General features: G+C 71.2%; 52 protein-coding genes and 1 pseudogene (2 of these 53 running past the window's edge). 11 read left to right on the forward strand and 42 right to left on the reverse strand.

The genetic code is table 11. The features are described 5' to 3' along the window. The 11 genes from ACIREO_RS18380 to ACIREO_RS18430 all read right to left on the reverse strand — a co-directional run. Positions 1 to 12, reverse strand: partial view of a hypothetical protein gene (locus ACIREO_RS18380; RefSeq protein ID WP_404110899.1) — the 5' end (the start) only. 468 nt of this gene lie to the left of the window's left edge; the window shows 12 of its 480 coding nt (coding positions 1–12); its start codon is at positions 10 to 12; its stop codon lies off the left edge, out of view. 184 nt (positions 13 to 196) lie between these two features. Continuing rightward, positions 197 to 1,099 carry a S1 family peptidase gene (locus ACIREO_RS18385; RefSeq protein ID WP_404110902.1) on the reverse strand — a complete coding sequence of 301 codons (903 nt, stop codon included), beginning with the start codon at positions 1,097 to 1,099 and terminating at the stop codon, positions 197 to 199. Between the two features lie 234 nt (positions 1,100 to 1,333). Then, entirely contained in the window at positions 1,334 to 2,140 is an 807-nt protein-coding gene (locus ACIREO_RS18390; protein ID WP_404110905.1) for a DUF1684 domain-containing protein, read from the reverse strand. Positions 2,141 to 2,144: 4 nt separating this feature from the next. Then, on the reverse strand, positions 2,145 to 3,434 hold the full coding sequence (locus ACIREO_RS18395) for an NtaA/DmoA family FMN-dependent monooxygenase (protein WP_404110907.1): 1,290 nt from the start codon (positions 3,432 to 3,434) through the stop codon (positions 2,145 to 2,147). Then, positions 3,431 to 4,507, reverse strand: a complete 1,077-nt coding sequence (locus tag ACIREO_RS18400; RefSeq protein WP_404110910.1) for an LLM class flavin-dependent oxidoreductase — start codon at positions 4,505 to 4,507, stop codon at positions 3,431 to 3,433. The genes ACIREO_RS18395 and ACIREO_RS18400 overlap by 4 nt, the downstream gene beginning before the upstream one ends. 15 nt (positions 4,508 to 4,522) lie before the next feature. Next, positions 4,523 to 5,497, reverse strand: a complete 975-nt coding sequence (locus ACIREO_RS18405; RefSeq protein ID WP_404110913.1) for an ABC transporter substrate-binding protein — start codon at positions 5,495 to 5,497, stop codon at positions 4,523 to 4,525. 41 nt (positions 5,498 to 5,538) lie between these two features. Then, on the reverse strand, positions 5,539 to 6,291 hold the full coding sequence (locus tag ACIREO_RS18410) for an amino acid ABC transporter ATP-binding protein (RefSeq protein WP_404111089.1): 753 nt from the start codon (positions 6,289 to 6,291) through the stop codon (positions 5,539 to 5,541). Between the two features lie 35 nt (positions 6,292 to 6,326). Further along, complete coding sequence (locus tag ACIREO_RS18415) at positions 6,327 to 7,229, reverse strand: amino acid ABC transporter permease (RefSeq protein WP_404110916.1); 903 nt, start codon at positions 7,227 to 7,229, stop codon at positions 6,327 to 6,329. Positions 7,230 to 7,275: 46 nt separating this feature from the next. Then, complete coding sequence (locus ACIREO_RS18420) at positions 7,276 to 9,117, reverse strand: FAD/NAD(P)-binding protein (RefSeq protein WP_404110919.1); 1,842 nt, start codon at positions 9,115 to 9,117, stop codon at positions 7,276 to 7,278. Next, a complete protein-coding gene (locus tag ACIREO_RS18425) occupies positions 9,114 to 9,278 on the reverse strand; it encodes a hypothetical protein (RefSeq protein ID WP_404110922.1) in 165 nt (54 codons plus the stop codon). Before ACIREO_RS18425 ends, ACIREO_RS18420 begins: the two co-directional genes overlap by 4 nt. Before the next feature lie 528 nt (positions 9,279 to 9,806). Beyond that, on the reverse strand, positions 9,807 to 11,021 hold the full coding sequence (locus tag ACIREO_RS18430; protein WP_404110925.1) for a DUF5685 family protein: 1,215 nt from the start codon (positions 11,019 to 11,021) through the stop codon (positions 9,807 to 9,809). A 306-nt stretch (positions 11,022 to 11,327) separates the two neighbouring features. Here ACIREO_RS18430 and ACIREO_RS18435 point away from each other — a divergent pair, with 306 nt between their 5' ends. After that, complete coding sequence (locus ACIREO_RS18435) at positions 11,328 to 11,768, forward strand: cell division protein SepF (protein ID WP_362931899.1); 441 nt, start codon at positions 11,328 to 11,330, stop codon at positions 11,766 to 11,768. A 22-nt stretch (positions 11,769 to 11,790) separates the two neighbouring features. On the opposite strand, the gene ACIREO_RS18440 is transcribed toward ACIREO_RS18435, so the two are convergent. After that, positions 11,791 to 13,020, reverse strand: coding sequence for an acyl-CoA dehydrogenase family protein (locus ACIREO_RS18440; RefSeq protein ID WP_404110929.1), 1,230 nt, complete (start codon positions 13,018 to 13,020; stop codon positions 11,791 to 11,793). 89 nt (positions 13,021 to 13,109) lie between these two features. Then, a complete protein-coding gene (locus ACIREO_RS18445) occupies positions 13,110 to 14,828 on the reverse strand; it encodes an MFS transporter (protein ID WP_404110932.1) in 1,719 nt (572 codons plus the stop codon). 460 nt (positions 14,829 to 15,288) lie between these two features. On the opposite strand from ACIREO_RS18445, the gene ACIREO_RS18450 reads away from it, so the two are divergent. Further along, positions 15,289 to 16,341 (forward strand): phosphatase PAP2 family protein, encoded by a 1,053-nt coding sequence (locus ACIREO_RS18450; protein WP_404110935.1) that lies wholly within the window; start codon positions 15,289 to 15,291, stop codon positions 16,339 to 16,341. An 82-nt stretch (positions 16,342 to 16,423) separates the two neighbouring features. On the opposite strand, the gene ACIREO_RS18455 is transcribed toward ACIREO_RS18450, so the two are convergent. Next, positions 16,424 to 16,639 (reverse strand): I78 family peptidase inhibitor, encoded by a 216-nt coding sequence (locus tag ACIREO_RS18455; protein WP_404110938.1) that lies wholly within the window; start codon positions 16,637 to 16,639, stop codon positions 16,424 to 16,426. A gap of 415 nt (positions 16,640 to 17,054) precedes the next feature. Beyond that, positions 17,055 to 18,332 carry a glycosyltransferase gene (locus tag ACIREO_RS18460; protein WP_404110940.1) on the reverse strand — a complete coding sequence of 426 codons (1,278 nt, stop codon included), beginning with the start codon at positions 18,330 to 18,332 and terminating at the stop codon, positions 17,055 to 17,057. Positions 18,333 to 18,632: 300 nt separating this feature from the next. Here ACIREO_RS18460 and ACIREO_RS18465 point away from each other — a divergent pair, with 300 nt between their 5' ends. Continuing rightward, positions 18,633 to 19,418 (forward strand): hypothetical protein, encoded by a 786-nt coding sequence (locus tag ACIREO_RS18465; protein WP_404110943.1) that lies wholly within the window; start codon positions 18,633 to 18,635, stop codon positions 19,416 to 19,418. Between the two features lie 137 nt (positions 19,419 to 19,555). After that, a complete protein-coding gene (locus tag ACIREO_RS18470; RefSeq protein WP_404110946.1) occupies positions 19,556 to 19,861 on the forward strand; it encodes a hypothetical protein in 306 nt (101 codons plus the stop codon). A gap of 69 nt (positions 19,862 to 19,930) precedes the next feature. On the opposite strand, the gene der is transcribed toward ACIREO_RS18470, so the two are convergent. From der to aroH, 5 genes are all read right to left on the reverse strand, one after another. Continuing rightward, complete coding sequence (gene der / locus ACIREO_RS18475; protein ID WP_404110948.1) at positions 19,931 to 21,400, reverse strand: ribosome biogenesis GTPase Der; 1,470 nt, start codon at positions 21,398 to 21,400, stop codon at positions 19,931 to 19,933. A gap of 56 nt (positions 21,401 to 21,456) precedes the next feature. Then, positions 21,457 to 22,125: a lysophospholipid acyltransferase family protein gene (locus ACIREO_RS18480; protein WP_404110950.1), complete on the reverse strand. Its 669-nt coding sequence runs from the start codon at positions 22,123 to 22,125 to the stop codon at positions 21,457 to 21,459. Next, a complete protein-coding gene (gene cmk / locus ACIREO_RS18485) occupies positions 22,122 to 22,838 on the reverse strand; it encodes a (d)CMP kinase (protein ID WP_404110953.1) in 717 nt (238 codons plus the stop codon). The genes ACIREO_RS18480 and cmk overlap by 4 nt, the downstream gene beginning before the upstream one ends. Positions 22,839 to 22,963: 125 nt before the next feature. Then, positions 22,964 to 24,049 (reverse strand): prephenate dehydrogenase, encoded by a 1,086-nt coding sequence (locus ACIREO_RS18490; protein WP_404110956.1) that lies wholly within the window; start codon positions 24,047 to 24,049, stop codon positions 22,964 to 22,966. Next, a complete protein-coding gene (aroH, locus tag ACIREO_RS18495; protein WP_404110959.1) occupies positions 24,046 to 24,408 on the reverse strand; it encodes a chorismate mutase in 363 nt (120 codons plus the stop codon). The genes ACIREO_RS18490 and aroH overlap by 4 nt, the downstream gene beginning before the upstream one ends. A gap of 160 nt (positions 24,409 to 24,568) precedes the next feature. Between aroH and ACIREO_RS18500 the strand changes: the two genes are divergently transcribed. Next, positions 24,569 to 25,261: a DNA polymerase beta superfamily protein gene (locus tag ACIREO_RS18500; protein WP_404110962.1), complete on the forward strand. Its 693-nt coding sequence runs from the start codon at positions 24,569 to 24,571 to the stop codon at positions 25,259 to 25,261. Between the two features lies 1 nt (position 25,262). Here the strand turns inward: ACIREO_RS18500 and ACIREO_RS18505 are convergent, their stop codons facing one another. After that, the gene (locus tag ACIREO_RS18505; protein WP_404110965.1) at positions 25,263 to 26,159 is read right to left on the reverse strand and encodes a class I SAM-dependent methyltransferase; all 897 of its coding nucleotides are present in this window, start codon (positions 26,157 to 26,159) and stop codon (positions 25,263 to 25,265) included. A 47-nt stretch (positions 26,160 to 26,206) separates the two neighbouring features. On the opposite strand from ACIREO_RS18505, the gene ACIREO_RS18510 reads away from it, so the two are divergent. Beyond that, positions 26,207 to 26,773 carry a helix-turn-helix domain-containing protein gene (locus ACIREO_RS18510; RefSeq protein WP_404110968.1) on the forward strand — a complete coding sequence of 189 codons (567 nt, stop codon included), beginning with the start codon at positions 26,207 to 26,209 and terminating at the stop codon, positions 26,771 to 26,773. 31 nt (positions 26,774 to 26,804) lie between these two features. Here ACIREO_RS18510 and ACIREO_RS18515 read toward each other — a convergent pair. The 14 genes and pseudogenes from ACIREO_RS18515 to ACIREO_RS18580 all read right to left on the reverse strand — a co-directional run. Next, positions 26,805 to 27,065, reverse strand: a pseudogene (locus tag ACIREO_RS18515) (DNA polymerase beta superfamily protein); the annotation flags it as partial. A gap of 3 nt (positions 27,066 to 27,068) precedes the next feature. Next, positions 27,069 to 28,091, reverse strand: a complete 1,023-nt coding sequence (locus ACIREO_RS18520; RefSeq protein ID WP_404110970.1) for an ADP-ribosylglycohydrolase family protein — start codon at positions 28,089 to 28,091, stop codon at positions 27,069 to 27,071. Then, positions 28,088 to 28,831 carry an NUDIX hydrolase gene (locus tag ACIREO_RS18525; RefSeq protein ID WP_404110973.1) on the reverse strand — a complete coding sequence of 248 codons (744 nt, stop codon included), beginning with the start codon at positions 28,829 to 28,831 and terminating at the stop codon, positions 28,088 to 28,090. The genes ACIREO_RS18520 and ACIREO_RS18525 overlap by 4 nt, the downstream gene beginning before the upstream one ends. After that, the gene (locus ACIREO_RS18530) at positions 28,828 to 29,907 is read right to left on the reverse strand and encodes an AAA family ATPase (RefSeq protein WP_404110976.1); all 1,080 of its coding nucleotides are present in this window, start codon (positions 29,905 to 29,907) and stop codon (positions 28,828 to 28,830) included. Before ACIREO_RS18530 ends, ACIREO_RS18525 begins: the two co-directional genes overlap by 4 nt. Continuing rightward, positions 29,904 to 30,566: a nicotinamide riboside transporter PnuC gene (gene pnuC / locus ACIREO_RS18535; RefSeq protein WP_404110979.1), complete on the reverse strand. Its 663-nt coding sequence runs from the start codon at positions 30,564 to 30,566 to the stop codon at positions 29,904 to 29,906. Before pnuC ends, ACIREO_RS18530 begins: the two co-directional genes overlap by 4 nt. A 127-nt stretch (positions 30,567 to 30,693) precedes the next feature. Continuing rightward, the gene (locus ACIREO_RS18540) at positions 30,694 to 31,854 is read right to left on the reverse strand and encodes a pseudouridine synthase (protein WP_404110982.1); all 1,161 of its coding nucleotides are present in this window, start codon (positions 31,852 to 31,854) and stop codon (positions 30,694 to 30,696) included. Then, positions 31,854 to 32,504, reverse strand: coding sequence for an SMC-Scp complex subunit ScpB (gene scpB, locus ACIREO_RS18545; RefSeq protein ID WP_404110985.1), 651 nt, complete (start codon positions 32,502 to 32,504; stop codon positions 31,854 to 31,856). The genes ACIREO_RS18540 and scpB overlap by 1 nt, the downstream gene beginning before the upstream one ends. Continuing rightward, positions 32,501 to 33,559, reverse strand: a complete 1,059-nt coding sequence (locus ACIREO_RS18550) for a segregation/condensation protein A (RefSeq protein WP_404110988.1) — start codon at positions 33,557 to 33,559, stop codon at positions 32,501 to 32,503. The genes scpB and ACIREO_RS18550 overlap by 4 nt, the downstream gene beginning before the upstream one ends. Before the next feature lie 101 nt (positions 33,560 to 33,660). Beyond that, positions 33,661 to 34,254, reverse strand: coding sequence for a hypothetical protein (locus ACIREO_RS18555; RefSeq protein ID WP_404111092.1), 594 nt, complete (start codon positions 34,252 to 34,254; stop codon positions 33,661 to 33,663). Further along, positions 34,251 to 35,369, reverse strand: a complete 1,119-nt coding sequence (locus ACIREO_RS18560; protein ID WP_404110991.1) for a ParA family protein — start codon at positions 35,367 to 35,369, stop codon at positions 34,251 to 34,253. Before ACIREO_RS18560 ends, ACIREO_RS18555 begins: the two co-directional genes overlap by 4 nt. 358 nt (positions 35,370 to 35,727) lie before the next feature. Beyond that, positions 35,728 to 36,843 carry an alanine dehydrogenase gene (gene ald, locus ACIREO_RS18565; protein WP_404111095.1) on the reverse strand — a complete coding sequence of 372 codons (1,116 nt, stop codon included), beginning with the start codon at positions 36,841 to 36,843 and terminating at the stop codon, positions 35,728 to 35,730. Between the two features lie 144 nt (positions 36,844 to 36,987). Beyond that, positions 36,988 to 39,060, reverse strand: coding sequence for a tetratricopeptide repeat protein (locus tag ACIREO_RS18570; protein ID WP_404110994.1), 2,073 nt, complete (start codon positions 39,058 to 39,060; stop codon positions 36,988 to 36,990). 251 nt (positions 39,061 to 39,311) lie between these two features. Continuing rightward, complete coding sequence (locus tag ACIREO_RS18575) at positions 39,312 to 39,938, reverse strand: NUDIX domain-containing protein (protein WP_404110997.1); 627 nt, start codon at positions 39,936 to 39,938, stop codon at positions 39,312 to 39,314. A gap of 77 nt (positions 39,939 to 40,015) precedes the next feature. After that, positions 40,016 to 41,686 carry a CTP synthase gene (locus ACIREO_RS18580; RefSeq protein WP_404111000.1) on the reverse strand — a complete coding sequence of 557 codons (1,671 nt, stop codon included), beginning with the start codon at positions 41,684 to 41,686 and terminating at the stop codon, positions 40,016 to 40,018. Between the two features lie 437 nt (positions 41,687 to 42,123). Between ACIREO_RS18580 and ACIREO_RS18585 the strand changes: the two genes are divergently transcribed. Then, a complete protein-coding gene (locus ACIREO_RS18585) occupies positions 42,124 to 43,926 on the forward strand; it encodes a glycoside hydrolase family 15 protein (protein WP_404111098.1) in 1,803 nt (600 codons plus the stop codon). Between the two features lie 327 nt (positions 43,927 to 44,253). Here the strand turns inward: ACIREO_RS18585 and ACIREO_RS18590 are convergent, their stop codons facing one another. Further along, positions 44,254 to 44,583, reverse strand: a complete 330-nt coding sequence (locus ACIREO_RS18590; protein ID WP_404111003.1) for a hypothetical protein — start codon at positions 44,581 to 44,583, stop codon at positions 44,254 to 44,256. Between the two features lie 21 nt (positions 44,584 to 44,604). Between ACIREO_RS18590 and ACIREO_RS18595 the strand changes: the two genes are divergently transcribed. Continuing rightward, positions 44,605 to 44,907: a hypothetical protein gene (locus tag ACIREO_RS18595; protein WP_363073374.1), complete on the forward strand. Its 303-nt coding sequence runs from the start codon at positions 44,605 to 44,607 to the stop codon at positions 44,905 to 44,907. 42 nt (positions 44,908 to 44,949) lie between these two features. After that, a complete protein-coding gene (locus ACIREO_RS18600) occupies positions 44,950 to 45,366 on the forward strand; it encodes a LysR family transcriptional regulator (protein ID WP_363073354.1) in 417 nt (138 codons plus the stop codon). Here ACIREO_RS18600 and ACIREO_RS18605 read toward each other — a convergent pair. Genes ACIREO_RS18605 through ACIREO_RS18615 form a run of 3 tightly spaced genes read right to left on the reverse strand, consistent with a single transcriptional unit; the run spans position 45,363 to position 47,703 of the window. Continuing rightward, positions 45,363 to 46,277: an NADP-dependent oxidoreductase gene (locus ACIREO_RS18605; RefSeq protein ID WP_404111006.1), complete on the reverse strand. Its 915-nt coding sequence runs from the start codon at positions 46,275 to 46,277 to the stop codon at positions 45,363 to 45,365. The two genes, ACIREO_RS18600 and ACIREO_RS18605, sit on opposite strands and share 4 nt — an antisense overlap. Further along, positions 46,274 to 46,735 (reverse strand): cupin domain-containing protein, encoded by a 462-nt coding sequence (locus tag ACIREO_RS18610; protein WP_024494953.1) that lies wholly within the window; start codon positions 46,733 to 46,735, stop codon positions 46,274 to 46,276. The genes ACIREO_RS18605 and ACIREO_RS18610 overlap by 4 nt, the downstream gene beginning before the upstream one ends. 14 nt (positions 46,736 to 46,749) lie before the next feature. After that, on the reverse strand, positions 46,750 to 47,703 hold the full coding sequence (locus tag ACIREO_RS18615) for a helix-turn-helix domain-containing protein (protein WP_404111009.1): 954 nt from the start codon (positions 47,701 to 47,703) through the stop codon (positions 46,750 to 46,752). A gap of 1,248 nt (positions 47,704 to 48,951) precedes the next feature. Between ACIREO_RS18615 and ACIREO_RS18620 the strand changes: the two genes are divergently transcribed. Then, entirely contained in the window at positions 48,952 to 50,355 is a 1,404-nt protein-coding gene (locus ACIREO_RS18620) for an FAD-binding oxidoreductase (RefSeq protein WP_404111012.1), read from the forward strand. Between the two features lie 105 nt (positions 50,356 to 50,460). Further along, on the forward strand, positions 50,461 to 52,092 hold the full coding sequence (locus ACIREO_RS18625; RefSeq protein WP_404111015.1) for a PucR family transcriptional regulator: 1,632 nt from the start codon (positions 50,461 to 50,463) through the stop codon (positions 52,090 to 52,092). Positions 52,093 to 52,096: 4 nt separating this feature from the next. On the opposite strand, the gene ACIREO_RS18630 is transcribed toward ACIREO_RS18625, so the two are convergent. The 3 genes from ACIREO_RS18630 to ACIREO_RS18640 all read right to left on the reverse strand — a co-directional run. Next, on the reverse strand, positions 52,097 to 53,176 hold the full coding sequence (locus ACIREO_RS18630; RefSeq protein ID WP_404111018.1) for a glycosyltransferase family 4 protein: 1,080 nt from the start codon (positions 53,174 to 53,176) through the stop codon (positions 52,097 to 52,099). Between the two features lie 175 nt (positions 53,177 to 53,351). Then, positions 53,352 to 55,097: a DNA repair protein RecN gene (gene recN, locus ACIREO_RS18635; RefSeq protein ID WP_404111021.1), complete on the reverse strand. Its 1,746-nt coding sequence runs from the start codon at positions 55,095 to 55,097 to the stop codon at positions 53,352 to 53,354. A gap of 83 nt (positions 55,098 to 55,180) precedes the next feature. Beyond that, positions 55,181 to 56,028: the 3' portion of an NAD kinase gene (locus ACIREO_RS18640; RefSeq protein ID WP_404111024.1), read on the reverse strand. The gene runs 76 nt beyond the window's last position; only the last 848 of its 924 coding nucleotides appear in the window; its start codon lies beyond the right edge, outside the window; it ends in the stop codon at positions 55,181 to 55,183.

A 56,028-nucleotide genomic window follows, 5' to 3' on the forward strand; every position in this document is an offset into this window, starting at 1 on the left:
GATGCGTTTCACGGACCTGGAACCCCCTGGTGTCTGCGGGGGCTCCCGGAAGGCATCCCTCCGGACCGCACAGCGTCCGCCCCCGTGGTGCCCCTGCGACCGACCGTCCTGACATCCTCTCAAATGCCGTGGGCGGAACGGGAGCCCCCGCCGGGATCGGCGGGGGCTCACGGGAGTGCGGCGGTGCCCGGCCGGGTCAGAACACGCTGACGCCGTACGCGCTGAGTGCTTCGGTGACCGGCTGGAAGAAGGTCGTCCCGCCGGAGGTGCAGTCGCCGCTGCCGCCGGAGGTGAGACCGATCGCCCGGGTGCCCGAGTAGAGGGGGCCGCCGGAGTCGCCGGGTTCGGCGCACACGTTGGTGCGGATCATGCCGGAGACGATGTCACCGCTGCCGTAGTTGACCGTGGCGTTGAGGCCGGTGACGGAGCCGCTGTGGATGCCGGTGGTGGAGCCCCGACGGGTGACGGACATGCCGACGGTGGCGTTGGCCGCGCTGGTGATGTCCTGGCTGCCGACCGTGCCGGACTTGGTCACCGAGGAGTTGGTGTAGCGCACGATGCCGTAGTCGTTGGTCGGGAAGCTGGATCCCGAGGTGGTGCCGAGGACCGTGGTGTGGGCGGAGTCGGACCACCAGGTGCCGGCGCCGTCGGTGCAGTGTCCGGCCGTCAGGAAGTAGTAGGTGCTGCCGCTGCGGACGTTGAAGCCGAGGGAGCAGCGCCAACTGGAGGCGTAGACGGCGTCACCTCCCGAGATCAGCTTGCTGAACTTTCCGGGGGTGTGCTCGATGCGCAGGGCGCCCGCGTTGGCGCCGGCGGACTCCTTGATGCTGTCGATCTCCGCCTGCGAGACGGTGCTGTCCACGGTGACGACGAGCCGTCCGGTCGCCGGGTCGACGTTCCAGGCGGTGCCGGGGACGTCGGCGTCGAGCACGGCTTCTCCCGCCGCGCTGAGCTGGTCGGCGCCGTAGGTCCCGGCCTGGTCGGCGTTGGCGGCCGGGACGGCCAGGGCTGCGACGGCGACAAGGCCCGCGGAGACGGCCGTGATCCGGCTGCGTCTCGCCCTGTTGCCGCTGCGGGGGTTGGTGCGCTTGATCCTCACTTGTCATTCCTCCCGAGGGGAATCGGGGGCCCGCCTGTGGGGTGGCCGGACCCGTGAGGCGCGGTCATGGAGCACGACAGTGTCCGAAATACGTTCGAATTCCGGATGTGTCGTACTCCTGACGGGCGCTGCTCGGGAGTATCGAGGCGTGTCAACCTGCCGCGCAAGGGCGCCTTTTCGGACGTGCGGGCCGCGCGGCACGGGCCCGTGCCGCGCGTCCGGGGTGGGACGGGGTCAGCCGTCGATACGGTTCCGCTCCCCCGCCGGGACCGCCACCGTGAGGGTGTTGCCCGGTGGCGGGAAGGGGCAGATGAAGTGGTCGGCGAAGGCGCACGGCGGCAGCAGGGCGCGGTTGAGGTCGACCCGCACCCCGCCGTCCTCGTCGGGGGCCGGAGGCCTCAGGAAGCGGAAGCGGTAGCTGCCGTTCCCGCTGGTGGCGTCGGCGAAGACGGCCCAGAGCGAGCCGTCGGGCTCGACCGCCACCTGGAGGGTGTGTTCGGCCCCGTCCACGGTGAAGGCGATCTCGCCGGCGAGTCCCAGGCCCCGCTCGCGCCCGTCGGCGTTCTCGACGCGGACGGTCCGGTCGGATCCGTACGGCCGGAAGGTGCCGTCCAGCGACCACTTCGGGTCGTACGGGGTGGCGTCGATGGTCCGGAAGGCGTGCCTGGCCGGGGACTGCGGGTCGAAGTCCCGTACGGCCCACAGTCCTTCACGGCTCAGCACGGCCAGTCGGCGCTCGCCCTGTGCCACCCGGGAGGTGTCGATGGGCCCCCGGTCGGGGCCGAGGCGGATCTCGCCGGACAGCGGCTCCGTGTCGACGGTCAGCCCGTCCTCGGGGGTGGCGGCGAGCACCACCTCGTCGCCGTCCGCGCGCCACAGACCGGGCACGGCCGGAATTCGACCCTCCGGGTGGTCGGCGAGCCAGTGGGTTCCGGTGAGGGAGAGCGGGCCGTGCGGCGCGGCCACGGCGACGATGCGCCGCTCGTGCCAGCGCTGCCAGGCGTGGAACTCCTCGCTGTCCTGCTGTGCGTCCGTGCTCATGCGGTCAACTTTTCCATACGGGCGTGGCCAGGCCGAGGTGCGACCTCAGCGTGGAGCCGGTGTATTCGGTGCGGAAGGCTCCGCGTGCCTGGAGGAGCGGGACCACCCGGCCGACGAAGTCGTCGAGGCCGCCAGGGGTGAGATGCGGTACGAGGATGAAGCCGTCGGCCGCGTCTGCGGCGACGAACTTCTCCAGTTCGGCGGCGACCGTCTCCGGGGAACCGATGAAGGACTGCCGGGCCGTGGCCTCGATGGCCGTCTGCCGGATGGACAGCCCCTCGGCCTCGGACAGCGCCCGCCATCGCGCGGCCGCCGCCAGCGGGTCCGCGACCCTGACCCTGCCCTGGACCAGGTCCGACCCGGGGTCCGGGTCGATGTCGGGGAGAGGTCCGTCGGGGTCGTACGAGGAGAGGTCGCGGCCCCAGATCTGTTCGAGGGCGAGAATCGCGTTCTGCGGGGACACCTGCTGCCGGCGGATCTCGGCGGCGTTCTGCCGGGCCTCGGCGTCGGTGTCGCCCAGGACGACGGAGACCCCGGGCATGATCTTCAGGTCCCCGGGCTCCCTGCCGTGTCTCGCCAGCCGCGCCTTGACGTCGGCGTAGAACTGCCGGCCGGCCTCCAGGGTGCCGTGCCGGGTGAAGATGACATCGGCGGCGGAGGCGGCGAACTCCCGCCCTTCGTCGGAGTCTCCGGCCTGGATCACGACGGGGTGGCCCTGCGGGGAGCGGGGGACGGTGAACTCCCCGGAGATGTCGAAGTGCTGCCCCGAGTGCGCGAACCGCCGCGAGGCGCCTTCCGGTGTCCAGGAGTCCCACAGCTCCCGTGCGGTGGCCACGAATTCGGCCGCGCGGGTGTACCGGTCGGCCCGGTCGAGGTAGCCGCCGCGGCGGAAGTTCTCGCCGGTGAAGGCGTCGGACGAGGTCACCACGTTCCACGCGGCGCGCCCGTCACTGAGGTGGTCGAGCGTGGCGAGGCGCCGGGCGAGTTCGTACGGCTCGTTGAAGGTGGCGTTGACCGTGGCTGCGAGCCCGAGCCGTTCGGTGACGGCGGCCAGGGCGTTGAGGACGGTGAGGGATTCGGGGCGGCCGACGACGTCCAGGTCGTGGATGCGGCCGTTGTGCTCGCGCAGCCGCAGCCCTTCCGCGAGGAAGAAGAAGTCGAACTTCCCGCGCTCCGCGGTCCTCGCCAGGTGCTCGAAGGAGGCGAAGTCGATCTGGCTCCGGGAGCGGGGATCGGTCCACACGGTGGTGCTGTTGACGCCCGGGAAGTGGGCGGCGAGATGCATCTGCTTCATGAACGACCCCCTGAGGTCCTCGCGAGGGTGTGACGGTTGGCGGGCCGGCCGAGGCCGAGGTGCTCGCGGAGTGTGCCGCCCGGGTAGAAGGTGCGGAACAGGCTGCGGTGCTGGAGCAGGGCCACTGTTCCGTTGACGATCCTCTCCAGGTCGCGTTCCGGTGTGATGGGGGTGAGGTGGAAGCCGTCGGCGGCCCCGCCCCGGTGCCACCGGATGATGAGTTCGGCGAGGTCGACCGGGCCGCCCCGGAAGTAGGTCCCCCGCCCGGCGAGCTGCGGGCCGCTCTCAAGACCGGGTTCGGGTGTCTTCTCGGCGTCCCCGAGGTCGACGGTGAGGGCGACCAGGATCCGCAGGCCGTCGGGGTCCCGGCCGTGGGCCGCGGCACTTCGGCGCAGTTCGTCGCGGAGCGCGGCCGCCTGTTCGGGCGAGGTGGCCCGTACGTGGACGACGTCGGCGTGGAGCGCGGCGGCCTCCCGGGCGGGGCCGCTCGTGCCGTCGACGACGGTGACGGGCCGGCCCTGCGGTGGCCGGGGCACGATGGCGGGGCCACGGACGGAGAAGGTGCTGCCCTCGAAGTCGACGTAGTGCAGCTTGTCGCGGTCGATGAAGCGGCCGGTGGCGACGGACCGGATCTCCGCGTCGTCCTCCCAGCTGTCCCACAGCCGGGCCGCGACGTCGGCGGTCTCCCCCGCCTCCTGCCACAGGGCCCCGGCGGGTGCGGCCGGGCGCCGGCCGAACAGCCGGGCCTCGGCCTCGGTGGTCGACACGTCGGCCTGCCAGCCGGCCCGGCCCTTGCTGACCCAGTCGAGGGTGGCGACGGCGGACGAGACGTGGAAGGGCTCGGTGTGGGTGGTGGTGACGGTCGGCACGAGGCCGATCCGTGTGGTGGCCGGGGCGACGCGGGCCAGTACGGCGAGCGCGTCGGGGCCGGGGCGGCCGAAGGAGTCGCTCAGGGTGACGTAGTCGAGCGCTCCCCCTTCGGCGAGGCGCGCGAGTGTGACGTAGGAACCGGCGGCGTAGCGCGGGGGGCCTCCGATCTCGGCGGCGAGGTGGAGTGGCCTGGTGGCGGGCATGCGGGACCTCTCGGGTCAGTTCTCGGTCTTGGGGAGGCCGGGCGGGTTGATCTCCGACTTCTCGACGGCCTCGTCGGACAGGCCCCAGCGCTTCAGCACCTTGGCGTACGAGCCGTCCTGGATGATGTGGTCGATCGCGGCGCCGTACGCCTCGACCAGGCCGCTGTCCTTCTTCGTGGTGGCGGCGATCTTCCCCTGGATGCCGTCACCGCCGCCGGAGAGCGTGCCGATGATCTCGGACTGTCCGGCCGACGCGACGTGGTAGTTGGCCGAGGGGCTCGGGCCGAGATAGGCGTCGATGCGGCCCGACCGGAGGGCCAGGTAGTAGTCGGTGTCCTTCTGGAAGTACTTGATCTCCACGGGCTTCCGCCCGGCCTTGACGTTCTCCTCGCTCCAGTCGACGAGGATCTTCTCCTGGTTGGTGCCGGAGGCGACGGAGATCGTCTTCCCCGCCACGTCGGCGGGGCCCTTCACCTTCCAGCCGGAGCCCTTCCTGGCCTCGAAGGCGATGTTGTCGAGCCGGTACGTCGCGAAGTCGTACTTCTCCTTGCGCTCCTCGGTCACCGTGACGTTGGAGAGGACTCCGTCGAACTTGGAACTGTCGAGACCGACGAAGAGGTTCTCCCAGGAGACCTGCTCGAACTCCGGCTTCAGCCCCAGTGTGTCGGCGATCAGGGTCGCGAGGTCGACCTCGCTGCCGATCCGGGTTCTGTCGTCGGTCGCGTAGAAGCCGAGCGGTGGTGAGGCGTCGGCGCTCGCGCCCAGCCGGAGTATGCCGCGCTCGCGGACGGCGGCGGGCACTCCGGCCGCGATGGCGTCGGCCTTCTTGCCTCTGATCCGGTTCTGGTCGGGCCCGATGTTGACACCGGCGCCCTTCGCTCCCTCCGGGCGGATCACGTCCTCGGCCGCGTCGCTGCTGCCGCACGCCGTGAGCAGCCCGGCGGCGGTGAGGGTGGCGAGGACGACGGGGAGGGTGCGGCGGACGGACACGTGACTGCTCCTCGACTGCGGCGACGGTTGCGGGGACATGGTCAGAGGACCTTGGAGAGGAAGGCGCGGGTGCGCTCCTGGACCGGGTGGTCGAGTACGTCGGCGGGCGGGCCCTGCTCGACGATCCGTCCCTCGTCCATGAAGACCACGGTGTCGGCGACCTCGCGGGCGAAGCCGATCTCGTGCGTGACGACGATCATCGTGGTGCCCCCGTGGGCCAGGTCCTTGATGACGTCGAGGACTTCGCCGACGAGCTCGGGGTCCAGCGCCGAGGTCGGCTCGTCGAAGAGCAGCAGTCTCGGTTCCAGGGCGAGTGCGCGGGCGATCGCGACGCGCTGCTGCTGGCCGCCGGAGAGCTGCTTGGGGTAAGCCCGGGCCTTGTCCGCGAGGCCGACCCGTGCCAGGAGCTTCTCGGCAGCGGCGACGGCGTCCCTGCGCGGACGGCCGAGCGCGGCGACCGGGGCCTCGATGACGTTCTCGAGGACGGTGAGGTGCGGGAAGAGGTTGAAGTTCTGGAAGACGAAACCGATCCGGGTGCGCTGACGCAGGACCTCGCGCTCGCGCAGCTCGTACAGCTTGTTGCCGGACCTGCGGTAGCCGACGAGGGTGCCTTCGACGCTGATCCAGCCCTGGTCGGCCTTCTCCAGGTGGTTGATGGTCCGCAGCAGGGTGGACTTCCCCGACCCGGAGGGGCCGAGGACGACGGTCACCTCTCCGGCGCGTACGGACAGGTCGATGCCGCGGAGCACATCGAGCGAGCCGAAACTCTTGTGGACGGACCGGATCTCGACCATGGCGTCGGAGCCGGTGGCTTCTTCTGTGGGTGCGCTCATCGCACGGCCCCCTTGGCGTAGTGACGTTCGACGTAGTGCTGGAGGACGGAGAGCACGGTGGTCAGGAGGACGTACCAGACCGTGGCGACCATGAGCAGGGGCACCACCCGGCCGTTGCGTCCGTAGACGACCTGGACCTGGTAGAAGAGTTCGCCGATCGCCATCACGGAGACGATCGAGGTGCCTTTGAAGAGGGAGATGATCTCGTTGGCGGCGTTCGGCAGGATGGAGCGCATCGCCTGTGGCAGCACGATGCGCCGCAGCTGCCGGATCCGTGGGATCCCGAGTGCGGCTGCTGCTTCCAACTGGCCGCTGTCCACGGCCAGTACGCCTCCCCGGATGATCTCCGCGGCGTACGCCGCCTGATGCAGGGCGAGTCCGAGTACGGCGGCGCTCATGGCGCCGACGAGGTTCATCGTGTCGAAGGAGACGAATCCGGGCCCGAACGGGACGCCGAATTCGAGCTCCTCGTAGAGGTAGGCGAGGTTGAACCAGAACAGCAGCTGGACGATGAGCGGGATCGAGCGGAACGCCCAGATGTAGGCGTACGAGACCGCCCTGAGGAACGGGCTGGCGGACAACCGCATGAAGGCCAGGACGATGCCGAGCGCGAAGCCGATGACCGTGCCGTAGAAGGTCAGCTGCAGGGTGACCCAGACGGCGTGGAGGATCGTCCCGGTGGTGACGAAGCGGGCGAAGACGTCCCACTCCCAGCCGGGGTTGGTGACCAGGCCGTTCAGGAACTGGGCGAGCAGGACGGCCGTGGCCGCGACGGCCACCCAGCGCCAGGGATGGCGCAGGGGGACCACTTTCAGGGCGGCGTACTCGTGGGCGGCCGGCTCCTTGCCCGGGTCCGTTCCGGCCTGTGGGTCGATGGGTGGATCGCTGGTCAGCGACATGGTGTGGGTTCCTTCTGCGACAGGATGCGAACGGGGGGTGCCGTGCTCACGCGGTGAGGCGGTCCCGACAGGAGAGGTCGCGCAGGAACGCCAGGGCCGTGCGGGCGGTGGTGTCGTTCTGCCGGAATGCCGGGCCGCCGGTGCGCGGCCGGGTGAAGGCGCCGCCGGCACGCGCGGTGGTGCAGGGGCCGAGGGCGAAGCGGCGCGGGTGCGGGCTGCCGTCGAGGTCCAGGATCCGGCTGTCGGAGGGGTCGACGCGGAGCAGCCCCGTGTCGGTGCCGGCCGCCCCGTCCCCGTGCAGCGCGCTCAGCAGCGGGCTCCGGGTCCTGCGCAGCGAGGGGTCGGGCAGCCGGGCCTCGACCAGGGCGCGGGCTTCGGTGTGCGAGCCAGGCACGGTGGTGCTGCGGGCGCGGAAGACACCTTGCTCCTCGTCGGACTCGACGGTCATGCCGGCGCCGAGGAAGCGCACGACGCCGGCCCGCGAGAGGGCGAGGAGCTGGCGCAGCCGGGGGCCGGGGGGCCCGGAGGCGAGGTAGCTGAAGAAGCCGTGCCACCGCGTACCGATGTCGCCGACGCCGGCGAGCTGCCCGTAAGCGGAGAGCAGTCCGAGGAAGACGGCGAGGTCGGAGGAGTGCGCGGGGTCGTTGCGGCGTTCGAGGTCGGCGGTGATGTAGGCGCGCAGCCCGTCCTGCAGTGAGTCGTACGAGGCATGACGCACCCCGTCGAGCGGCCGGTCGAGGGCTTCGAGGTCGAGCCGGTCGGCCGGGTCGGGGACTGCCGAGGCGACGAGGGCGGCGAGCTCGGGGCTGCCCGGCTCGGCGACGGCGTACTTCTCCTCGAAGTCGCCCAGGTCAACGGTGGTGCGCTCGCGGTGGGCGGTGAAGAGCCGGTGGTAGTGGGCGTGGCCCAGCTCCTTGGCGATCAGCGGCCACAGGTCACGCCGGTAGTCCACGGGGCCGGGCCCGTTCAGGATCTCCCGCACCTGGTCGGCGCCGAAGTGGCGGGGCAGGGGCGGCCGTTCGCCCTGCCAGCTGTAGCCGATCTTGGAGTGGTACGGCACGCCCCGTCGCGACCCGACGTACAGGACGGGCTCCCGGCCGGAGGGGATGTAGACCCCGTTTTCGTACCGTCCGCCGCGCCCCTCGGTGAGCAGCACCATCAGGTCGATGAAGGCGAGGCCGAAGCCGCGTACGAGGACGGCCTCACCCTCCGGCACGGCGGACAGGTCGGTGTCGGCGGTGAAGTCGGGCGGCAGGTGGACCAGCCCGTGGCGTGCGGCGAAGGCGGACAGTTCCCGCTGTTCCGCGTCCGGTTCGGCGTCGAGGTGGCCGACGGTGAGGACGACGAGGTCGGCGACGAGCGGCTCGGCGCGCCCCTGGATCCGGACGTGCTGCCGGCCTTCGCGAGGTCCCGAGACGCGCAGGGCGTGGCCGGTGTGCTCGTGGACGGTGATGCCGGGCGGGAGCGCGGCGACGGCCTGTTCGTACACCCAGCGCAGATAGGCGCTCTGGAGCCTGCGGCTGGGGAAGCTCTGGCCGCCGAGTCCGCGGATCTCCTCCAGGACGGCGGGGTCGGCGGAGGTGACGGTCCGCCCCTCGCGGACGTCCTCGGCCCAGGTGTGCAGGGCGGGGCCGGGGCTGACCGGGCCGTCCAGCTGGACGGTGTCGTCGGTGAACATGGTGACGTCCTCGGCCATGGAGTTCATCCAGAGCAGCGGGGACTGGTCCTGCCGCCAGATACGGCCGCCTCCCGGCGGGTACGGGTCGACGAGGTGGATGTCCAGGGGCAGATCGCCGTAGAGCGAGGCGGCGTTGGCGGCGATGCGTTCGATGACGCCGGTGCCGCGGGGGCCGCCGCCTATGACGACGAGCGTCGGGGTGTCGCTCACCTGGCACCCGCCGTGCCGCGTGCGTAGTGGCGTTCCACGCAGTGCCGGCCTACGGACAGCAGCGAGGTGATCGCGACGTACCGGAACAGCAGGTTGTCCCCGGCGTGCTCGTCCGGCGGGGCGGGAAGTGACGGGGCATGGATTTCTGTCTGCGCGGACATGCGAAGGCTCCGTGGATACAGATCGAACACGGGGCGTGCCTTCAGCGCGAAACACAACGTGGACCGGGCCCCTCAGCGCCGGTCCGCTTCTGAGAAAAGCGTCACGCGGTGCTGTTGTCAAGCTTGTCCACAGTGTGAGCTGTACGTCTCAGTTCGGTTGACGCGTCCCCGGATGCCTGTTCCACTTGGCCCATGTATTCGCAGCTGTGGCTGGTCACCCGCTCCCACATCGACTTCGGTCGTGTGTGGTCCTGTTCCTGTTGAGCTGACCCCCCTGCGTTTCCTTTCTCACCGCTCGCGCCCTCGCCGGCGCTCGAGCGGATTCCCCCGCGTTCCTTCGCGTACACGACGTCGCTCCCCCCTCCCCTCGTACAGCTGATCTCCCGCCCCGATGGTCCGTGCTGCCCTGGCCCCGAAAGCGGGGCCGTCGAATCCGCAGTGACTCCGTCATGCCCCGAACCAGGCAGACCGCTGCCATCAGCCGATGCGGAGGCCGCCGCCTCCGAGGTAATCCTGCCTGACATCTCGTCAGCAGTCGCACCCGCAGTCACAGCCGTCACCGCAGCTGCAGCAGTCGCCACAGCAGTTGCAGCCCTCGCCGCAGCCTTCACAGCAGTCGCAGCAGTCGTCGCACTTGTGGCAGAGCCCCTCGCGCTCCTGACCGCTCCACGGGTCGTTGAAGCTGCTGGCGCAGCACATCTGACAGGTGCAGGCGAGCCCGGCCCAGACCAGGCAGCCGGCTATGAGGCCGCGCCGGTTGCGGGGCGGCTCGGGCGGGAGGGGCGGACCCGGAGGTCCGTACGGGCCCCCGGGCGTCGGTGCGTACGGGTTGCCGGGCGGCGGGCCGAAGGTGCCCGAGGGCTGTCCGCCGGACGCGTGCGAGCACGACGCCGACCCGAAGGCCCGGTCCACGGAGCGCCGCAGCTCGTGCACCAGGAGCACATGTGCCAGCGCGCTGTCGCCGAGATCCGCGTCCCGCAGCGCCAGGCGCACACCGTGCAGCGCGTCGTCGCACAGGCGGCGGGCCTCGGCGAGCGGTGTACCGGTCGCGGTGAGCGGGTTCCAGGCACCCGACGCGGCGTCAGCTTCGCGGTCCTCCACGGCATCCAGCAGATGCGCGAGCCGTCCGAAGAGCCGGCCCGCCTCGGCGAGGGGCACGACATTCTGCGGCCTGCCCGCGAGTACGGCGGTGTGTGCGAAGGCCGCCGCGGTCGCCGTCTCGGTGGGCTCGGTGACCGTCAGCAGCGGGGTGCACGGTCCGGCGAGGGACTCGATGCCGGTCTGCCGGTCGACCGCGTCGACCAGGACCGCCGTGTCGAAGCCGAGCTCCGCCCCCGTGCGCGCCCCGGCCCTGTCCCAGCCCGCGGCGACCCGGCGTGCGGCGGCGGCCACCGGGCGCCGCTTCAACAGCCCGTCCCGGTCGGCCACATGGTCGCGCACCTTCGCGGAGGCCAGCACGAGCGACACGGCGGCGGCGAGCCTGGCCCCCTCGCCACGGGCGACCGGTGCCGTCCGCATGGAGCGCAGCGGGCAGGGGCCGGCGGTGCGCCGCTGCCCGGCGGAGCGCTCGGACTGAGCCTCCGTCAGGACCGAGACGATCAGGCCGTCATAGTTCGTCACGACCCGGGCGAACTGCCCGTGGTCCGCGCGAAGGGCGAGACAGAGACCGCAGAGATGAGCCATCCACTCCGTCTTGAGCCCTTCGGACAGCCGATGGGTACATGGCCTCACGATTCCGAACACGACGATCCCCCGGGAGCCGTTCACCTGACGAGCCGCGCTCGTGCGCCAGCGCGGTGTGCATCGTACCGAGGGCTCCGTTCACCCGTACGCGCCCCATGTCACCCGTACGGACGGGGCATCATATTTTCCTTCCGCAAGCCCCCCTATGCGGTACGAACCCTGACGAATCGCCACATGTTCTGCACCAGTAGCGTCACGAATCGCCTGCGCGGCGACTATCCCCTTGGCGCTGTATCCGCATCATGGACGACCATAGGGATAGGAAAGAGATACGGAACCAACGAACCGCGGTGAGAGGAGGCGTCCATGGGATCGGTGCGCAAGGCGAGCGCCTGGCTGGGCCTCGTGGAGGACAACGACGAGCGGTACTACGACGACGAGTACTCCGAGGATGCTGAGACCGGCACGAATCAGCCATGGGTGACCGACCCCCGGGTGCGGGTCGCCTCCGAGAAGGCCGAGGACAAGGGCCGCCGGATCGCCACCGTCACCCCGGACAGCTTCCGGGACGCGCGCGCCATCGGGGAGCTCTTCCGGGACGGCGTTCCGGTGATCGTCAACCTCACCGCGATGGACCCCGGTGACGCCAAGCGCGTCGTGGACTTCGCCGCGGGGCTGATCTTCGGACTGCACGGCTCGATCGACCGCGTGGCGACCCGGGTCTTCCTGCTGTCCCCCGCCCACACCCAGGTGGTCAACGGCGAAGCCGCCGGCCGGCCCGCCGACGGCTTCTTCAACCAGAGCTGAGCAGGGCGCTCGCCGGAGAGCCCTACCGGAAAGCGTCCAGGCCGGTGAGCGCCTTGCCCAGCACCAGCTGGTGCATCTCCACGGTTCCCTCGTAGGTGAGCACCGACTCCAGATTCGTCGCGTGCCGCATCACGGGATATTCCAGCGAGATCCCGTTGGCACCGAGAATCGTGCGTGAGGTGCGGCAGATCTCGATCGCCTCCCGCACGTTGTTGAGCTTTCCGAAGCTGATCTGCTCGGGCCGGATCCGCCCGGCGTCCATCCGGCGGCCCAGGTGGTGGGCGAGCAGGATGCCCTTGTGAAGCTCAAGCGCCATGTCCGCGAGCTTGGCCTGGGTGAGCTGGAACCCGCCGATGGGCCTGCCGAACTGCTCGCGGGTCTTCGCGTAGTCGAGCGCCGCCTCGAAACTGGCGCGCGCGGCGCCCATGGAGCCCCAGACGATTCCGTAGCGGGCATGGCTGAGGCAGTTGAGCGGGCCGCGCAGCCCGGTGGCACCGGGCAGGACCGCGTCGGCGGGCAGCCGCACGCCGTCCAGGACCAGCTCGCTGGTGACCGAGGCGCGCAGCGACCACTTGTGCCTGATCTCGGGGGCGGAGAAGCCGGGGCTGTCCGTCGGCACGACGAAGCCGCGGATGCCCGAAGCGCTGCCCGCCTGGTCGGTCTGCGCCCATACGACGGCGACCCCGGCGACCGATCCGTTGGTGATCCACATCTTGCGGCCGGTGAGGATCCAGTCCTCGCCGTCCCGCTCGGCGTACGTCCGCATCCCGGCGGGGTCCGAGCCGTGGTCCGGTTCGGTGAGGCCGAAGCACCCGATGGTCTCGCCGGCCGCCATGCCGGGCAGCCACCGCTGCTTCTGCTCCTCGGAGCCGAAGCGGTGGATGGCGTACATGGCGAGGGATCCCTGGACGGAGACCAGGGACCGGATGCCGGAGTCGGCGGCCTCCAGCTCCAGACAGGCCAGGCCGTACTGGACGGCGCTCGCTCCGGCGCAGCCGTATCCCTTCAGGGACATGCCCAGCGCCCCGAGCGAGCCCAGCTCGCGGGCCAGGTCGCGGATGCCGGGCAGCTCGCCGTTCTCGTACCACTCGGCGATGTGCGGGAGGACCCGGTCGGCGGCCCAGGTGCGCACGGTGTCGCGGATCGCGAGGTCCTCGGGATCGAGGAGGTCGTCGATGCCGAGCGGGTCACCCGGGTCGAACGGCGCGGCCTTCGACGGCGCGGACGGCTTCGCGGACTCGGTGGTGGACATGAATGCCTCCGGCGGCTCGCACGGTACAGAAACGCGCCACGGTACTAAAACTAGCAGTGGTAGTTACGGCGCCGTGCCGACGTTACGGCTCAGCGTGCTGATCGTCCAGAGCCCGTGGCCTCGGCGGGTTCGCGCCGGGAGGGGCGGGGAACCCGGCGCGCCGGGGCGTCCGGTGCCGGGAGCCGATGGGACTCACCGCGCGGCACTGACCCGGCGGCCTGCTCCGGGAGTGCGGCCGTCTGCTCCCGGCAGGCCCCCTTCACCGGTGGACAGTCCATGCCACGCGGGAGACGCATGGCCGCCAGCGCCCCGAGCAGCAGCAGGCCCGCGCTGACCAGCAGCGTGATGTGCAGGCCGTCGACGAACGCGTGCCGGGCCGTGTTCCGCAGCAGGTCACCCATGGGGCCGCCCAGCCGGCCCGCCACCTGGTAGGCCTCGCCCAGCGAATGCGACGCGGCCGACCCGGCGGCGGCGGGCACCCCCTCCTCGTGGAGCCGGGAGAGCCCGGGCGCGTAGGCCGCGTTCATGACGCTGCCGAGCAGTGCGATCCCCATGCCCGCGCCCAGCTGGTAGGAGGTCTCGCCGATCGCGGCAGCGCCGCCCGCCCGCTCCGCCGGCACCTCGCTCAGCATCGACTCGTACGCCCCGAACAGCGTGGACTGCAGGCCGAAGCCCAGCAGCACGAAGCCGGCGGTCAGCAGTGCGGGCCGGTCGTGCTGGCCCATCAGGGTCAGCAGAAGCACAGCAACCGCCGTGAGCACGAAACCCCAGCCGACCATCCGGCGGGGGCCGACGCGGCTCAGGGTGTACGACCCCGTGGCACCTGCCGCCATCGCGGCGAAGGTCAGCGGCAGCAGCCGCAGGCCGGTCTCCAGCGGACTCAGGTCCAGGACCAGCTGGAGGTACTGGACCGCGATCAGCTCCAGGCCGACCAGGGCCAGCATGGCGAGCACGATGCAGCCGACCGCGGTGGTGAAGGCCGGCCGGGAGAACATGGCGATGTCGATCAGCGGGTGCGTACGCCGCTTCTGCCTGCGTACGAAGAGGACGAGCAGTGCGGCCCCGGCGAACAGCGGCACGAGTGTGGCGGGGTTCAGCAGCCCCTCGCCTCCACCGGTCCGCTTGATCCCGAGGACGACCCCGAGCACCCCGGCGGCGGCCAGCAGCGCGCCGAGCACGTCCCAGGGGCCGTCGCTCTCGCCGCGGGACTCGGGCAGCAGCCAGCGCCCGGCCGGGAGGATCAGCGCCATGAGCGGGATGTTGATCAGGAAGACCGAGCCCCACCAGTAGTGCTCGACGAGGAAGCCACCGATGACGGGCCCGGTCGCGGCCCCGACCGCGGCGACCGCGGTCCACATGCCGATGGCCAGCGCCCGCTCGCGGCGGTCGGGAAAGACCTGGCGGAGTATCGACAGGGTGGCCGGCATGATCATCGCGCCGCCCACCCCGAGCAGCGCACGCGCCGCGATCAGCACACCGGGCGAGTCCGCCGCCGCGGCGAGCCCGGAGGCGACGCCGAAGAGGGCGTAACCGAAGAGGAGGACGCGCCGTCTGCCGATGCGGTCCCCGAGCGTGCCGAAGAGGATCAGCAGGGAGGCGCAGACCAGCGGGTAGGCGTCCACGATCCACAGCAGACCGACGGCGCTGGGGCGCAGGTCCTCGGTGACGGCGGGGACGGCGACATGCAGCACGGTCGCGTCGAGCGCGACGAGCAGCAGACTGAGGCAGAGGACGACCAGGACGACCCAGCGGTTGGCACCGTCGGCTGCCGCACGCAGCCTGCTCACGGCCGTGGACGTCCCCGTCATGTACGCACCTCCCACAATGAGTCCCTCGCGCTCGGCAGACCTGCTGGGGATCCGGCTCACGGCATCCCCACGGGCCCGGCATCGACGGGCGAGTGAGCCGTCAGCGTACGCGAGTCCCAGGTGGTCACGCGTGGTGCGGCTCATACGTTCACCGGTCACCGAGTGTGGCGTACGCCACTCCGCCCCCCGTACGCGGGGTGACGCCCGGGCCGCCGCACCGGCGCGGCGGTGCCCCTCCGAATGGCACCCCGCCGCCCCGGCCGGGTCGCACTCTGCACCATTCCATCGACACCCAAACATTTCTACGAATAGGGCTCGGAGCTAATAGGCGGCGGGTCGAACCCATTCCCCCGGCGCACAGGGAATAGATACCTGTCTGAGACAAAGTCCACATCACATCGTCATCACAAAGACGCGGGATCGGCCGGATCACACACTCACTCGCTGTAACGTCCTTTGTGTGCGTACCGACATCTTTGCCCGTCTGGACCGGGAGCCGGAACCGCCGAAGATAGAGACCCCGCGGATGAGTCCTCACCGCATCGCTCTCTTCGGCGGGACTTTGGCGTTCTATCTCGCCATCGTCGTTGCCGTGCTGGTCTCGTCCTGGCTGGTGGCCCTCGACTGGAAGGTCATGCTGTTCCGGCCCTACCAGCAGTGGCCGGAGCTCCACGCCTTCCTCGACTACTACGTCGTGCTCGGCCAGCGTGGCCCCACGGCCGTGATGGTCGCCTCCTGGCTCGGCTGGCGCTCCTGGCGCCAGCACACGCTGCGCCCGCTGATCACCCTGGGCGCCTCACTGCTGCTGCTCAACCTGTCGGTGGGCGCGGTCAAGTACGGCCTGGGGCGGCTCGGCCCGCACTACGCCACCCAGATCGGCTCCGCCGAGCTCTTCGCCGGCGGCGATATATTTCCCTCGGGTCACACCGCCAACGCCGTCGTGACCTGGGGAATCCTCGCCTACCTGGCGACCACGCCGCGGGCCAGGCGCTATCTGTCGGCCCTGTCGGCCTTCGTCTCGCTGGGCGTGGGGCTCACCACCGTCTACATCGGCACCCACTGGCTCAGCGACGTCCTGCTGGGCTGGACCGCCGGCCTGCTGATCCTGCTCGCCCTGCCGTGGTTCGAACCGCTGATCACGCGTACCGAGGTCCTGGTCCTCTCGGCGCGTGAGCAGTGGCGGGCGCGCCGCAGGCTCCGGGAGTCCCTTCCGTCGGCTCCCGTGACGCCGGAGCCGGTCCTGCTGCCGCAGGCCCTGAGCGGCGGGGCGGCCACGGAGGGCGCCCAGGAGGCCGCGAGCAAGGGGCCGGGGTCCGGGGCTCCTGGGACCGCGGGTGCGGGTCATCCCGGCTCGGGCGCCAGGGCGCGGGCACACCCGGCACACCCCGTACGCCCGGAGCGGACGCCGCCGGCCCCGGCCGGCTCACGCCGCCCGCCGCCGCACGCGGACCGCTCCCCCAGAGGCAGTGCGGGCCCGTCCCGTCCGGTGGCGGGCGGTCCGGTCGCTCCCTGACCTGCGGGGACGTACACATTTCCGCTCCCGCGCACAGCGAAGGCCCCGACTCCGGTCGGGGCCTTCGCTCGTCGGGCCGGCTTCAGCCGACCCAGCAGCGGGTCACGGTCGAGGCGTCCACCTCGAAGTTGATGCGTCCGCCACGGAACTCCATGGTGATGACGGTGCCCGGCGGAAGTGCCCGGACCGTGCTCCAGCCACGTGCTCTGGCCTGCCGTTCGGCGGCCTCGGCGTCGAGGCCGACGTAGGTGTCGGGGGTGTCGTCCGGCTGGGCGGGAGGGGTCGGTACAGGTGCCATACCTCTCACCGTAGGCCGCCTCGCGCCGCGGTGGAAGCGATGGCGGGCACCGGTCCCGATGCATCCCCATGTACCTCGGCGGTCACGCTTGTGTCACAGGATCCCCACGCCCGTTTACTCCGGGCGACTTCACCCGAACGGCAGCCGGGCGGCACTCCTCCTGAATTACGGGGCGCCCGGTAAAAGCACCTCGGAGGGCCGCCGCGCGGAATTACGAGAGGGCGGCGGGCGCGCACGATCCCCTTTTATACGGCACCCAGGAAAGAAAGAATATACGAGCGCGCCACCTCGAATTCACCGGCCCTTATGCGCGCCTTACCTTTCCCGCGCCCGCGGCCGGAGAGACCTCGGCGGGTCCCCCCGGAAGGAACCCTCCCGGATACGGCACCCGGACGCGGGGCCCGGGTGCCCCGGCTCAGGCACCCCTGCGGAGCACCCCCGCGGCTTTGTAACGCAGCGCGTACGCCCCGTCCAGCACGCCGCCCTTGGACCGGTGGTACGCGTCGCGCAGCGCGCTCTGCGAACGCGCTCCCCCGCCCCGGGCCGCCAGCTCGGCGAAGAGCCTTTCGTGCCGCTCCGCGATCGGTACCGGATCGAACCGCGCGGCGGAGGCGCGTGCGGCACTCCCCATCCGGTGCCTGAGGGCGTCGTCGTCGATGAGACCGAGCAGCGCCTTGGCGAACGCACCGGTGTCCCCCAGTGGCACCAGCCGTCCGTCCGTGCCGTCGTCGATGATCTCGGCAGGTCCGTGGGGGCAGTCGGTCGCCACGACCGGCACCCCGCAGCGCATCGCCTCCACGATGGTCATGCCGAACGACTCCCGCTCCGAGGTGACGGCCGCGATGGAGCTCTTCGGCCACTCCTCCTCCATCGGGTCGGCCGAACCCATGAGAAGCACCCGCTCCCGGAGTCCGAGCTCGTCGATGAGCCCGCGCAGGGGCTTCTGCTCGTTGCCGGACGCGTCGCCGGCGCCGTAGATCCGCAGCCGCCACTCCGGGCGCGCGGCCGCCACCTCGGCGAAGGCACGGATCAGTACGTCGTAGCGCTTGACCCGGTGCAGCCTGCCCGCCGCCACGATCCACTTGGCGTCGCAGTCGGCCGGCCGGCCGGCGGGCTCGGGCACGCTGTTCGGGATGGCCTCGATCCGCACTCCGGGCAGCCGCAGACCGGAGCGGTAGTCCCGGGCGTCGGCCTCGGTGACCGTCGTGACGGCGTCGAGCTGCTGGTACCGGTGGGCTATCTCCCGGCGGAGCCGGTAGCCGTGGCTCTCGAGGGTGAGGTGCTCCTGGCCGACGCGCACCGGGCCACGCCTCGCCTGCCGGCTGATGTGGACGTTGAGGCCGGGACGTGTGCCGACGACGACATCGGCGTCCAGAGCGCCCAGATGGGCCGCGATCCGGCTGTCGGTGAGTCTGCTGTACTGCCGGTGCCTGGTGTCGCCACGCGGGAAGACGGATGCGGGCCTGGCGTGCTCCTCGGCCGTTCCCTCGTACTGCGGGCTCGACTTGCGCAGATCGACGAGGTGACTCATCCGCACACCCGCGGGTGCGCCGAGTTTCGGGTCGTCGCGATGCCTGAAGACCGAGACGATCTCGATGTCGTGCTGCTCCGCCAGGGTCGTGGCGAGCGTGAAGGTCGTACGGATCGTTCCCCCGATGCCGTACGCGTTGTGGAGCAAAAATGAAATGTGCATTACGTAGTCGTTTCCCCTGTTCGACTGGTCTGCAACGGACCCTACGTGGCGTCAGAGGCCGCCACAGCATTCGCACAGGAGTCGTACAGAGCCGTGACATTTCGAACGAAGGCGCGTGCATCAGAGACCGCTGGCGGAGTGTTCGGTTCCGGATCGTCTGCGCGATCTTCCGGTTCGCCGGTCTGCCGGCTCCGGCGCCCGAACTTCCGAATTCGCGCGTGACCCCGGCCCCAGGTCTTCCGTTGTCTCTTCATGAGCCGGGAACCGCCCGGCCCACGCACCGAGTTCGAGGAGCCACCCGTGCCGCGCATGCTCGACGTCAGCGAGGACGTACGCGCCGAGATCGGCGATGCCGAAGCCGACCGGCTGCTCATCGGCGACAGTGCCCCAGGCAGTTACGACTGCACCTCATGCCGCACCCCCGGCGACTCCGACCAGGAGCGCACCAGCACGGTGCTGTTCGTGGGCGACGAGACCGCCGTGCTCGCCTTCGCCCACGCGACCTGCATCCCCTCGCAGGTCGTCCAGATCGCCGAGGACCAGCTCCAGGGCGCCGTGCGGTCCATCACCGGCAGCGAGCAGAAGAATCCGGAGGGCAGCCTCATGCCCGAACAGGCCGTCCTCGGCATCACCAGCGGTCTCGTCCTGATCGAGGACGACCTCCGCCCGGCCCTCGTCGTCGAACCGACCGGGCCGATCGCCCGGCCCGGCACGGACGGCAGCGCCGGCGACCAGTTCCTCCAGCTCCTGCTGGAGCAGGGCTTCCAGCCCACGCCCCACCTGAACCGGCTGCCGGGTGTCCTCCGCGGCTGGTCGGTCCTCCTCGCCATGGGCCAGCTGCACGCGGTGCTCCAGCCGGGTGCCGGAGGCGGCAACCCGGTCGCCTGGTGGCAGGCGCACCAGCCGCTCCAGGTCACCGAGGGCTGGCGGACGGCCGCCAACAAGGCGCAGAGCGTGCTGGTCTTCGCCGCACCGGCCGGCTCCATCGGCCAGCAGCCGCGCGAGGACCTGCTCCGTGACGCGCTGGACAAGGCCGCGGTCAACGGTCTCCTGGTCGCCGCGACGATGCCGCTCGCCGGGACCTGACCGTGTCCCTGCTGCCCTCTCCTGCCCGCCGAACAGCGTTTTCTCCGCCCGGCCCGCATCCGACGGGCGGTGAGGTCGTTGGCACCTACGTGCACTCATACGACCCTCCTCGCCAGCAGCAGACCCCGATCCCGGCCATGCGCCCGTCGCAGGACCCCTCGGGCGGTAAGTCCCCCACCCCGATCTACGACGCGCTGTACTCCGAGTACAGGCGATCGTTCCGGGCGCTTCCCGGGGACCGCACCGGTGAGGAGAATCTCGGCTTCAGAACGTTCGGCATCGGGATGTTCGGCAGTCGTGCACCACTGACCGGCCGTACGGCGGCGAACGCCCAGGGAAGCCACAGCGCGGGCAGCGGCAACCCCGGTTCCTGGCAGCGGGTCGGGCGGCATGCCGGGCGTGCCCGGCCCGCGGCGCTGCCGCCCGGGTCCACGGACGCCTGAGCGGTATACGCCGAAGCCCCGGACCACCCGCGCGCAGCGGGTGGTCCGGGGCTTCGGCGTACTGCTGTCCTACTTCTTGCGGCCGCGCTTCTCGCGCACCCGCACCGAGATGTGGATCGGCGTGCCCTCGAAGCCGAACTCCTCGCGCAGGCGGCGTTCGACGAAGCGACGGTAGCCGTGCTCCAGGAAGCCGGACGAGAAGAGGACGAAGCGCGGCGGCTTGGTGCCCGCCTGGGTGCCGAAGAGGATGCGGGGCTGCTTGCCACCGCGCACGGGGTGCGGGTGGGAGGCGACGATCTCACCGAGGAAGGCGTTGAGCCTGCCGGTGGAGATGCGGGTCTCCCAGCCCTCGATCGCGGTCTCGATCGCCGGGACCAGCTTCTCCATGTGCCGGCCGGTGACGGCCGAGACGTTGACGCGCGGGGCCCAGGCGACCTGCGCGAGCTCCGTGTCGATCTCGCGCTCCAGGTAGTAGCGGCGCTCCTCGTCGAGGGTGTCCCACTTGTTGAAGGCGATCACGATCGCACGGCCCGCTTCCACGGCCATGGTGACGATGCGCTGGTCCTGGACGCTGATGGACTCGCTCGAGTCGATCAGGATGACGGCGACCTCGGCCTTCTCCACGGCAGCGGCGGTACGCAGCGAGGCGTAGTAGTCCGCGCCCTCCTGGAGGTGGACCTTGCGGCGGATACCGGCCGTGTCGATGAACTTCCAGGTGACACCGCCGAGCTCGATCAGCTCGTCGACCGGGTCGCGGGTGGTGCCGGCCAGCTCGTTGACGACGACACGGTCCTCGTTGGCGACCTTGTTCAGCAGTGACGACTTGCCGACGTTCGGGCGGCCGATGAGCGCGATACGGCGGGGGCCGCCGAGCGCGGTGCCGAAGGTCTGGGCCGGCGCCTCGGGCAGTGCCTCCAGGACGGCGTCCAGCATGTCGCCGGTCCCGCGGCCGTGCAGCGAGGAGACCGGGTGCGGCTCACCGAGGCCGAGCGACCAGAGCGCGGTGGCGTCGGCCTCGCCGCTCTGCCCGTCGACCTTGTTGGCGCAGAGGACGACGGGCTTCTTGGCCTTGCGCAGCAGCCTGACGACGGCCTCGTCGGTGTCGGTCGCGCCGACCGTCGCGTCGACGACGAAGACGACCGCGTCGGCCGTCGAGATCGCGTACTCGGCCTGGGCGGCGACGGAGGCGTCGAGGCCCAGCACGTCCTGCTCCCAGCCGCCGGTGTCGACGACCTTGAAGCGGCGCCCGGCCCACTCGGCCTCGTAGCTGACGCGGTCACGGGTGACGCCGGGCTTGTCCTGGACGACGGCCTCACGGCGGCCGATGATCCGGTTCACCAGGGTCGACTTGCCGACATTCGGGCGGCCGACGACGGCGAGCACCGGAAGCGGTCCGTGACCGGCCGCACCGATCGCGCCCTCGACGTCCTCGGGGTCGAACCCCTCCTGCGCGGCGAGCTCCATGAACTCCGCGTACTCGGCATCGCCAAGTGCTCCGTGCTCGTGGTCCGAGCCGCCGGAGTGAATCTGGTCGTTCATGAAGTCCGTTCCTCTTTACATCATCATCGATGGGCCACGATCGCGCGGCCCACTACTCAAGTCCTGGCCGAGCGCCCGGTGAGGCGCCTGGCGTTTTCCAGGTGCGCGGTCAGTTCTCCCTGGATCCGGAGAGTCGCCTCGTCCAGCGCCTTCCTGGTCCGCCGGCCGCTGCCGTCACCGGCCTGGAAGGCGTCGCCGAAGACGACGTCGACCCTGCTGCGCAGCGGAGGCAGTGCCGGTATCAACCGTCCGCGGCGCTCTGTGCTTCCCAGAACCGCGACGGGGACGATGGGCGCCCCGCCGCGCACCGCGAAGTACGCGAGCCCCGCACGCAGGGAGGCGAAGTCGCCCTCGCCCCTGGTGCCCTCGGGGAAGATCCCGAGGACCCCGCCGTCGTCCAGCACGCCGAGTGCATGCGTGATGGCGTTGCGGTCGACGGTCGTACGGTCCACCTTCAGCTGCCCGATTCCGCGCAGGAACGGGTCGAGGGGGCCGACGAACGCCTCCTTCTTGATCAGGAAGTGGACGGGCCGGGGCGCGGTGCCCATCAGCATCGGTCCGTCGAGATTGTGCGCGTGGTTCACCGCGAGTATGACGGGTCCGGCGGCGGGGACGCGCCACGCGCCGAGCACACGGGGCCTGAACAGCCCGTACATGAGCCCGATGCCGATCCCACGCCCGACGGCCGCTCCGCGCAGCGTCGGCGCGGCGGTGGCTCGGGTCACTTCGCGGCCTGCTTCTCCCCGACGAGGGTGACGACGCACTCGATGACCTGCGTGAGGGTCAGGTCGGTGGTGTCCACCTCGACGGCGTCGCCGGCCTTGGCCAGCGGCGAGGTCTTGCGGCCGGAGTCGGCTGCGTCGCGCTTGATCAGCGCCTCCTGGGTGGCGGCCAGGTCGGAGCCCTTGACCTCACCGCTACGGCGGGCGGCGCGCGCCTCCGGGGAGGCGGTCAGGAAGATCTTGATGTCGGCGTCGGGCAGCACGGTCGTGCCGATGTCACGGCCCTCGACGACGATGCCCCGCTCGGCCTCCGTCGCGATCGAGCGCTGCAGCTCGGTGATCAGGGCGCGCACCTCGGGCACGGCGCTGACCGCGCTGACCTCGGAGGTGACCTCCTGGGTACGGATGGGACCCGAGGCGTCCTCGCCGTCGACGGTGATCGTCGGGGCGGACGGGTCCGTGCCGGAGACGATGACCGGCTTGGCGGCGGCCGTGGCGATCTCGGCCGGGTTCCGCACGTCGATGCCGTTGTTCAGCATCCACCACGTGATCGCCCGGTACTGGGCGCCGGTGTCCAGGTAGCTCAGGCCGAGCTGGGCGGCGACGGCCTTGGAGGTGCTCGACTTGCCTGTGCCTGAGGGGCCGTCGATGGCGACGATCACTGCGGCCGGGGCGGTCCGGGCGGCGGCGCTTACGGTTTCCACGGTGGTGGACACCTTCCTGGTACACGGGGACGGGCGGAGCGGGGCCACGGAACGGCCTCCCCCAAGGTTACCGATTGCGCGAAGCGGCTTTGTACCCCTGTCCCCGGGGCCCGTCCCCCCGTCCTCACGGGCAGTCCTTACGGGCGGATCGACCAGCCGCGTTCTCTGAGGGCCGCGCTCAGGGCGGGGGCGGCGCTCGGCTCGACCATCAGCTGGACCAGTCCGGCCTGCTGGCCGGTGGCGTGCTCGATCCGGACGTCCTCGATGTTGACGCCGGCCCGTCCGGCGTCGGCGAAGATCGACGCGAGCTCGCCCGGCCGGTCGCTGATGAGCACGGCGACGATCTCGTACGACGCCGGGGCGGCCCCGTGCTTGCCGGGGACCCTGACCCGGCCCGCGTTGCCCCGTCGCAGGACGTCCTCGATGCCTTCGGTGCCCGTGCGGCGCTTGTCCTCGTCGCCGGACTGCAGGCCGCGCAGCGCCCGGACCGTCTCCTCGAGGTCGGTGGCGACGCCCGCCAGCACGTCGGCGACCGGGCCGGGGTTGGCGGAGAGGATCTCCACCCACATCCGGGGGTCGGAGGCCGCGATGCGGGTGACGTCCCTGATGCCCTGGCCACACAGGCGTACGGCGGTCTCGTCGGCCTCCTCCAGCCGGGCGGCGACCATCGAGGAGATCAGCTGCGGGGTGTGGGAGACCAGGGCGACGGCGCGGTCGTGGGCGTCGGCGTCCATGACGACCGGGACGGCCCGGCAGAGCGCGGCCAGTTCCAGGGCGAGGTTGAGGACCTCGGTGTCCGTCTCCCGGGTCGGGGTGAGGACCCAGGGGCGGCCCTCGAAGAGGTCGGCGGTGGCCGCGAGAGGCCCGGAGCGTTCCTTGCCTGCCATGGGGTGCGTCCCGATGTACGGCGTGAGGTCGACGCCGAGCGCCTCCAGCTCGCGGCGCGGTCCGCCCTTGACGCTGGCGACGTCGAGGTAGGCGCGGGCGATCCCGTCACGCATGGCCGTGGCCAGCACGGGGGCGGTGTGGGCGGGCGGTACGGCGATGATCGCCAGGTCGACGGGGCCTTCGGGCACCTCCTCCGTGCCGGCGCCGAGAGCGGCGGCGGTGCGCGCCGAGGACGGATCGCGGTCGACGAGGTGCACCTGGACGCCGCGCCCCGCGAGGGCGAGCGCCGCCGAGGTGCCGACCAGGCCGGTTCCGATGACGAGGGCAGTTCTCACTGGGCGATGTCCTTGCGGAGGGCGCCGGTGGCGCCGAGGTAGACATGGCTGATCTCGGACTTGGAGAGATACGTCTCCACATGGGCCATGACGCGGACCACCCGGGGCATGGCCCCGGCGATGTCGAGCTCCTGGGCGCAGATCAACGGGACGTCGACGATACCGAGGCCCCGGGCCGCCGCGGCGGGAAAATCGCTGTGCAGGTCGGGGGTGGCCGTGAACCAGACGCTGATCAGGTCGTCGGCGACGAGCTGATTGCGCTCCAGGACCGCCGTGAGGAGTGCGCTCACCTGCTCGTCCATGTGAGCGGCTTCGTCCCGCTCGAGCTGGACGGCTCCACGGACTGCTCGTACCGCCACGTCGTACCCCTTGTCGCCTCGTGCTGTGTGCCCTTTCAGCCTAGAGGCGCGGCGGCCGCGCCGGTCACCGGTGCTCTGTCCGTGAGACACGGCCTTCCGGGCGGTCCGGCTGGTGGGGGCGGCGGCGTCCGGCTCCGGTGGGGCGCGTACCCTCGCGCGCATGATCATCCCTGATGGCGCGCGGCTCGTACGGGAGCACACCGTCTACTCCTGTGTGATGGGCTCGCGCGCCTTCGGTCTGGCCACCGACGACAGCGACACGGACCGGCGCGGGGTCTTTCTCGCGCCCACCCCGCTGTTCTGGGGCTTCACGAAGCCGCCGGCCCATGTCGAGGGGCCGGCCGACGAGCAGTTCTCCTGGGAGCTGGAGCGCTTCTGCGAGCTGGCGCTGCGGGCGAACCCCAATGTGCTGGAGTGCCTGCACTCCCCGCTCGTGGAGCGGATCGACACCACGGGCCGGGAACTGCTCGGCCTGCGCGGGGCCTTCCTGTCCCGGCAGGCCCACGGGACGTTCGTGCGCTACGCACTGGGTCAGCGGCGGAAGCTGGAGGCCGATGTGCGCACGCACGGCGCTCCGCGCTGGAAGCACGCCATGCATCTGCTGCGGCTGCTGACGTCGGGCCGGGACCTGCTGCGGACGGGCGAGCTGCGGATCGAGGTCGGGGACGCGCGCGAGGGTCTGCTGGAGGTGAAGCGGGGCGAGGTCCCGTGGGCCGAGGTGGAGCGCCGCATGACGCGCCTGGCCGAGGAGAACGACGAGGCGGCGTCCCGCTCCCCGCTGCCGCCGGAGCCCGACCGGGAACGTGTGGAGGCCTTCCTGGTACGGACCCGTCGGGCGTCGGCGGAGTCGTAGCTCAGGCGGAGTCCGCCGGGCGGCGGGCGACCCAGAGGCTGCGTGTCGTGCGGACGACGAGGTCGTCCCGGTGGCGCACGTCCGCCGGGCCACCGTCGACCAGGGTGCCGAGCGCGGCGAGGTCCGCGGGGTCGACCCGGCCGTCCAAGGCGCCACGGATGCGGTCGAGCACGACGTGGGCGTACCGGCCGACGCCGGCGGGCAGCGGGTCGCGCAGCTCCAGCCGCTCCGTGCGCTCGTCCTCGACGAGGAGGCCGGCCTCGGCCAGCATGGCTCCCCAGTCGGCGCCCAGGTGCGGCATCTGCTCGGCGTGGAGGCCTGCCAGCGCCTCGCGGCACCGTGTCTCCAGGCCGGGGCGGCCGGCCACGGCGTCGTCCGGGAGGAAGTGCGGCATCCCGTCCAGCTCGGCGACGGCCAGCAGCCCGCCGGGGCGCAGCGCGGCGTGGACCCCGGCGAGGGCGGCGGCCGGGTCGTCCACGTGGTGCAGGGAGGCCGAGGCCCAGACCAGGTCGGCGCCCGTGATGCCGGCGAGCCCGGCGCCCGCGTCCGTCTCCAGGGTGTCGACCCGGTCGCCCAGGCCCTTCGCGCGGGCGGCGTCGACGAGCCGGGCCAGCATCGCGGGAGAGCTGTCGACGGCGGTCACTCGGGCGCCGGGGAAGCGTTCCAGCAGGGCGAACGTGCCGGTTCCGGTGCCCGATCCGAGGTCGACGACGTGCGTGACGCCCTCACCGGCACGCTCGGCGATCCGGGCGGTCACCCCGGCGAGGTACGGGGCGAAGATCTCGGCGTCGAGATCGAGCACCTGGGCGAGGGAGTCGTCCGTGTCCGGATGTCCGTGGTCGTGCTCATGGTGATGACCGGGTTCGTGGTGGTGCGCGTGGGAAGTGGAGGATGTCATGCGACCGAGCCTACGAAGATTTGCGCAGAGCGCATACTCTCTTGCTCATGACGCAAGAAGGAAGCGGTCTGGACGGCCTCGTACGCAAAAGGATCCGTGCGCTGCGGGCCGCGCACAGCTGGTCGCTGGACGACCTCGCCACCCGCTGCCACCTCAGCCCCTCCACCCTCAGCCGGATCGAGACCGGCCACCGCAGGATCGCGCTCGACCAGCTGACCGTGATCGCCCGCGCGCTGGGCACCTCGCTCGACCAGCTCGTCGAGACGGACGCCGACGACGTCGTCACGAACCCCACGCACGATCTGGCGCGAGGCCTGACCCAGTGGGCGCTGCGCGGCCAGCCCGGCGTCACCGTGGCCCGGATACGGCTGACCGGTCCGCCGGCCGAAGGCCCCTCGGCTCTCAAGGCGCACCCCGGCCGGGAGTGGTTCACGGTGCTGTCCGGCACGGCCTTGCTGGTGCTGGGGGAACGGCGGCTACGGGTGGAGCAGGGGCAGGCGGCGGAGTTCACCACGATGCTCCCGCACGCGCTGGGCGCCGTCGGCGGCCCGGCCGAGGTCCTCGGCATCTTCGACCGGGACGGCCGCCGCTCCCATCTGCGCGAACGCGGCTGAGAGGGCGGCCTCCAGGGCCTCAGGACGGAACAGTGACGAGGTCCATCCCGCCCCCCTCGTGGTCCCGCATCCGTGACCGTGTCTCCTCCGGCGTACGGAGCCCGACGAGATCCTCCGCGGGCAGGACATGGACCCCCCGCAGGTCCACGTCCGAGTCCCGCGAGGGAAAACCGTACGGATGGGCGCCCGAGACCGTGGTGAACAGGAGCGGGCAGGGCTCCTGTCCGAGTGCCGGGGTCAGGTCGGTGACCGGCAGCCCGGCCCCCCGCAGGAGCGTCGTGTCGCTGTGCATGGATCAGGCGTCCCAGAGCGCGGCCAGCGACAGCAGGTCGCTGCGGTACTCGACGCGCTCCGACCATTCCTTGGGCCAGGCTCCCGACCCCAGGTGCGCTCCGGCCAGCGCGCCCGCGAGGCAGGCGATGGAGTCGGAGTCGCCCCTGGTGCAGGCGGCCCGGCGCAGGGCGGTCAGCGGTTCCTCGGGGAAGAGCAGGAAGCAGTGCAGGGCGGTGGCGAGTGCCTCCTCGGCGATCCAGCCGTCGCCGGTCCGCTCGCACGGGTCGGTCTCCGGCGACGGGTCGCGCAGGGCGTCCTGGACGTGCCCCAGCGCGGTCAGGCACTCGTCCCAGCCCCGGCTGATGAACGCCTCGGGCGAGGCGTCGTGGGTGTACCGCCACAGGTCACCGAGCCACCGGGTGAGGTAGTGGCCGCGGTTCTCGTACGCGTATGAGCGCAACTGGCCGACCAGGCCGAGCGGTTCGGCCCCCTGGGCGAGGAGGTGCACCGCCCGGGCCGTCAGGTCGGATGCCGCGAGGGCGGTGGGGTGGCCGTGGGTGAGGGCGGCCTGGAGCTGGGCGGCCCCGGCGCGCTGTTCGTCGCTGAGGCCGGGCACGAGGCCGATGGGCGCGACGCGCATGTTGGCCCCGCAGCCCTTGGAGCCGGTGCGGCTGGCCTCCTGCCAGATCCGGTCGCCCTCGAGCAGCGCGCACGCCTCCAGGCAGGTCCGGCCGGGAGCACGGTTGTTGTCGGGTGAGCGGTTCCAGCGGACGAACTCCTCCCGGACCGGGCCCACCATCCGCTCCGGGGTGAGGAGCCCCTGGTCCATGGCGGTGCGTATGCCGCGCCCCAGGGCGAGCGTCATCTGGGTGTCGTCGGTGACGAACGCGGGGTCCGGCAGCCGCATCTCGCGCCAGGGCCCGCATTTCGTGAGGATCGCGGGGACGTCGTTGAACTCGGTGGGGAAGCCCAGTGCGTCGCCGAGCGCGAGCCCGGTCAGCGTTCCTGTGGCCGCCTGCTTGGTGAGAATCCTTGTCGCGGTCATGATGTCCGTCCTTCAGGGCGTCCTTCCGGGCGCAGCAATGGAGGGTGCAGGGCGGTAGCGGTCCCCGCCCTGTAGAGAGCGGCGGGTTTACCCCGTCCGCCGGTGCGGCGCGGCGGTCCGTCCACGGCCTGGACGAAGCCGGGCGTGGTGAGGACCTTGCGCCGGAAGTTGGGCCGGTCCAGCTCGACGCCCCAGACGGTCTCGTAGACCCTCTGGAGCTCCCCGAGGGTGAACTCGGCGGGGCAGAACGCGGTGGCCAGGCAGGAGTACTCGAGTCTGGCGCCGATCCGGTCGTGCGCGTCGGCCAGGATGCGGTCGTGGTCGAAGGCGAGCGGCCCGGTGGCGCCCGCGTCCCACCACTGTGCGTTGGCCGCGTCCCCGCCGCCCCGCGGTTCGGGGAGATCGGGCACGAGCGCGGCGTACGCGACGGAGACGACCCGCATCCTGGGGTCGCGGTCCGGATCACTGTAGGTGCGCAGCTGTTCGAGGTGGAAGGCGCACACGGATCGCTTGGTGAGGCCGGTCTCCTCGGCGAGCTCGCGGCGGGCGGCCTCCTCAGCGGATTCCCGGGGCAGTACGAAGCCGCCGGGAAGGGCCCACCGCCCCTTGTAGGGGGCCTCACCGCGCTCCACGAGCAGCACATGGAGCCGTGCCTCGCGGACGGTGAAGACGGCGAGGTCGACGGTGACGGCGAAGGGGACGAAGGCATGGGGGTCGTACCCCTCGGGGGCGGCGCTCATCGTCGCTCCGGCAGGGGTGCCGTGAAGTGCCAGCCGGCGGTGAGGAGCTCGTCCACGGCGGCGACCGCCGCGTCGAGGCGCTCGCCGCGCGATCCGGTGACCTCGATGAATGGCCTTCCGGTACGGGTGAGTTCGGTGCGGAAGCGGTCCGTCATCCAGGGCCGCAGTTCCTCGCCGTCACGCAGTCCGTCGTCCTCGAAGGCGACACCCTCGTGGCCGGTGAGCAGCCAGAGATGGTGGGTGACCCGCTCGGCGGCCTTCTCGACGAGGGGGTTGCGTCCGCCGATGTAGCGCTCGTGCCAGACGGTGGTGGCGAAGGAGTCGGTGTCGCAGAAGAGCACCGGGGACCCCGCCCGCGCGGCGGCGTCCTCCCTCGCGTTCTGTGTCTCGGCGATGTGGGGGAAGTCGTCGGTGGTGAAGGAGACGTCCTCCCACTGGGCCTGAGGCCACCGCTCGCGCAGGGAGGCGAGCTCGGCCTCGCTGAACTCCCGCCCGTACTCGGCGACGTACCGCGTCCGGGCCCATGTCCCGCCGCGCCGGCGGTAGTGCTCGGCGAGCGCGAGGGCCAGGGTGGTGGTTCCGGTGGACTCGGCGCCGACGACGACGATCCGGCGGGCGAGCGCGGCCCGTACGGGCGGCTCCAGATAGTCCCAGCAGCCGACGGGGTCGGCGCGGACCGCGGTGCCGGAGACGGGGAAGAGGGTGCGGCCGGGATCGACGAGGACGGATTCCGCGCCGAAGCGGCGGGCCAGTTCCGCGCCGTACGGCTCGGAGGTGAAGACGGCGTCGACACGCTCGGGCACGGCCGCGGCGAACACCTCCATGTGGGCGTCCCAGACTGCCGCGTCGGTGATGTCCATGGGGATGTCGTCGACGGTCCCCACCACCCGGACGTCGGGGTGGGTCTCCCGCATCCAGGCGACCCGGTCGGCGAGCGGGACGGATTCGACCGAGGCGGCGCAGACCAGGACGGTGAGCCTCTCGCAGCGTTCCCGTGCGGTACGGACGAGGTGGTGGTGGCCGGCGTGCGGCGGATAGAACTTGCCGAGGACCAGGCCGTGCCCGTGGCGTGTCATACGGGCACCACCGTGTCCTCACGGTCCTCACGCCGGCCTGCCGCCAGGTCCCGGCTCCAGTTGCGCAGCCCGACGATGCAGAGCATGAGGAATCCGACGTACAGCAGGGAGGTGAGGTAGAGCTCCTTGTACGCGTACAGCGGGATGTACACCACGTCGGCGGCGATCCACAGCCACCAGGACTCGACCCGCTTGCGGCACTGCCCGTACGTCGCCATGAGCGACAGCGAGGTGGTCAGGGCGTCCCAGAACGGCACGGTCGAGTCCGTGGCCCGGGACAGCAGCAGGGTGAGGCCGAGGACCCCGGCCGCCCCCGCCGCGAGCAGCCAGGTCCACTCGGTGCGTGTGGTGCTCCGCACCGGCAGGACGGACGTCCCTGGTCCACCCCCGTGGGTCCAGGTCCACCAGCCGTACGCGGCGAGGGAGATGAAGGCGATCTGCAGGCCGGCGTCGGCGTACAGACCGGACTGGGCGAACAGCAGGATGAAGAACAGGTTGTTGGCGATGCCGATCGGCCAGTTGGCGAGGTGCTGGCGGGCCACGAGCCAGACGCACAGCGCACCACTGCCGAAGCCCAGCACCTCGGTCCAGCTGACGGGGGTGTCCAGGACCGTCACCAGGGGCTGCTGCAGGGGATCGAGCACGTCCGCGAGCGTCACGCCGCCTCCTTCTTAATAGTCACTATGACTATAAAGAAGAAACGCCGGACGCAAAAGGCCCGCGACCCGTTCCTGTTCGAAAAAACGAACGAGGAACCGGCCGCGGGCCTTCAGGATCGGGCGGTGACTACAGACCGACCTCGCGCATGAGCATGCCGACCTCGGTGTTGGTCAGGCGGCGCAGCCAGCCCGACTTCTGGTCGCCGAGCGGGATCGGCCCGAAGGACGTCCGCACGAGGCGCTCGACCGGGAAGCCGGCCTCGGCCAGCATCCGGCGGACGATGTGCTTGCGGCCCTCGTGGAGGGTCACCTCGACGAGGTAGTTCTTGCCGGTGTTCTCGACGACCCGGAAGTGGTCGGCGCGGGCGTAGCCGTCCTCCAGCTGGATACCGTCCTTGAGCCGCTTGCCGAGGTCGCGCGGGAGCGGTCCCTGGATGGCGGCCAGGTAGGTCTTCTTCACGCCGTACCTGGGGTGCGTCAGACGGTGGGCCAGGTCACCGTGGTTGGTGAGCAGGATGATGCCCTCGGTCTCGGTGTCGAGCCGCCCGACGTGGAACAGCCGCGTCTCGCGGTTGTTCACGTAGTCCCCGAGGTTCTGACGGCCGTCCGGGTCGCCCATCGTAGAGACGACGCCGGCGGGCTTGTTCAGCGCGAAGAAGAGGTACGACTGGGTCGCGACGGTCAGGCCGTCGACCTTGATCTCGTCCTTCTGCGGGTCGACGCGCTTGCCCTGCTCCAGGACGATCTCGCCGTTGACCTCGACGCGGGCCTGCTCGATCAGCTCCTCGCACGCCCGGCGCGAGCCCATGCCGGCGCGGGCGAGGATCTTCTGCAGACGCTCGCCCTCCTGCTCGGCGCCCGGGTTGGTCCGGGGGGTCTTGATCTCGGGCTTGTCCGCGTACCGGTCACGGTTGCGCTGCTCGATCTTGGCGTCGAGCTCACGGGGGCGGGACGGGGCACCCACACGGCGTCCGCCCTTGGTCACCTTCTGTGTGGGCTTCGGGCCGCCCTTGGCGCCGCCGCGGGCCGCCGCGCCGCGGCCCTTGCGGGGGCCGCCGTCGCCGCCCGGCTTGTCGGAGCCCACGTCGTAGCGGCGCTCCTCGGGACGGGGCCGGCGGGGGCGCTGCTCCTGCTTGTCGTCGCGCTCGGAGCCGGAGACCCGCGGGTTCGGGTTGCTGTTCCTGCCGCTGCCGCTGGTGTTCTTTCCGGCACCGCTCCTGCCGCCGCCGCTCCGGGAGCCGCCGCCGCTCCTGCTGCCGCTGCCGTTGTTGCTGCCACTGCTTCGCATCAAAAATCCGTCTTGTCGTCTGCGTGAGTTTCCGGGGTGTCCGGTGCGTCCGGATCGAACGACGGCACACCCTCTAGCGTCTCAGCCTCGATCGCGTCCGCCTCCGGGAGGAAGGGCGCGAGCTCCGGGAGCTCGTCCAGGCCTCGCAGGCCCATTCGCTCCAGAAAGTAGTTCGTCGTCCTGTACAGGATCGCACCTGTTTCGGGTTCCGCGCCCGCCTCGCCGACGAGGCCCCTCTGGAGCAGGGTCCGCATGACGCCGTCGCAGTTCACTCCGCGTACCGCCGAGACCCTCGACCGGCTGACCGGCTGACGGTACGCGACGACCGCGAGCGTCTCCAGTGCCGCCTGGGTGAGCCGGGCGTGCTGGCCGTCCAGGACGAAGCCCTCGACGGCCTCCGCGTACTCCGGACGGGTGTAGAAACGCCAGCCCCCGGCGACGAGCCTCAGGTCGAATCCGCGGCGCTGGACGGTGTACTCGTCGGCCAGCTCCCGCAGGGCGTCCGCGACGGCCCTGCGGGGCCGCTGGAGGACCTTGGCGAGGTGTTCCTCAGTGGCGGGCTCGTCGACGACCATGAGGACCGCCTCCAGCGCGGGCCTGAGATCGAGGCCGGCAACCCGGGCGTCGCGCCCCTCGTCGTCTGTGCTCATGCCTGTACGTCCTCCTGTGGCTCGCGCACCTCTTGGTCGAACTCGTCCGTGACCACCGGTTCGGCCCCCTCTCCCCCGGCCCAGCGCACCAGGAGCTCACCGAGCGCCTCCTCCTGGTCGAGCGTGACCGCCTTCTCCCGGTAGAGCTCCAGGAGCGCCAGGAAGCGGGCGACGACGGTGAGGGTGTCCTCCGCGTCCTCGGTGAGCGTCCGGAAGCTGATCTCGCCCTCCGCGCGCAGCCTCGCCACCACGATCTCCGCCTGCTCGCGGACGCTCACCAGCGGTGCGTGGATGTGGTCGACGTACACCTGTGGCTTCGGCTTCGGCTGCATCGCCTTCACGGCGAGCCGGGCGAACCCCTCCGGGCCGATGCTGATCACGACCTCGGGCAGCAGCTCCGCGTGCTGGGGCTCGAGGCCGACGGTGCGGGGGTAGCGGCGGGACTCGGACTCCAGCCGGTCGCTGAAGATCTCCGCGATCCTCTTGTACGCGCGATACTGCAGCAGCCGCGCGAAGAGCAGGTCCCGGGCCTCCAGGAGGGCCAGGTCCGCCTCGTCCTCCACCTCCGCGGTGGGGAGCAGCCGGGCGGCCTTCAGGTCGAGCAGGGTCGCGGCGACGACGAGGAACTCGGTGGTCTGGTCGAGGTCCCAGTCCGCCCCCATGGCCCGGATGTGCGCCATGAACTCGTCGGTGACCTTCGACAGCGCGACCTCGGTCACATCGAGCTTGTGCTTGGAGATCAGCTGGAGGAGCAGATCGAAGGGGCCCTCGAAGTTGACCAGCCGCACGGTGAACCGCCTGTCGGCGGCGGTCTCCACGGCTCCGGCCTCCGACGGGCCCACCGGAGGGCTACCGGCGGCCGACGGCGCCACTGGGGCCTCGACGGGCGTCGCAGGGGCCTCGATGGGCGCCACTGGGGCCTCGATGGCCGTCGCAGGGGCCGAAAGGGCCTCCAGCGCCTCGCGCGGAGCCGTAGGAGCCTCCACGGGCTCTGTCCCCGGCCCCCGGCCGAGCGCACGGCGGGGCGGGCGGGGCGTGTCGTCGGCAGTCGGCATGTGCTGGGGTCCAGGGGTGCGGCGGGAGGCGGGCGGTGGGCCCCGGGGCGGGGCCGTCCGCACGACGGCCCTCCCCCGGCAGGCTACCGGCGCGACGCCGTTCAGCGGCCCCGCAGCCTCCGGACGAGGATGCTCGCGTCGCCGCGCGACTCCAGGTCGGCCAGCACCACGGCGACCGCTTCCCGGACGATGCGCCCGCGGTCGACGGCCAGTCCGTGCTCGCCGCGCAGCACGAGGCGCGCGTGCTCGAGGTCCATCAGTTCCTCGGCCGACACATAGACGGTGATCTTCTCGTCATGGCGTTCCCGGCCACTGGGCCTGCGGTTCGCTCCCCGCCCGCCCCCGCGTCCGCGCTGCGGCTGGACGGTGGTGGGCGCGGGCCCCTCCTGGGGAGGGACGGTACGGGCCCTGGGCGGGGCTGCCGCGCCCCGGTCGTCCCCGTCGGCGCGGCTGCGCGAGCCGCCGCCGTCGGAGTCCGCCGCGGAGTGCTCCTCCCGGGACGCACCCGCGGAGGGGTCGCCACTGCCCGGAGCGCCGCCGCGGCCGGTGTCCGCCGGGGCAGGATCGCCTCCTCCGGCAGGCGCGGGGACCCGCGCCTCGCCGTTCGCCTTGCGTCGCCGCTCGGCGGCGGACGAGCCCTGGAGGCCCATGCCCCCGGTGGTACGGAACAGCTCGTCGGCCCCCGGCAGACTCACTCGGCGTGACACCGGGCGAGCACCTCCCTGGCGAGCTGGCGATAGGCGGCGGCACCGACGGAGTTCGACGCGTACGTGGTGATGGGCTCACCGGCGACCGTGGTCTCCGGGAAGCGCACCGTACGTCCGATGACGGTGTGGTAGACGTGCTCGTCGAAGGCCTCGACGACACGCGCGAGCACCTCACGGCTGTGCACCGTGCGGGAGTCGTACATCGTGGCCAGGATGCCGTCCAGCTCGAGCTCCGGGTTGAGCCTCTCCTGGACCTTCTCGATCGTCTCGGTGAGCAGTGCCACACCGCGCAGCGCGAAGAACTCGCACTCGAGCGGGACTATCACCTTGTGAGCCGCCGTGAGGGCGTTCACGGTGAGCAGACCGAGCGAGGGCTGACAGTCGATCACGATGTAGTCGTAGTCGGCCATCAGCGGCTTGAGGGCGCGCTGAAGCGTCGACTCCCGGGCCACCTCGCTCACCAGCTGCACCTCGGCGGCCGAGAGGTCGATGTTGCTGGGGAGCAGATCCATGTTGGGCACGGCCGTCTTCAGCAGGACGTCGTCCGCCACCATGCCCCGCTCCATGAGCAGGTTGTAGACGGTGAGGTCGAGCTCCATCGGGTTGACCCCGAGGCCGACCGACAGGGCTCCCTGCGGGTCGAAGTCGACGAGCAGGACGCGTCGGCCGTACTCCGCGAGCGCGGCACCCAGGTTGATGGTCGACGTGGTCTTGCCGACGCCGCCCTTCTGGTTGCACATCGCGATGATCTTCGCGGGGCCGTGGTCGGTCAGGGGACCGGGAATCGGGAAGTACGGCAGCGGCCGGCCGGTCGGGCCGATCCGCTCGCGGCGCTGGCGGGCGGCGTCGGGCGCGAGCGTGGCCGCGTACTCCGGATCGGGCTCGTATTCGGCATCGGGGTCGTAGAAGTGCCCCTCGGGCACCTCGGCGAAGTCGGCGAAGTGGGAGGTCTCTCGGCCACTTTCGTTGCCGGCCATGGCGTTCACGTGTAGGCCGTCCATCGTCTGGGGGGCTGTCGTCATGTGCTGGTGGGTGGCGAAGGTGCGGACAGCGACGGAGCCGACAGCTTCGAGTCCGATCGGGCTCAGACCCCGTGCAGGCATCCCTGGTTGACCACCCCCGGGAGTAATTGTCGACTCATTCACAAGTCGTCTTACCTCCTTGGATGTGACCAGGAAACTTATCGATAGGTCAGCGTGGCACCATGCCGACGATTGGCGACTCTATGGCGTGTCACCGGTTCGCAGCAACACAATCCGCCGGACCCGGCCCTGTGTGTCGGCAATCGAACACCCCTCTGTCAAGAGCGTGGAGCGCCCGGGGCGCACCTTTCGCGGGGGTGCAAAACGGGTAGAGGGTTATCTCTCCGGCGGGTTGATCCGGGCCGTCTCATACGTCCGGCCGGACCTTGCTGGGCAAGGTCCGGCCGGACGCGTGAGGTTGACGGAGAGGGTTGACCGCTCAGCCGAGAAGCGCACTCAGTTCGACGTGGTCAAGACCGTGGGCCTCGGCCACCTCGCGGTAAACCACCTGGCCGTCATGGGTGTTGAGGCCCCTGGCGAGGGCGGCGTCACGGCGCAGGGCATCGGCCCAGCCCTGGTTCGCGAGCTCCAGGATGTAGGGCAGCGTGGCGTTCGTGAGCGCGTAGGTGGACGTGTTCGGCACCGCGCCCGGCATGTTCGCGACGCAGTAGAAGACCGAGTTGTGGACCATGAAGGTCGGCTCGGCGTGCGTCGTCGGATGCGAGTCCTCGAAGCAGCCTCCCTGGTCGATCGCAATGTCGACAAGAACACTTCCGGGCTTCATCTTGGCGACGAGCTCGTTGGTGACCAGCTTCGGCGCCTTCGCTCCCGGGATCAGCACGGCGCCCACGACGAGGTCGGCCTCGACGACGGCCTTCTCGAGCTCGAGGGCGTTGGAGACGACCGTCCGGACCTTCGTGCCGAAGACCTTGTCGGCCTCGCGCAGCTTGTTGATGTCCTTGTCGAGCAGCGTGACGTGGAAGCCGAGCCCGACGGCGATCTGGGTGGCGTTCCAGCCGGAGACCCCGCCGCCGATGACGACGGCCCTGGCCGACCCCGTGCCGGGGACGCCGCCGGGAAGCACACCGCGCCCGCCGACCGAGCGCATCAGGTGGTACGCGCCGACCTGCGGGGCGAGGCGGCCGGCGACCTCCGACATCGGGGCGAGCAGCGGCAGCGCGCGGTTCGCGGTCTCGACGGTCTCGTAAGCGATGGCGGTCGTGCCCGACTCCAGCAGGGCGTCCGTGCATGCGCGTGAGGCGGCGAGGTGCAGGTACGTGAAGAGCGTCTGGCCCTTGCGGAGGCGGTGGTACTCCTCGGCGACCGGCTCCTTCACCTTGAGCAGAAGGTCGGCGGCGGCCCAGACCTCGTCGGCGGTGGGCACGATCCGCGCTCCGGCTGCGACGTACTCCTCGTCCGGGATGGAGGATCCCTCGCCGGCGTGCTGCTCGACAAGGACCTGGTGGCCGTGACGGACGAGCTCATGCACTCCGGCAGGGGTGATCGCCACCCGGAACTCGTTGTTCTTGACTTCGCGGGGGATGCCGACCTTCACGTCGATCACGGTCCTTGGCTCGGAGAATCGCTCGGACACAGCGGGATATACCCGTATGAACCAAGCATAGAGGGAAACACCGCAGGGATACGCGGCAGAGCCATCATTAATGAAGGACTTCTCGCTGTCCAGCCTTACAAAGCATTAACTTTTGATCGAAGCACTACGGATTTCGCAGGTCGGGCCCTTCTCGGCCAGCAGTCTGTCGGCCGTCGCCCGGTGCAGCCGGGCCGCCGCGGGATCACCGAGCCGGTCCAGGGTGTCCGCCAGCCTGAGCTCCAGCGCGGCCTGAAGACGCAGGTCGCCCGCCCTGCGCGCCAGGTCGACCGCCTCCCGGCAGGTGTGCAGCGACTCCTGGGGCCTGCCCGCGTACTCCTGCACCCGCGCGGCCTCGCTGAGCGCGCGCGCCTGGGCCGGGAGGTCCCCGAGCCTGCGGTGGCCGGCCGCGGCCGCGCGCCAGTTGCGCAGCGCCTCGCCGTAGCGGCCCGCGTATGTGTGGACCGCTCCGAGCCGGCCGTACAGCCGTGCCTCGTCGGCCCGCTCCCCCTGTGTGAGCCGCTGCGCGAGCGCCCGGCCGTACCAGTCGGAGGCCCGGTTGAAGTCCCCGAGCTCGGCGTAGGCGCCGCCTGCGGATTCCATCGCCCTGCCGGTCGCGTAGAGGTCGTTCGCCGCGCGTCCGGCGTCCAGCGCCGCCCGGTAGCGGGCCAGCGCCGCCCGCGTACGGCCGGTCCTGGCGTCCAGGTCGGCGAGGTTGAGGAGGGCGGCGGCCTTCTCCCTGGGCAGGTCCCGGCGCTCCGCCACATCGAGGACCAGGCCGTGCAGCCCGTACAGCACGGGGGCGGCGTCCTCGGTGCCCCGGTGCGCGGCGAGGGCGCGGACGAGGGCGGCCACCAGCCGGCGGGCGAGGGTGTCCAGGTCTCCTTCGCGCACGGCGGCACGGGCGGAGGCCAGCAGCGACGGTTCGCGGATCCGCAGCCACTCGGCGGCCGACTCCGGATTGGGGAAGCGCAGCGAGCGCGGCAGTCCGGCGAGGCGGCGGCGGGCCGGGGAGTCCTCGGGATCGGTGACCGCACGGCAGGCCTGGAGCCGGCGCACGGTCCTCTCCAGCATCCTGGCCCGGGCGAGCTGGATCTCGGCGGGCCGTTCCCGCTCCTCCAGCGCGGCGCGGATCAGCGGGGCGAGGCAGCCGGGGACCTCGTACTGCGGCAGGCCGGCACCGTTCGACCTGAGCAGCCCGAACCGGACGAAGTCGTCCAGGGTCGTCTGGGCGGCGGACACGGAGCACCCGGCCAGCGCCGAGGCGGTGTGCGCGTCGGCCAGACCGGCCGGCGCCAGGGCGAGCAGCCGCAGTATCCCGGCGGCCGCAGGCGGCAGCGCCTCATGGACCAGCCGGAAGGCGCGGGCCAACGGACTGTCGCCGGAACGCTGTTCGGGTTCGTCCCGCTGGTCGCGCAGCTGCTTGGCGACATCGGCGACCGACGCGCCCGGCCGGGCCGCGAGCCACCCCGCGACCAGGGTCAGGGCGGCGGGCTGCCCTCCGCACTCCTCCGTGAGCGTCTCGGCGGTCCGCGGGTCGACCGTGATGCGTACCTGGCCGATGGCGCGGGCGAGCAGCTGCACCCCGGAGCCCGCGTCCAGCCCGCCGATGGTGCAGGGGCGGACGCCGGGGATTCCGGTGAGGGGCCCCGTCGCGGTGGCGACGACCAGGCAGTCGGGGTTGTCCGGCAGCAGCGGGTCGACCTGCTCGGCGTCCACGGCGTCGTCGAGGAGGATCAGGGCGCGGCGTACGGCGAACGCCTCGCGGACCATCTCGGAGAGCTCGTCCTCGTCCGCTCCGGGCGGGGCGGTGACGGAGAGCAGGTCCAGGAGCGCGCGTGCGGTGCGCTCCGGGGGGACGCGCTCACCCCCGGGTTCGGTGAGCGGGACCCGGAACACTCCGTCGGGGTAGTCACCGGGTTCCGCGAGGCGGCGGGCCAGTTCGGAGGCGAGTGCGGTGCGTCCGGATCCGGGCCGGCCGGCGATCAGGAGGACCCGCGCGCGAGCCGCTTTGCGGCCCGCCAGGGTGTCCAGTCCCGCCCGCTCGATGTCTTCCTGAAGGGCTTTCAACTCTCGCTCGCGGCCGAAGAACTGACGTGGAGTCACATCCGGCGGCTTCTTGGCTCCCGCCGTCCCCGCCACGTCGGCCGGGCCGCTGGTGTCCACCGCCTGATCGGTCACGGGCCACGCTCCACTTCGCTGCACGCGGTTGCCCGCCGGAAGTCCGGTCGGGGCCTTTCGAGCGTAGTTCAGTGGTACTGACGATCACGGCCGAGCGCGGCGGACACGTCCCCCGATCGGATCAACGTTTCGTACGATCGGCCCACGATCGAACCGGTGCGGGGCGGACAGGTGCCGGGCGGACCAATACCGGCCCGCCCCGACGAGTACGGACCGGCACGGCCAGGACGGCCGTGCCGGACGGACCGTGGTCAGGCCTCGAACGGGCGGGCCGGCCAGGGCGCCTCGGCGGGTCGCAGCGAGTCCACACCGTCACCCGCGAGCACCGCGGTGAGCGACAGAACGCCCACGACCAGGCAGTTGTTGTGCAGGTCGCCCGCGAGCACGCCCCGCACCAGCTCGTCGAGAGGCACCCGCGCCTGCTCCATGTCGGCCTCCTCCTCGGCGACCTCGAAGCGTTCGCCCTCGGCCTCGGAGAGGTCCCGGGCGAGGAAGACACGCACGGCTTCGTCGCAGCCGCCGGGAGTGGTGTAGACGTCGGTCAGCACCCGCCAGTCCTCGGCCTTGACGTGCGCTTCCTCGTAGAGCTCGCGCTGCGCGGCGTGCAGCGGGTTCTCGCCGGGGATGTCGAGCAGCCCCGCCGGGATCTCCCACAGCTTGTGACGCACCGGGTGCCGGTACTGCCGCAGGACGACCACCCGGCCGTCCGCGTCGAGCGCGAGTACGGCCACCGAGCCGGGGTGGACCTGGTAGTCGCGGCTGTGGACGCTTCCGTCGGGCATCACGACGTCGTCGGTACGGACGCTGGTCTTGTTACCGGTGAAGGGGGTCACCGTGGCGGTGACCTGCCATTCCTCGGGCGTGTCCTGGAAACCCATGTACGTCCTCCCACGAACAAACAGAAACCGGGGCACGCATCCCGTCAAGGATCCGTACCCCGGTCAACGGTATCGCCTTACGCGTCGACGGCTGTCCCCTGCGCGGCGACCTTGCGCTCCACCGCGGCCTTCACCAGGCCGGCGAAGAGCGGGTGGGGGCGGGTCGGGCGGGAGCGCAGCTCCGGGTGCGCCTGGGTGGCGACCAGGTAGGGGTGGATCTCACGCGCGTACTCGACGTACTCGACGAGCTTGTTGTCCGGGGAGGTGCCGGAGAAGACCAGTCCGGCCTTCTTCTCGAGCTCCGCGCGGTAGCCGTTGTTGACCTCGTAGCGGTGGCGGTGGCGCTCCTCGACGTACGGCTCGTCGGCGTAGGCCTCGCGGACCAGGGAGCCCTCTGCGAGCTTGGCCGGGTACAGGCCGAGCCGCATCGTGCCGCCCAGGTCGCCCGCACCCTCGACGTACGCGAGCTGCTCCTCCATCGTCGAGATGACGGGGTGGCCCGTGGCGGCGTCGAACTCCGTGGAGTTGGCGTCGGGGATCCCGGCGAGATTCCGCGCGGCCTCGATCACGATGCACTGGAGGCCGAGGCAGAGGCCGAGCAGCGGCACCTTGTTCTCGCGGGCGTACTGGATGGCGCCGACCTTGCCGACCACACCGCGCTCGCCGAAGCCGCCGGGGATGCAGACCGCGTCGACGTCACCGAGCTGCTGCTGGGCGCCCGCCGGGGTCTTGCAGTCGTCGGAGGCGACCCACTTGACCTTGACACGGGCCTTGTTCGCGAAGCCGCCGGCCCTGATGGCCTCGGTGACCGAGAGGTAGGCGTCGGGCAGGTCGATGTACTTGCCGACCAGGGCGACGGTGACCTCGTGGTCGGGGTTGTGGACGCGGTCCAGCAGGTCGTCCCAGGTCGTCCAGTCGACGTCGCGGAACGGCAGGTCGAGCTTGCGGACGACGTAGGCGTCCAGGCCCTCGGTGTGCAGCACCTTGGGGATGTCGTAGATCGACCGTGCGTCCGGGCAGGCCACCACCGCGGTCTCGTCGACGTCGCACATCAGCGAGATCTTGCGCTTGATGGCGGTCGGGACCTCGCGGTCGGCGCGCAGCACGATGGCGTCCGGCTGGATACCGATGTTGCGCAGGGCGGCGACGGAGTGCTGGGTGGGCTTGGTCTTCAGCTCGCCGGACGGGCCGATGTAGGGCAGCAGCGAGATGTGCACGACGAAGACGTTGTCGCGGCCGACCTCGTGGCGGACCTGGCGGACCGTCTCCAGGAAGGGCAGCGACTCGATGTCGCCGACCGTGCCGCCGACCTCGGTGATGACGACGTCCACGTCGTCGGTCGCCATGCGGCGGATGCGGTGCTTGATCTCGTTGGTGATGTGCGGGATGACCTGGACGGTGTCACCGAGGTACTCGCCGCGCCGCTCCTTGGCGATCACGGTGTTGTAGACCTGGCCGGTCGTGACGTTGGCCGAACCGTCGAGGTCGACGTCGAGGAAGCGCTCGTAGTGGCCGATGTCCAGGTCGGTCTCGGCGCCGTCGTTGGTGACGAACACCTCACCGTGCTGGAAGGGGTTCATCGTGCCGGGGTCGACGTTGAGGTAGGGGTCGAGCTTCTGCATGGTGACCCGCAGGCCACGTGCCTTGAGCAGGGCACCCAGGCTGGAGGCAGTCAGACCCTTGCCGAGGGAGGAGGCGACACCCCCGGTGACGAAGATGTGCTTGGTCGTCGTGGATGTGGGCTGCATAGCCAAAGGGGGCTCCCGTGGTCGCGATCGTGAGGTGCGTACCGGTGTGCCTTCCGGAGAATTCCGGAGGCGCCGTCGCTGCGGTTCGGGGGCCTCGTCCACTGTCGGAACGACCACCGGTCCACGGGCTACCAGGGTATCAGCGACGAAGGGAGGCCGCTTCCAGCCATGCCTCCCCGGTACGGGCACAAGATCATCACGTCCGTTTCAGGTCCCACCCATTCGCCGATGACAGGCGACGGACAACTGGTGGACAGTCGCGCGGAACCCCCAGGTGCGTCGTATCCTGCTCGGACACTCGCTGCCGAGTTGGCCGGCCCAGCGGCTCCACCCCAGCCCGCTCACCCGTGCAAGAGCTCGTCGGTTCTACTACAACGACCCCTTGACCAGCAGTAAGCGCCCTTCGGGGCGACATGGCCGTTCGACTGGAGACGCACGTGGCCGGGCGCATCGAGGATTACGCACTCATCGGAGACATGCAGACCGCAGCCCTGGTCTGCCGGGACGGCACGGCAGACTGGCTGTGCCTGCCCCGCTTCGACTCACACGCGATTTTCGCCGGACTTCTCGGCACGGAGGAGAACGGATTCTGGCGGCTCGGACCCGCCCGCCCCGAAGGGGCGGAGCCTCCGGCGGCCGACCGTCGTCGCTACCGCGGCGACTCGCTCGTCCTGGAATCGGAGTGGGACACCCCCCGCGGGACGGTCCGCGTGACCGATTTCATGCCACCGCGTGACGGTGCCCCCCAGCTGATCCGCATCGTGGAGGGCGTGAGCGGCAGGGTGCCGATGCGCTCCGAGCTCCGGATGCGTTTCAGCTACGGACGAGTCACTCCCTGGGTGCACAAGGTCGGCGACCGTACGGTCGCCGTCGCGGGCCCCGACTCGGTCTGGCTGGACACGGACGCGGAGACGTACGGCCGGAACCTGACGACCTACTCCGACTTCACCGTGGCCCCCGGGGACCGGATCGCGTTCACCATCAGCTGGCAGCCCTCGCACCACGAGCCGCCGAGCGTGCCGGAGCCGGAGTCTTCCCTGGAGGCGACGGAGAACTTCTGGCGCGAGTGGGTCGAGCAGTGCACGTACCACGGCCCGTACCGGGAGGCCGTCGTCCGCTCGCTGATCACTCTGAAGGCGCTCACCTACGCGCCGACCGGCGGCATCGTGGCCGCGCCGACCACCTCCCTGCCGGAGGACATCGGCGGCTCGCGGAACTGGGACTACCGCTACACCTGGCTGCGGGACGCGGCGATCACGCTCTCCTCCCTGCTGCGCACCGGATACCGCGAGGAGGCCCGCGCCTGGCGCGAGTGGCTGCTGCGGGCCGTCGCGGGCGACCCGGAGAACCTGCAGATCATGTACGGCATCGCGGGCGAGCGTGAGCTCGGCGAGGCGGAGCTGGACTGGCTGCCCGGCTACGAGAACTCCGGCCCGGTCCGGGTCGGCAACGGTGCGGCGAACCAGCTCCAGCTGGATGTGTACGGCGAGGTCACCGAGGCGCTGCACCTGGCGCACATGACGGGGCTGACCCGCAACGACTACGCGATGGGCCTCCAGCTCAAGCTGATCAGCTATCTGGAGAAGCACTGGGACGAGCCGGACGAGGGCATCTGGGAGGTGCGCGGGCCGCGCCGGCACTTCGTGCACTCCAAGGTGATGGCCTGGGTCGCCGTCGACCGCACGATCAAGCTGATCGAGTCCGGGGACGTGGAGGGACCGCTGGAGCGGTGGCTCCAGCTGCGCGACGACATCCACCGTGATGTCTGCGAGCGTGGCTACGACCCCGAGCGCAACACCTTCACCCAGTCCTACGGATCGCAGGAGCTCGACGCGTCCCTGCTGCTGATCCCGCAGATGGGCTTCCTGCCTCCCGACGACAAGCGGGTCATCGGCACGATCGAGGCGATCCAGCGCGAGCTGTCCACGGAGGACGGCTTCGTCCTGCGCTACCCCACCGAGGGTGACGACGCCGGCGTCGACGGCCTGGAAGGTGACGAGGGCGCGTTCCTGGCGTGCTCGTTCTGGCTGGCGGACGACCTGGCGATGATCGGCCGGGTCGACGAGGCCCGCCGGCTCTTCGAGAAGCTGCTGTCCCTCCGCAACGACCTGGGTCTGCTGGCGGAGGAGTGGGACTCCGGGCTCCAGCGCCAGGTGGGCAACTTCCCGCAGGCGTTCAGCCATGTGCCGCTGATCGACACGGCGCTGAGGCTCACGGCCAGCGGAGCGTACGTCGGCTGACCCGAGGGTGTGACGGGCTCTGCGGTCCGGCCGGCTTCCACGGCCGGACCTACGATGGAAGGGCCCTGTCACGCTCTGCGAAGGGGGCACCCGATGACTCCCCGCACCCCGGCGCCGGACGCCGCGCCGACCGGTCTCCGCTCCTGCTGTGGGATCCCGTTTCCCGTGTCGGATACCACGCGGAGATGTCGTAGCCGTGTCGGATCCGACATGTTAGCGGGATTCATGCCTCCTGTTCTTGTAGGGTCTCAGATTTCGCTGCGCAGTCTCACGCTCCGCTTCATATCGGCTGCACTTATGAAGCGGCCGTGAGACAAGCAAGTCGAGTCAGCCCGGCTGCTGAGCGTCTTCTGCTCCGAACTGCGAGCCGATGTTGTTCCACATGAAGCCGTTCTTCCAGTCCGCCTTGTTGGCTGCCCAGCCGAGCATGGCGGTCTGCACCTTCTCCTGGAAGATGGTCCGAGTCTGATAGTGCTCGGCCGCGACGCCGTCCCGGAATTCGAGTTGGTACGTGTTGTCGTCGCTCAGCAGTACCTGGACGTACCAGCTGCCCTCCATACCCTCCTCCACGCGTTCCAGGACCAGGTGCGCGTTCCCGCGCTGGAGGTTGGCCAGCATCCTGCCTATCGCCGGTTTCGTGGGCTTGGGCTCCGCCATCATGGGCTGGTGACGACATGGATGCGCTGCCATTGGGACGAGGAAGACGTCTGGTTCTACTTCGAGGTCGACACCGAAGGCTGGGTGACCCGGCAGATCGAGCTCGAAGGGCCTGCGCTGACCCCGGTCGCAGCAGCCTCCCTCGCGGAATGGCAGCGGGCCTACGACGCAGGCCGCCTCGACGAGTACGACAGCAGGTTCGGGATCACAGCAGAACTGCCCGTCTCGGAGTGGGAAGGCCATGATCCGGAGCAGCTGACTTCCGAGGAGTTCGAGGAGGTCTGGGACTCAGCTCGTCAGCGGATCACTGCCCGGCCATCATGACTTCCGAAGCGGGCGTGAGAAAATGCCGTCTGCCCCACGACCATGACCCGAAGGGCCAAGCTGCACGGCATCCCCGTGACCAAGGTGAACGGACACACCCGCCCCGAACTTGCGCAGTTGGCCGCTCAGGCCAGAGAGGCACCGGAAATCCTCCGTCCTGCCTTCACGGGGCCCGGCGCATGGGACCGCCTCCGCGAGTTTGCCGCAGTGTCCCGCTATCGAACGCTCAAGGAAGCCGCCGAAGCACTCGGAACCCACCACACGGCCCTGATCACGAGAGTTGGAAGACTGCGTCGCGAGATCGGACACCCACTTCTCACTCGTACAACCACGGCATCACCGATGAAACTGACCCAGATCGGTGAAGCCGTAGTCGCAGCGATCCACGCCACGGGGCCACGGAACCAAGGATGGCTGTGTGCCGACCTACAGGACACGCCCGAGCTCGGCCCGGCTTAGCTTCCGGCCATGACGATGACCAGTTTGCCGCCCTTCGGGCGCTGCTCGCGCTCCAGCTCCGTCAGGGCGGGAATCGCCTCGGCCAACGGGACCGTACGGGCGATGGGCAGGCGCAGGGTCCGGGCCACCTCCTCCAGGTCGGCGGTCACCGGTCGGCCCATCATCGCCCGGAACGGGCCGGGCAGTGCGCTTCTGATCATTTTGGCCGGGGTTGGGACGATGTCGACGATGGTTCCGCCGGGCTTCAGCAGCGTTCGGGCCGCGGCGAAGGGAAGCATGCCGGGCGTGTCGAGGACGAGATCGAACCGTTCCGCGAGGGCGGCCGGGTCGAAGCCGAAACCCACGACCGGCTCGACGCCGAGCTCGTGGGCCTCGTCAGCCGCAGGGTTGCGGCAACTGCCGGCGACCGAGGCTCCCCGCGCCCGGGCAAACTGGACGGCGGCCCGGCCCACCCCGCCCAGGCACCCGTTGACGAAGACCGCCTGCCCGGGACGGACCTCCGCCGTGGCCTGGTAGGCGGTCACGCCCACGGTCGGCAGCGCGGCGGCCTGCTCGTACGAAAGGTCCACCGGTTTGAGCACGACCGCCTTCTCCGGGACCGTCACCATCTCGGCGAACGCCCCCGCCTGCCGGAAACGAGCCCCGCCGAGTACCGCGTCGCCGGCCTTCAAGCGGGTGACGCCGGCGCCGACTGCCTCGACGACTCCGGCGAAGTCGTGCCCCATCGCCCGGGGAAAGGAGCGACCGGTCATCAACTTCATCTCGCCGTTGCGCATCTTCCAGTCCAGCGCGTTGGAAGCCGCCGCTCGGACGCGGACGAGAACCTCATCCGGACCCGGGCGTGGTGGCTCGAACTCAGCGAGCCGCATCACCTCCGGGCCGCCGTAGCGGTCGTATTGAAGGCGCTTCACGAGGCGTATTCGTTCGAGATCTCGGTGGCGTAGTTCTTCCAGAGCGGTTGCATGGTCTCGGCGTTGACTGGCTGCCCGGAATCGATCATGGCCTTGAAGTCGCGGAAGTACTGCACATACAGGTCCGGCGTGAAGGTGTTCAGCATGACCGCGTTCTCGTCGCCGACGTTGGCGAACGTGTGCGGCGCCCCGGTCGGCACGATGACCCAGGTGCCCGGCCCGGCGTCGTATTGGTCCTCGCCGACGGTGAACCGGAAAGTTCCCGCCAGCACGTAGAAGCCCTCGTCATGCTGGGCGTGGCGATGCTGCAACGGGCTCGGGGTGCCCGGCGGAATGGTGACCTCGGCGAACCCCAGCCGGTGGTCGGTGTGCTCGCCGTTCTCCAGGATGCGGATCTGCTGCGCCCCGCTGCCGAGGATCTCGCCCTCACCGGGGCGGACGATGTTTACCTTCGCCACGACTTCTCCTCTTACTATTGCCTGTCTTGGTCACCACCATCCTTGTCCGGGCCGGCTGTGCGCGTCTTGGTCGTCTGTGCACGGTTGCTGGTTACCAGTGCACGGGCGTTGTAGCCGTACGTCGCCTTGAAGAGCTTGCTGAAATGGGTGGGATCGGAGAATCCCCACCGGGCGGCCACGGCGGTGACCGTACGTCCGCTTCCGGTCAGCTCGGCCCGGCAGCGCTCCAGGCGGCGACGGCGGACCAGGGCCGCGACGGTGAGCGGCTGGTCCTCGAAGAGCTTGTGCAGCCGGCGTACGGATATGTTGTGGGTGGCGGCGATGCCGGGCGGGGACAGATCGGGATCGGCCAGCCGGGTCTCGATGTAGCCGGCGATCCGGCTCCGCAGCCACTCGTCCGGGGCCGGTTGTTCGTCGCCGAGCCGGGCCTCCAGGGCGACCGCGATCAGCTCGACGATGGCCGCCGCCGACCGCAGCGCCTCCGCCTCGCGGAACTCGGTCACCGACCACGCCGACTCCCGGGCCAGCACGGAGACGAGAGCGCCCGGGCCGTGGCTGCCGTCGATGCGTACGCCGATGAGCCGGTCGATCTGCGCGGGCCGGATCCGAAGCTCCCGGCGCGGAACCAGGATGGTGACGTGCGCCGCGGCGGTGCTCTCGAACCGGAGCGTACGCGTGGGATCGAGCAGTACCAGGTCGGTCGGCCCGAGTTCGGCGTCGCCGCGCCCTTGCTCGATCCGCGTCCGGCCCCGGGTCATCACCTTGACCGCCAGGTTCTCGCCGTCGGTGGCGTCGCGCTCCCGCCCGATGCAGGCGCTCTCGGGCGTGTCGAGGGAGACCAGCCGCAGCGGCCCGAGGTCACGGGTGGCGATCCCGCCCCGGAAGCCGGCCCCGGCCAGCTTGTTGACCAGCGGCGGAAACCCGCTGGCGGCCAGCTCGTCCTGAAACGACTCAAGGTTGCCTATCACCGGTCAATGATAACGGCGACACTTCTCCTCAGGCACCTGTTCGGCGGGGGGTTACAGCGGCGCCGGCCCGCATCTGCTCTACCAGGCTCTGGTGCACGCGGTGGACGGCTCAGTCGCGCCGGCGACCGACGGCGCCGAACGGTGAGCGCAGCACCGATATCGGAATCGGTGGTAACCGCCGCGATGGACTTCGAGATGCGTTCACGCTCGTTGGCGGTCAACTGGAGTCCGCTGGTGGACACGGCTGTGACGGCCAGCCTGCCGACACCCATAACCGCCGGCCGGGTACCGGGTTGCGAAGCCCCGTCATCTTGAGCGCCGGCCGGTAACGTCTGGTGAGCACCACCGCAGTCACCGCCGCAAAGAACGCGGCAGCGAGGATCGCGCGTGGTTTTCGTGATCGCATGAATGAGTGTCTCTTTTGCCGGTCAGCCTAGCGTTATGCGCGCACGACGCTGGGAAGCCGGGAATGGGAACGGCACCGATGCTCGGACAGATCGGACCTGCCGATCTGCGGTCGGCGGCATCGTTTCGACGTTCGAGGCCGGTCACTCGGTGTAACCCCGCGCGGTCTGGCGAGGTGGGTGAAATCGGGACTCTGTTCAAACGGCGTGGATGTCGATCAGCGGAGCCGGTCGATTGTTGAGCTCGCGGGATCGCGCTCACCAGCCCGGAACGCAGCTACTACCGCTCAGAAATCATCATCGCCGCCATCGTGTTATGGCTGCGTGCCGACCTACAGGACACGCCCTAGTCCATACCAACCGTCGCCTCAATGGGGCCTGGACCCAGCGCTACGAACACGGCGTTCCCGTCAGTGACCTTGAACCCGTCGAGGTCGATGGCACGACCGGGACGCCGGCCCATTTCAAGCCGGACGAGTCGCTGGGTTCGGTGCCCCTGCCGGAGGATGCCGATCTTTCGCGCCTGGCCACAGCCTGGCCTCATCTAGAGGTTCAGGTCAATGACCAGCGGCTGCGGCGTCACGGGCCGAGGTCCGCCGACTGGAGCCGCCATCAGTGAGCGGCCGTTGGCTCTTCCGTTCGCTGAGGAAAATGACACGAAAGCGGGACTGTGTCACTGGCACGACCGCGGAATCCGGCCTGAAAGTGCAGGTCACTGCAGCTCCAGAGGACACGGCTCGCCGGAACCTACACCGAGGGTGTGACGGGCTCTGCGGTCCGGCCGGCTTCCACGGCCGGACCTACGATGGAAGGGCCCTGTCACGCTCTGCGAAGGGGGCACCCGATGACTCCCCGCACCCCGGCGCCGGACGCCGCGCCGACCGGTCTCCGCTCCTCGGCCGGTTTCGCCGGCGCGGTCCACGTCCCCGGCGACCCGGGTTACGACGAGGCCCGTACCGTCTTCAACAGCATGATCGACCGCAGACCCGCGGTGGTCGCCCAGTGCGCCTCCGAGGCGGATGTCGCGCGGGCGCTCCGCTTCGCACGCGACGAGGACCTGGAGGTCGCCGTGCGCGGGGGCGGCCACAGCGTCGCGGGGATGGCCCTGAGCGAGGGCGGTCTGGTGATCGACCTGCGCCGGCTGCGTGCGGTGGAGGTCGACCGGGACGCGCGCTCGGTCCGCGTCGGCGGCGGAGCCACGATGAGCGACCTGGACCGGGCCACCCAGCCGTACGCCCTGGCGACCACGGGCGGGCGGGTCTCCACCACGGGCGTGGGCGGCTTCACGCTGGGAGGCGGTTCGGGGTGGCTGGAGCGCGCCTTCGGACTGGCCTGTGACAATCTGCTGGCCGCCGAGGTGGTGACGGCCGACGGCGGCACCGTACACGCGAGCGCGGACGAGAATCCGGAGCTCTTCTGGGCCCTGCACGGCGGCGGCGGGAATTTCGGGGTGGTCACCTCCCTGACGCTGCGGCTGCACGACCTGCCGGCGATGAGCATGGCGCTGCTCCTCCTCCGCCCCGAGAACGGCCCGGAAGCGGTCCGTACGTACCGGGACGTGATGGAGTCCGCCCCGGACGCCGCCGGCGGCGCCTGCCTCTACATCACCGGGCCGCCCGAGGAGTGGGTGCCCGAGGACCTGGTGGGGCACCTCGTGTGCGCGGTCCTGGTCACCTGCGCCGGTACGGAGGCGGAGCTGCGCGACGTGGCGGCTCCCCTGCTGGCGCTGGAGCGTGAGGCGGACGTGATCACCGCGATTCCGTACGCGGACCTCCAGTGCATGCTCGACGACCCGCCCGGCATGCGGAACTACTGGTCGGCGGAGTATCTGGACAGCCTTCCCGACGAGGCCACGGCCGCCTTCTGCGCCGGCGCCGCCACCATGCCCGTTCCCTCAGGTTCGCAGCATGTGCTGTTCCCGATGGGCGGCGCGGTGGCCCGGGGACCCGCCGGCCATCCGCTGCCCTGGCGCTCCTCCCCGTGGGCGGTGCATCCGTTCGGCGTCTGGGAGAGCGAGGCGGACGACGAGCAGGGCAGGGAGTGGGTGCGCCGGGTACGCGGGGCGGTCATGCCGTGGGCGAGCGGCGCGGTCTATCTCAACTTCATCGGGCGGGAGGGCCAGGAGCGGGTCGTCGCGGGCTTCGGGGAGCAGGCCTACGAGCGGCTGTCCCGCGTCAAGGCACGCTACGACCCGGACAACGTGTTCCACCTGAACCACAACGTCAGGCCGGCCGTGGCCGAGGTGTGACGTGACGGGGGCTGGGCCGGTAACTTCCTGACCGGGGCGATCGCGCCCCTCGTACACGAGGCACGAGCGCGGACGCGCACCGAAGGAAGCACGAGGCCTGAGCCGGTGGAGACAGAGGGCGGGATCACCGTGCGGCGGGCGCTGGAGCTGCCCGGGCTGCGTGGCGGGCTCCCGGAGGTGCTGACCTGCGAGGACCGGCTGGACCGCACGGTGCGCTGGGTGCACGCCGGTGAGGCGCCGAACCTCCCCGCCCTCCTCAAGGGCGGGGAGCTGCTGCTCACGACGGGGCTCGGCATCGGTTCCCGCCCCGCCGACCAGCGCGTCTTCGTGCGCAAGCTGGCCGACCGCGGCATCGCCGCCCTGGTCGTGGAGCTCGGGCCGCGTTTCGGCCGGCTGCCCACGGTGATCGTGGAGGCGGCGCGGACGGCGGGGCTGCCGCTCGTCCAGCTGCACCGCGAGGTGCCGTTCGTGGCGGTGACCGAGGAGATCCACACCGAGATCGTCAACGGCCACTACGCCCTGCTCCAGCGGGCGGAGGAGGTCCACCGGCGGTGCACGCAGGCGGTGCTCGGCGGCGGCGGGGTGCCGCAGGTCCTGGGGATCCTGGCGGACTTCGCCGCGAACCCGGTCTTCCTGGAGACTCCGGACGGCCGGCTGCTGTTCGCCGCGGGGACGACCGGGACCGGGCCGGTGGGTGCCGATCCGCTGCAGGTCTGGGAGGGGCTGCGCGGGGCGCGCGGAGCCCGTGAGGCGCCACCGTCCGGCACGGTCCTGGTGGAGGTGCCAGGAGGCGGCCAGGGGGCCGGTTCCGTACGGGCCCGGCTGGTGCTGCTCGCGGTGTCGGGCCCGCTGGTGACGGTGCACCGGATGGCGGCCGAGCGGGCGGCGGGCATCCTGGCGGTCGTGCTGATGCAGGCACGTCAGGAGGACGAGGTGGCGGCGCGGGGACGCGGCGACTTCCTCACTGATCTGGCCGAGGGCCGGATCGCTCCCGAGGACGCTCCCGCGCAGGCCGGTGTGCTGGGCTTCCGGCCCGGCGGGGACCCGCTGCTGCCGGTGGTGATGAGGCTCGCGCCCGAGTCGGCGCCGTCGGGCAGCTGGGCGCTGCTGGCCCGTGCCGTGACGGAGGAGCTCGCGGCGGTGGGCGCGCCGGTGCTGGTGGGGGTGCGCCCGGTGGAGGGCAGGGTCCCGCTGCTGCTGGCGCTGCGCCCGGGGACCACCCGGGCCGCGCTCGCCGACCGGGTGGCGACCGCGCTGCGGGCCGGAGCGGGGCGGGCCGGCCTGGAACGGGCCGGGGACCGTACGCCGGTCGTCGTGGTGGTCGGTACCGCGGGCGACTGGGCGGCGGCGGGCGCGGGACTGCGGCACGCGGCGGAGGCGGCGACGGCCGCGCGGGGGCTCGGGGAACGCCCCTGGTACGACGCGCGCGGCCTGGACATCGATCTGCTGCTGTGGCGGCTGCGGGACCATCCGGACCTGGCGTCCTTCGTGGACCGGGCGATCGGGCCGCTGCGCGAGCACGACCGGACGTCGCGTCCCGCGCTGCTGCCCACGCTGGAGGCGTACCTCGCCCACGCCGGCCGCAAGGCGGAGGCCGCACGCGACCTGCATCTGAACCGGCAGACGCTCTACAACCGGCTGGCCCGCATCGGCGAGCTGCTCGGCACCGACCTGGACGACCCGGAGTCGGTGCTCGCGCTGAGCCTGGCCCTGCGCGCCCGCCGCCACACCCGCTGAGGGATCAGCCGCGGGCTGCCGTCAGGGGCTGCGCCAACTCGTCGTAGACGGAGAGCACATGGGCGATCGTGTCGTCCTCGGTCGGCCAGCCCGCGGCCTGCGCGCGTCCCGAGTCGGCGAGCCGCTCCCGCCGCTGGGGGTCACCGAGGAGCCGCGCGACGGCCTCGGACAGCTTCTCGGCATCCCCGTACGGAACCAGTTCGGCCGCTTCGCCGACGAGTTCGGGCAGCCCGTCGGCCCGGGCGGCGACCAGCGGGATGCCGAGCCGCAGGGCCTCCTGGGCGAGGAGCGGCCCACCCTCCCCGCGGCCGGACAGTACGGCGATGTCGGCTGCGGCGAGGAGTTCACCGATGTCGTCCGAACCGCCGGCGATGACGACGGGCAGTCCCTCCGCCGCGATGCGGCGCCGCAGGGCACCGGCCCGGGGCCCCTCCCCCACGACGGCCAGCAGCGGCACGGGGTCCAGCGCGCGCCACCCACGGGCCGCGTCCAGCAGTATCTCGTGGCCGTGCTGCGCCACCGACACCAGCAACGGCCTTCCGACCGCTCCCAGTTCGGCGCGCGCCTTACCGTCGCCCTGGGTGCCGGGGTAGCGGCTCGCGGGGATCGCGGCAGGTGCGAGCCTGGCGTCCCTGGCGCCCCGGCGGCGGGCCCGGTCGACCAGCTCCCACGAGGTGCCCAGCACGATGGCGGCGGCGCGGGCCGCCCTGCGCTCCAGCAGCCGCAGCAGCCTGCCCCGGGCACCGTCGGCATGGGCGCGGGTGTGCCAGGTGAGGACCAGCGGGATGCCCCGGCCGCTCAGCGCGATCCCGGCGCGTACGGCGGCGTGCAGCCCGTGGGCGTGGACGATGTCCGCCCCGGTGCAGGCGGTGCGCAGGGCCGCGACGGCGGCGGGGCCGCTGCGCCGGGGCACCGCGACGAAACGGGCGCCCGTCGCGGGAAGGCCGTGGGCGCGGCCGGAGCCGGCCGGGGCGCAGACCGTGACCTGCACGCCTCTGGCGACCAGACCTGCGGCGAGCGAGCTGACATGAGCGCTGCTTCCGGCGCCGCCGCCCAGGACTTGGACCGTACGCAGCTGTGACACTTTGATTGGCTCCCGGGGATCCCGAGTCGTTGGTGAGTACTGCGCCAAGGATGCCAGTCCGTACGCACGTTCCGGGACTGACGAAACGTTGTTCCCGTCCTCGCGTCGACGGCGGGACGGCCCGCCCCACCCGTACGAGTGAGGCGAGCGGCGCGAGACTGACGCCGGTGGGCCGCTATCCGTCCGCCCGCGCGGTCTCCAGCAGCTCCTCGGCGTGCGCCCTGGCGGTCTCCGAGTCCTCCTGCCCGGCGAGCATCCGGGAGAGCTCCCGAACCCGGTCCTCGCCTTCGAGAACCGTGACGCCGCTCCTGGTCACCGATCCGTCGACCGTCTTCTCGACCAGCAGCTGCCGGTCGGCGAAGGCGGCCACCTGCGGCAGATGGGTGACCACGACGACCTGCGCGGATTTGGCGAGCTTCGCCAGCCGCCGGCCGACCTCGACGGCCGCCTTGCCGCCGACACCCGCGTCGACCTCGTCGAAGAGGTAGGTCGGCACGGGATCGGAGCCCGCGAAGACCACCTCGACGGCAAGCATCACCCGGGACAGCTCACCCCCGGAGGCGCCCTTGGCGATCGGCCGGGGCTGGGCACCGGGGTGGGGCGCCAGCAGGAGTTCCACCTCGTCGGCGCCGGACGGCCCGTAGAGCACGCTCCGGCCGCCGATGTCGATGCCGGACGCCTCGTCCGGCGCCTCGGTCTGCCCGATGGCGAAGGAGACCCGGGCGTGCGGCATCGCGAGCGACGCCAGCTCCTGGGTGACGGCCTCGGCGAAGCGCGCCGCCGCCTCCGTGCGCGCGTCGGTCAGCTCCTGGCCGAGGACGGAGAGTTCGCCGCGGAGTGCGTCGCGTTCCGCCGTCAGTTCACCGATGCGGTCGTCGTCGCCCTCCAGTTCGGTCAGCCGGGAGGCACCGTCCTCGGCCCAGGCGAGAACGGAGGTGATGTCCTGGCCGTACTTCCGGGTGAGCACGGTGAGCGCGGCACGCCGCTCCTCCACGGCGGCGAGCCGCAGCGGGTCGGCGTCGAGCTGGTCGGCGTATCCGGCGAGCTCCCCGGCCACGTCGGCGAGGAGGATCGAGATCTCCCCGATCCGGTCGGCGAGCGCGGCCAGCGCGGGGTCGTGGGACCGTACGGCGTCCAGGGACTGCCCGGCGGCCGCCACCACCGTGGTGGCGTCCACGCCTTCCGGGTCCTCCGGATTCCCCGCGAGCGCCGTGTGGGCCAGGGCGGCGGCGGAGGCGAGCGCCTCGGCGTGGCCGAGCCGCTCGGCTTCCGCGGCGAGTTCGGTGTCCTCCCCGGGCAGCGGCTCGACGGCGGCGACCTCGTCGAGGCCGAAGCGCAGCAGATCCGCTTCCTGGGCGCGCTCCCTGGCCCGGGTGGTCAGCTCGTCGAGTTCGGTGACGACCGCGCGCAGCCGGCGGTAGGCCGCCGCGTACTTGGTGTGCGGGCCGTCCACGCGCCCACCGGCATAGCGGTCCAGCGCCTGTCGCTGCCGTGCGGGCTTGAGCAGTCCCTGCTGGTCTGTCTGGCCGTGGACGGCGACGAGCTCGTCGGCGAGTTCGGCGAGCAGCCCCACCGGCACGGATCTCCCCCCGAGATGTGCCCGGGAGCGCCCTTCCGCCGAAACGGTACGGCTGATGATCAGCGCACCGTCCTCGATCTCTCCCCCGGCCTCCTCGGCGCGTACCGCCGCCGCGTCGCCCCGGGACACCGTGATCCGCCCCTCGACGACCGCGGCCTTGGCACCGACCCGCACCAGGGCAGGGTCGGCGCGCCCGCCCAGCAGCAGCCCGAGGCTGGTGACGACCATGGTCTTGCCCGCGCCGGTCTCGCCCGTCACCGCGGTGAAACCGGGTGACAGCTCCACCACCGCGTCGTCGATGACTCCGAGCGACCGTATCCGCATCTCCTCCAACACGGACATGACCTTACGAGGTCCGGAGCCCGGTGTGCGACGGACCCCGGTCACGGATTCACTCACGCGGGTGTGAACGACGGCCCGGGGAATCAGTGCGGAGCGCCCCGCCAGCCCTGTACGGGCAGCGCGAACTTGGCCACGAGACGGTCGGTGAACGACGCCTGGTGCAGCCTCGCGAGCCGTACGGGCACCGCGCCGCGCCGCACCTCCACCCTGGCCCCGGCGGGCAGCTCGACGGTCCGGCGGCCGTCGCACCAGAGCACCCCGTGCGGGGTGTGCGGCTGGACCTCCACGGCCAGCACCGAGTCGGGAGAGGTCACCAACGGCTTCGCGAACAGCGCGTGGGCGCTGATCGGCACCATGAGCAGGGCCTCGACCTCCGGCCAGACGACGGGGCCTCCCGCCGAGAAGGCGTACGCGGTCGACCCGGTCGGGGTGGCGCAGACGATCCCGTCACATCCGAAGCCGGTCACCGGGCGGCCGTCGATCTCCAGGACGACCTCGAGCATCCGCTCGGGCGAGACCTTCTGGACGGCGGCCTCGTTGAGCGCCCAGTCGGTGTGCACGATGTCACCGTTGCTGTGCACGAGGACGTCGAGCGTCATCCGCTCCTCGACCGTGTACGCGCGGGTGACGACCCGGTCGACGACCTGGTCCAGGTCGTCACGCTCGGCCTCGGCGAGGAATCCCACCCGTCCGAGGTTGACCCCGAGCATCGGCACGCCGGAGGCGCGGGAGATCTCGGCTCCGCGCAGCAGCGTCCCGTCCCCGCCGAGCACGATGAGGAGTTCGCAGCCGTCCACGGCGTCGGTCGTCGCGTCCGTGACCGTGACCACGGACGCCGGCAGCGGCAGGTCCTGTGCCTCCGCGGCGAGCGCCCGGACGCCGAGGCCGTTCCGCAGCAGGCCCTGGACGACGAGCTCGGCGCTTCGGATCG

The sequence above is a fragment of the Streptomyces sp. NPDC102441 genome (genome assembly GCF_044765585.1).
Classification (GTDB): Bacteria; Actinomycetota; Actinomycetes; order Streptomycetales; family Streptomycetaceae; genus Streptomyces.

Excerpts from the sequence above, each read along its gene's own strand:
- ACIREO_RS18505 (WP_404110965.1), bottom strand. The coding sequence starts at position 26,159 with ATGACATCCTCCACTTCCCACGCGCACCACCACGAACCCGGTCATCAC.
- ACIREO_RS18525 (WP_404110973.1), bottom strand. The coding sequence starts at position 28,831 with ATGAGCGCCGCCCCCGAGGGGTACGACCCCCATGCCTTCGTCCCCTTC.
- ACIREO_RS18500 (WP_404110962.1), top strand. The coding sequence starts at position 24,569 with ATGATCATCCCTGATGGCGCGCGGCTCGTACGGGAGCACACCGTCTAC.
- ACIREO_RS18455 (WP_404110938.1), bottom strand. The coding sequence starts at position 16,639 with ATGGCACCTGTACCGACCCCTCCCGCCCAGCCGGACGACACCCCCGAC.
- ACIREO_RS18395 (WP_404110907.1), bottom strand. The coding sequence starts at position 3,434 with ATGAAGCAGATGCATCTCGCCGCCCACTTCCCGGGCGTCAACAGCACC.
- ACIREO_RS18590 (WP_404111003.1), bottom strand. The coding sequence starts at position 44,583 with ATGGCGGAGCCCAAGCCCACGAAACCGGCGATAGGCAGGATGCTGGCC.
- ACIREO_RS18470 (WP_404110946.1), top strand. The coding sequence starts at position 19,556 with ATGCGCCCGTCGCAGGACCCCTCGGGCGGTAAGTCCCCCACCCCGATC.
- ACIREO_RS18510 (WP_404110968.1), top strand. The coding sequence starts at position 26,207 with ATGACGCAAGAAGGAAGCGGTCTGGACGGCCTCGTACGCAAAAGGATC.
- ACIREO_RS18540 (WP_404110982.1), bottom strand. The coding sequence starts at position 31,854 with ATGCGAAGCAGTGGCAGCAACAACGGCAGCGGCAGCAGGAGCGGCGGC.
- ACIREO_RS18530 (WP_404110976.1), bottom strand. The coding sequence starts at position 29,907 with ATGACACGCCACGGGCACGGCCTGGTCCTCGGCAAGTTCTATCCGCCG.
- ACIREO_RS18410 (WP_404111089.1), bottom strand. The coding sequence starts at position 6,291 with ATGGTCGAGATCCGGTCCGTCCACAAGAGTTTCGGCTCGCTCGATGTG.
- der (WP_404110948.1), bottom strand. The coding sequence starts at position 21,400 with ATGAACGACCAGATTCACTCCGGCGGCTCGGACCACGAGCACGGAGCA.
- ACIREO_RS18415 (WP_404110916.1), bottom strand. The coding sequence starts at position 7,229 with ATGTCGCTGACCAGCGATCCACCCATCGACCCACAGGCCGGAACGGAC.
- ACIREO_RS18390 (WP_404110905.1), bottom strand. The coding sequence starts at position 2,140 with ATGAGCACGGACGCACAGCAGGACAGCGAGGAGTTCCACGCCTGGCAG.
- ACIREO_RS18400 (WP_404110910.1), bottom strand. The coding sequence starts at position 4,507 with ATGCCCGCCACCAGGCCACTCCACCTCGCCGCCGAGATCGGAGGCCCC.
- ACIREO_RS18425 (WP_404110922.1), bottom strand. The coding sequence starts at position 9,278 with ATGTCCGCGCAGACAGAAATCCATGCCCCGTCACTTCCCGCCCCGCCG.
- recN (WP_404111021.1), bottom strand. The coding sequence starts at position 55,097 with ATGTCCGTGTTGGAGGAGATGCGGATACGGTCGCTCGGAGTCATCGAC.
- ACIREO_RS18620 (WP_404111012.1), top strand. The coding sequence starts at position 48,952 with ATGACTCCCCGCACCCCGGCGCCGGACGCCGCGCCGACCGGTCTCCGC.
- ACIREO_RS18575 (WP_404110997.1), bottom strand. The coding sequence starts at position 39,938 with ATGGGTTTCCAGGACACGCCCGAGGAATGGCAGGTCACCGCCACGGTG.
- ACIREO_RS18440 (WP_404110929.1), bottom strand. The coding sequence starts at position 13,020 with ATGTCCACCACCGAGTCCGCGAAGCCGTCCGCGCCGTCGAAGGCCGCG.
- ACIREO_RS18550 (WP_404110988.1), bottom strand. The coding sequence starts at position 33,559 with ATGCCGACTGCCGACGACACGCCCCGCCCGCCCCGCCGTGCGCTCGGC.
- ACIREO_RS18580 (WP_404111000.1), bottom strand. The coding sequence starts at position 41,686 with ATGCAGCCCACATCCACGACGACCAAGCACATCTTCGTCACCGGGGGT.
- ACIREO_RS18560 (WP_404110991.1), bottom strand. The coding sequence starts at position 35,369 with ATGCCTGCACGGGGTCTGAGCCCGATCGGACTCGAAGCTGTCGGCTCC.
- ACIREO_RS18435 (WP_362931899.1), top strand. The coding sequence starts at position 11,328 with ATGGGATCGGTGCGCAAGGCGAGCGCCTGGCTGGGCCTCGTGGAGGAC.
- ACIREO_RS18445 (WP_404110932.1), bottom strand. The coding sequence starts at position 14,828 with ATGACGGGGACGTCCACGGCCGTGAGCAGGCTGCGTGCGGCAGCCGAC.
- scpB (WP_404110985.1), bottom strand. The coding sequence starts at position 32,504 with ATGAGCACAGACGACGAGGGGCGCGACGCCCGGGTTGCCGGCCTCGAT.
- ACIREO_RS18595 (WP_363073374.1), top strand. The coding sequence starts at position 44,605 with ATGCGCTGCCATTGGGACGAGGAAGACGTCTGGTTCTACTTCGAGGTC.
- ACIREO_RS18460 (WP_404110940.1), bottom strand. The coding sequence starts at position 18,332 with ATGCACATTTCATTTTTGCTCCACAACGCGTACGGCATCGGGGGAACG.
- ACIREO_RS18600 (WP_363073354.1), top strand. The coding sequence starts at position 44,950 with ATGACCCGAAGGGCCAAGCTGCACGGCATCCCCGTGACCAAGGTGAAC.
- ACIREO_RS18520 (WP_404110970.1), bottom strand. The coding sequence starts at position 28,091 with ATGACCGCGACAAGGATTCTCACCAAGCAGGCGGCCACAGGAACGCTG.